The organism is Rhizobium viscosum (assembly GCF_014873945.1).
In the GTDB taxonomy this organism is placed as follows: Bacteria; Pseudomonadota; Alphaproteobacteria; order Rhizobiales; family Rhizobiaceae; genus Rhizobium; species Rhizobium viscosum.
The window spans coordinates 2,916,877-2,973,292 of record NZ_JADBEC010000001.1 but is presented as its reverse complement, the minus strand read 5'-3'; the positions used below and the strand labels follow the sequence as shown (position 1 = coordinate 2,973,292).

The window sequence follows — 56,416 nt, the reverse complement described above, 5'->3', positions numbered from 1 at the left end:
CATGCCCCGCGTCGAGGCCATGGTCGAAGCCGGCCGCAAGCGCGCACGGCCGATCATCATGACCTCGATCGCCATGTCGGCCGGCATGCTGCCTTCCGCGCTCGGCGTCGGCGAAGGCGGCTCGTTCCGAGCGCCGATGGCGATCGCGGTGATCGGCGGCATTATCGTCTCGACGGTGCTCTCGCTCGTCGTCGTGCCCTCCTTCTTCCTGATCATGGACGATCTTTCCCGCCTCCTCGGCTGGATCTTCGGCCGCTTGGTCGGCAAGAAGGACAAGGAGGATCTGCCGATGTCGAGCGAAGATCTCACCCGCGCCGCGCGCGAGAACCGCAGCGACATCGAGTCGCTGGAGGAGCGCCTGACCGCGATCGAAAGACCGGAAAGCAAGCGCAAGACGGGCAACGACACCAACGTGCTGCGCCTGCCGCCCTTCGCGGCTGAATGAGCCTAACACCATGAGGCAAAAAGCCGGGCATCGACCCGGCTTTTTTATTTTCTGAGCCTTAGCGTGGACACGGCGGCGCCGTGCTGTCTCTCACGACAAGCTCGAGATCGAGCGCCTCATGGTTTTCCGGCAGTGCATTTTCGAGGATCGCCGTCACCGAGCGTCGTGCGATTTCGGCAAAGGGTTGGGCGACGGTGGTCAGACGCGGACGTGAGGTTGCAGCTTCCGGCACACCGTCGAAGCCGATGATGGATACGTCCTTCGGCACTTTCAGCCCGCGCTCGGCAAGCCACTGCATCGCGAACAGCGCAACCTTGTCCGACATGGCCAGAATGGCCGTCGGCGCACTGGCCGAGGAGAACAGGGCCTCCATCGCCATCATGGTGCTCGATCTGTCATGCAGCGTTCCCTGGATAGGAACAGCTTCGCGAGGAATGCCGTATTCCGCCAACGCCTGCCAGTAGCCATGCATGCGGTCACGCGGGGTCGCTTCCATTTCAGGATCGACACGTTCGGGCACCACCAGGCCGATAAGGCCATCGACATCGCCGATCGACAGGATCGCGATGTCACGATGCCCGAGTTCCAGCAGATGCCGCGCCGCCGCCGCGCCGCCTGCGACATTGTCGATGCCGATCGCCGGGATCGTCTCATCCTCGATGCCGAGCGCCAGCGCGATGAACGGCAGCTGGCGCTGGCGGGTGAGTTCCACGAGCCTCTCTCCGCCTTCCACGCAAAGCAGAATGAAGCCGTCGACGAGCGCGCTGTTGATGTTCCAGGCAAGCCGCTCCTCGTTCATAGCCGATACGACGGCAATGCCTGTGCCGCTGGCATCGCAAACTTCGCCGATCGCCGTCATCAGCGAACGCGCCCAGGGATCGTCGAAGAAATAGGTGAGCGGTTCGACGGCGGCGACACCGATCGCGTTCACCCGCCCTGCCCTGAGCAGCCTGCCCTTGATATCAGGCCCACCGTAACCGAGCTCGCGGGCGACATTGAGCACCCGCTCGCGCACTTCCTCCCTCACCACTTCCGGACGGCTGAAAACATTCGATGCCGTACCCTGGGATACGCCTGCCGCCTTCGCGACATCAGCCAGTCTCACATGTCCTTTGCCCAAAGCTGCTCCTTGCAGATACCAACCGGTTCACTCTAGCAAAGGATTGTATCGGTTCAAAATAAACTTGACAGAGTTAAGGATGAGGAGGAAGATTGAATCGGTTCAATAATTCCATTGGGATTTTGAATCGATTCAAAATATGGAGAATGGAGCGATGATCCCGATCAGCTCGCTATTCAAGGATCTCTATGAAGACCGATGGGGGAACCCGTGCGACGGCCGACCTGTCGAGGAGGCCGAACACGGCAAGCGCCTGTATGTCCTCCTGCCATTTCTGCGTCGGTTCATGAGCAATCGCAAAGGCCCGAACGCCTGGTCCTTCACCATCCCGAGCAATCGCCGGCTTCGATAAGGGCTCACCTGAGCGTTTGACCAAAATCAATTCCTCCGCGTCCCGCTTCCCCTATTCTGGCATCATCAAGGGGATATTGGCGGCATTCGCCGCTACCGGAGGCGGGAACATGAACAGGATGCTGATGCCGAGCAGCCGCGAGCGGGCGCTGCTTTCCAGAGCCGGAATATTTGCAGAGCTGGACAGCGCGGAAACCGAGGCGTTCCGCGCCTGCTCCACCGTGATCACGTCCGCTTCGCACGATATTCTCTTTCAGGAAGGCGAGCCGGGCGTTTATTTCTACAGTGTGCTGGAGGGCTACGTCCGGCTCTTTCGCCTGAACGGAGAGGGTCGCGAGGCAGACATCCGCATCTGCGAGCCAGGCGACAGCTTCGCCGAATGTCTGATCCAGGCGGGCGGCATCTATCGCTACGGCGCCCAGTCGATGGACAACACGGTGCTTGCCCGCTTCCACATCGGCAAGGTACGCGCCCTGCTGGCTGAACACCCGCAGATCGGCACTGCGATCATGCGCAGCCTGTCGATGCATCTGCTGTCGACGATGGAATGCCTCGCCAACGACCGGATGCAGACGGCGCCGCAGCGCGTGGCACACTACCTTCTTTCGCATTGCGTAGAGGAAGGACCGGCCGTGGCGTCGCTGCGGCTACCCTTTCCGAAAAACCTGCTCGCCCGGAAGTTGGGTCTGGCGCCGGAGGCATTATCGCGCGCTTTCTCGACGCTCAAATCGGCCGGGGTAACCGTGCGCGGCCGCTTCATCGCCATCAGCGACGTCAACATGCTGAGAAGGATATGAGCCTCAAAGGCCGCCCTGCACCCGCAGGAAGTCGACAATTGAATTGATCCCGTCGCCGCGCTTCATATCGGAGAAGACGAAGGGACGGGTCGCTCGCATGCGCGTAGCATCGCGGTCCATCACCTCAAGGTCGGCCCCGACGTAAGGGGCCAGATCCTTCTTGTTGATGACAAGAAGGTCAGATCGGGTAATGCCCGGCCCGCCCTTGCGCGGAATTTCCTCGCCCTGGCAGACCGAGATCACATAGATGGTGATGTCGGCGAGATCGGGCGAAAAGGTCGCCGCCAGATTGTCGCCGCCGGATTCGATAAAGACTACGTCGAGATCGGGAATACGCTCGTTGAGATTGGCAATGGCCTGCAGGTTGATCGTCGCATCCTCGCGGATGGCCGTATGCGGGCAGCCGCCGGTCTCCACGCCGACGATGCGCTCGGACGGCAATGCCTGCATGCGCACCAGCGCCTCGGCATCCTCGGTCGTGTAGATATCGTTGGTCACGACGGCAACGGAATAGTCGTCGCGCATTGCCTTGCAGAGCTTTTCGGTCAGCGCCGTCTTGCCCGAGCCGACCGGCCCGCCGATACCAACGCGCAGGGGTCCGTTTCTAGATTTCATAGCCTTACTCCAATCGAAGTCAGATGATAGCGAAGCGCTGATTTCCCGCCACCGTCAAATGACGCAGATGCGCGGGTAATTTCGCCTCACGACCGGAACAGCCGCGTCTGCTGTGTCTCGTGACGCAGCCCGGCAATATCGGCCTGAACCGTCGCGGAACCGAGATCATCGAGGGTGGAGCGGGCAGCATGCGCCGCGATATCCATCACATGCTCCTCCAGCCCAGCGAGGATAGCAACGCCATCCTTCTGTCCGGCGACACCGAGCCGGATGCCGGCAGAAACCGCCTGTGAGAGATAGGCGTGGAGGAAGGTAGCGAGCGCCTTCTCAAGCGCTATCCCATGCGCGCCCGTCACAGCACCGACGGCCACCGGATAGGCTGCCTTCTTAGGCAATCGGTTGAATACGTCATCCGGCCAGGCCCGCGCAGCCGTCAGGAAGGCTTCTCCAAGCAGCATCGTCTCCTGGTGCCGCTCGCGCGAACCGGCAAGCGCTGCGCCAAGTTCGGCAAGCTCCGCAAGGCGAGCAGCATCATGGTGACCACGATGGCTTGCAGCAAAGAGCACAGCATCGTTCCAGACCGAGCCGTTGCTGGTCAACGTCTCCAGCCAGCGCCGCAACATGTCCGCATCGCCGACGAGTCCATCCGCCACCGCCCGCTCCAGCCCGCCGGAATAGGCGAAGGAACCGATGGGAAAGGCCGGCGAAAGCCATGCCGTCAGGCGTAGCAGAGCCTGCAGCTCACGATTCTCAGCCATCAGGCGTCAATCGTGCTTATGGTGGCTGTGGTCGTGGTCATGGTCGTGATGATCGTGCCCATGGTCATGGTGCTCGTGATCATGGTGCTCGTGGTCGTGATGCCCATGATCATGGCTATGGCCGTGATCATGATGGTCATGCCCGTGCGAATGTCCGCCGTGGGAATGATAGGCGCCGCGAGCCGGCTGGAAGGGTTCGTTGATATCGAGCACCATCGCGCCCAGTCCCTGCAGCATGGTGCGGATGACGTGATCGCGCAGGATCACGATGCGATCCTCCTCGATCTGCGCCGAGAGATGACGGTTGCCGAGATGCCAGGCAAGTTCGATCAGATGCGTGCGGTCACGGCCGCGCACTTCGAACAGTTTCTCGTCGGCGGCAAGGATTTCGATCAGCTCGCCATCTTCGCGCACCAGCATGTCACCATTGGCGAAAAGCACCGGATCCTTGAGATCGAGCATCACCATCTCGCCATTCTCCAGATGCAGGAGCTTGCGGCGCAGGTGCCGCAGATCGTGCGGCAGCTTGACCTGTGCGGTCGGATGGGAGGAAGGGGTGCCGGCGGGAAGGTAAGATGTGACGCGCTGCATGACATATCCGTTAAACTGGGACCTAGACCATGCAAAATAGCCCCTGACGATGCAAGCACCAATGCACGTTTCGTAAACGGCAGCTTTAGATTCCGGAGGCCTGCAACAGGTTCGCCTCGTTAGGCGCAATACCCTGGACGCCGAGACCGTTTTCGACGAGCCCGTGCCAGGCGTGGTTCAGCCCTTCCCGCTCGTGGACGACACGATTGCGGCCGAGCGCCTTGGCGAGGTAGAGCGCCTTGTCGGCGGAAGCATAGACCGCCTCCTTGTCGCGTCCCTCATGGAGGTCGGCAATGCCGCCTGATATCGTGATGGTGACGTCATGCCCATCCGCCGGAATCGGCCGCGCAGCAATCTGTGCTCTCACCCCTTCAATGCGCGCGACGCGCTCCTCCGGCGTCCCGCCCTGAACGACGACACCAAACTCCTCACCGCCGAGCCGAGCCACGACCGGCTCGCCATCAAAAGCCGCAGAAAGCATGGCTGAGACGCCAGTAATGACGGCATCACCGCAGCCATGGCCGAAGCGATCGTTGATCGCCTTGAAGCGGTCGACATCGAAGATGGCGAGACAGGCATCCCCATCTACCTTCTCCAGCGCGTCAGTGAAAGCCCGACGGTTCAAGAGCCCCGACAGCGTATCTGTGCGGCTGAGCTTTTCGAACTTGGCGCGCGAGACTGTCAGGTCATGAATGGCAAAGCCCGCAACGAGCGACAGCACGCCCGACACCATTCCGCCGATCAGCCAGGAGAGGATGATAGCAAAGATCATGGCATGCCCGAGGGTGATCGGCAGCACTCCCATGAAGTTGAGCGGAGGCAGGGTAATCACGATGATGAAGCCGGACAGAATGACTGCCAGAAAACTCATCTTCAGCGCAAAAGTATAAACGGTTTTGCGATGCTCGAAACTGCCTAGCTCAGCCTGAAGCGATATCCAGTTTTCCATGAGAATCGGCCTTCCTGCCCAGCGTCTTCAGGCCATTGATAGGGTTGCAATTGCTGCGGGGGTCTTAATCCAATTGTTAAAATTCGAGTGATTTCAGGGGATTCAGCCAATCTGTTTTTTCTAGCAGAGGGTGCAACTTTTCGGGACAGGCATGTCCACTGTGGAAAATACACCTAAAAACTTGATTTCAAACGTATTTTATGGGGAGCAATCGGCACCTGTTTCAGAATGGTCTATGGCTAAAAAATCACAGTCCGCCCACCGATTTTCACAACCAGATGGAGAGCGATGCTCAGATTTCACTTTAAGGGCAACAATGGGGAACAGTGTCTCAAAAACACAAGGGTTGAAACTGGAAACAACGCCGCCCCGTCAGCTACGCCAAGTTGCAGAGGAGCCCTATACTTCAATTATAGAGACCAAGCGAAAGCACTAGCGTCTGCGGCAGCGGGTTCCAGAAACCCATTCGCAGGCCGCCTGTCCGTAGCGCAGCGGCGGTCCATGTATTGCAGCCAAACAGCGCATTGAAATAGCCCCTCGCCTCGAAGAACCTGTCATAGTCGCCATATCCCCTGTCGCCGACCGGCACGACCGCTCCATTTTCCCGGATGAAACTGTCGTTGATGAAGCCGAGCAATTGCTCGAAACGCCCACCATCGACATTGAGAACCGTCACGGCCGGATGGGTTTCGGAGATGCCGCCGGCAACATCGACATGCATCACCGATCCGTCGATCGTCAGCGCGCGAAGCACCGGCATCGGCTTCAGATCGGCCCAGGTCGGTGTCTCCAGATAGAATGAGCGACCGCCCCATCCGAAGATCAGCCATTGTGCGGCAGGATCGCTCACCGGAATTCCGGCATCCTCAAGAAATGAAAACGACGCCCGAAGCCGATCGTCGAGCGGGATCGCAATATCCGTATGGATCGGGCCGGAAAGCAACAGAATGCGCTGCGAGGCTGTTGCTTCGGGGGAAGCTTCTGCTGCCACCAGCAGCGGTCTTGGAATAAAGGCACCGCCAGCTACCAATAATAAAAGCAGCGCGACAGCCCGTATCGGCCATCGCGCTGTCAGCTTCAAACCACGCATGAAAGGAACTCAGAACAGGAAATAACGCTGTGCCATCGGCAATACCGTCGCCGGTTCGCAGGTCAACAACTCGCCATTCGCCCGCACCTCGTAGGTCTCCGGATCGACCTCGATTTCAGGTGTCAGGTCGTTGTGGATCATTGACGCCTTGGAGATGCCGCCGCGTGTGTTCCTGACGGCAACGAGATCCTTGGCAACGCCGAGGCGGCCCTTGAGGCCGACATCGAGCGAGGCCTGCGACACGAAGGTCACGGAGGAATTTGTCAGGCTTTTGCCGAAGGAGGCAAACATCGGACGGTAGTGCACCGGCTGCGGCGTCGGGATCGAGGCATTCGGATCGCCCATGGGTGCCGCGGCAATCGAGCCGCCGAGCAGCACCATGTCCGGCTTCACGCCGAAGAAGGCCGGGTTCCATAGGACGAGGTCGGCGCGCTTGCCGACTTCGATCGAGCCGATCTCATGCGACAGGCCATGTGCAATCGCCGGATTGATCGTGTATTTGGCGACGTAACGGCGGACACGGAAATTGTCGTTATCGCCCTTCTCTTCTTTCAGACGGCCGCGCTGGCGCTTCATCTTGTCGGCCGTCTGCCAGGTGCGGATCAGCACTTCGCCGACACGGCCCATGGCCTGGCTGTCCGACGAGATGATCGAGAAAGCGCCGATATCGTGCAGGATGTCTTCCGCCGCGATCGTCTCCTTGCGGATACGGCTTTCGGCAAAGGCGATATCCTCAGGGATCGACGGCGACAGGTGATGGCAGACCATCAGCATGTCCAGATGCTCGGCGATCGTATTGACCGTATAGGGCCTCGTCGGGTTGGTGGACGAGGGAATGACATTCGGCTGGCCGCAGATCTTTATGATGTCGGGTGCGTGACCGCCGCCCGCACCCTCCGTATGGAAGGCATGGATGGTGCGGCCCTTGATGGCGCCGATCGTATCTTCCACGAAGCCGCTTTCGTTCAGCGTATCCGTATGGATCATCACCTGCACGTCATAGTCGTCGGCAACCGACAGGCAGCAGTCGATGGCGCCGGGCGTCGTACCCCAATCCTCATGCAGCTTCAGCGAGGTCGCGCCGGCGAGCACCATTTCCTGCAATGCGCCCGGAAGCGAAGCATTGCCCTTGCCGGCAAAGGCAAGGTTCATCGGGAAGGCATCGGCTGCCTCGATCATACGGGCGATATGCCAAGGGCCGGGCGTGCAGGTCGTCGCCAGCGTGCCGTGCGCCGGCCCGGTGCCGCCGCCGAGCATGCAGGTCAGGCCGCTCATCAGAGCCTCCTCGATCTGCTGTGGGGCGATGAAATGGATATGGCTGTCCATGCCCCCGGCGGTGAGGATCTTGCCCTCGCCGGCAATCGCTTCCGTGCCCGGACCGACAATGATATTGACGCCCGGCTGCATATCCGGATTGCCGGCCTTGCCGATCGCCGCGATGCGTCCGTCCTTGAGGCCGATATCGGCCTTGTAAATACCGGAATGATCGATGATGACGGCATTGGTGATGACGGTATCGACCGCGCCATCTGCCCGCGTCACCTGGCTCTGGCCCATGCCGTCGCGGATGACTTTCCCGCCGCCGAACTTCACCTCTTCACCATAGGTGGTAAAATCCTTTTCGATCTCGATGAAAAGCTCCGTATCGGCAAGGCGGACCTTGTCGCCGGTGGTCGGACCGAACATGCCGGCGTAAGCCTTGCGGGAGATCTTGTAGGGCATCTATCAGGCTCCTTGGGAGAAAGAGACGAATGGTTTTCCGGCAAGCCGCCTGAGACGGCCGGCCGCAACATAGGAATCGACGAGCTGCTTTTCGGCGGCAAAGGGATGCCACTCCCAGCCCACATGGCCGAAGCCGGCAAGCGTTACGTCATCGTCGGGAAATCTGTCGAGCACTTCGCCAATCACGATCATGCCGCTGCTCGGCACGACGTAAGGCGCTGGCAAGAAGGCAGAAAGCGCCTGATCGACGGCGTCATGAATCTGTTTGTCGATGACCCGATGCACCTTGCCAGCTTGCATGCAGAAATCGCTAAATTGGTTGGTGTAATCGTCGCAGAAATCATCGAGCTCCGGATGCGAAGCCGCAAGAGGTGCCCGCATCGCCGCGAATTTTTCGGGATCGCGCACACTCCAGATTTCCGAGGCTTCGACAACACCGGGATGCACCCGCCAGCTTTCCGAACCGAGCATTGCCTTGGCAGGACGGCCGGTATTGCACACCGCAATCACATCGGTACGAGTACCGCCGGCGCCATAGGAGCGGCACTCGTTGAAGCGGATGATGAAGTCGGATGCGTCGATGATCTCGCCCCCCCCTTCTCCCACTTCGCCGTTGCCCACGATCATGATCGATCTGCCCACTTTAATTGCCCATTCCTTCGGCAAGCGCCTTGAGCTCTTTGGTTCTCAGATCGGTCAGGTCAGCAAGGCAGCCCGCAACCAACATCGGCTCCATCGTACCGCCGCGAGCCTGGAAGCCGGAATTTTCGCACTGCGCATCGCGATAGTTGATCCAGGCGCGCTGCGCCTTGAGGAGCGCTTGTTCCGCGCCTTTCATATCGCCATCGAGATCTTTGTCGATCGCCACCATGGCGGCACGCGTCTGCTTGTACTGGGCATTGAGCGCCTTGTCGGCTTCATCATAACGCGCCTGCGCGCAGCTGGTCATATCGGTCTGTGTCTGCGCATTCTCGCAATTCACGTCTTCAGCATAGGCGGCGCCGGCGGCAAACAGCATTACGACCGCACCGATGAATTCCATCTTCACGCGCATGTATTTCCTCCCGTCATTTTCTTTTATTAGAGCCGGCCCATGACGAGCTGGCGGAAGCCGTAGACTTCGCGCTTGCCCGAGAGCGGTATGAGCGTCACCGAACGGGTCTGGCCCGGCTCGAAACGCACGGCCGTGCCGGCGGGAATGTCGAGCCGCATGCCGCGAGCCTTGTCGCGATCGAAGGAAAGGCCGGCATTGGTCTCGGCAAAATGATAGTGGCTGCCGACCTGCACGGGACGGTCGCCGGTATTGGAAACCTCAAGCGTCACGATCGGTGCGCCGGCATTGAGCTCGATCTCGCCATCAGCGGCAATGATTTCGCCAGGGATCATCTGTCTCTCCTTAAGCCGCCTTGGGCGCGCAGCCCTCGGCCTTCAGAACACGCTTCGTGGAAGCCGGATTATTCAGGAGCTTCGCAGCAGGCCGGATCGGTCTGGCAACGAGGTTGCCACCGCAATTCGGGCACACGCCCTTGAGGACATTGTCAACGCAATCCGCACAGAACGTGCATTCGAACGTGCAGATCATCGCTTCCGCACTGTCGGGCGGCAGATCCTTGTCGCAGCATTCGCAATTGGGTCGAAGCTCCAGCATGGCTTACTCCTCAGCGGATAGGTTCGTGCACGGTCACCAGCTTTGTGCCGTCGGGGAAAGTCGCCTCGACCTGCACGTCATGGATCATCTCGGCAATGCCTTCCATCACCTGGTCGCGGCTGATCACATGGGCTCCGGCCTCCATCAGTTCGGCAACCGGACGGCCATCACGTGCGCCTTCGACAACGAAATCGGTGATGAGGGCGATGGCTTCCGGATGGTTCAGCTTGACGCCGCGTTCCAGCCGCTTGCGCGCCACCATGGCGGCCATGGAAATCAACAGCTTGTCTTTTTCTCTGGGAGTGAGGTTCATCGTCTACCCGCTTGTTGAACTTACAGATTCCAGACTTTCGGCACAGGCGCTCCATTGCGCAAGGCGGAAATGACCGGGATCAGGATTTTTCTCAGCGCAAAACCATCGACTGCCGCAAGGCGCACGACGATCTTGTCGCTCCAGGCACTCGCCCCGCCCATATGTCCGTCCAGCAGCGGCCGTACCTTGGCGAGATAGGGTTCGGACATCGGCCCTGCGTAAAGCACCGTCGCAAAGGCCACCTGCCCGCCGAGTACCGCCTGCTCTGCCGCAAGCAGCGCCACCGCATCGGAAAGCCGCAATTCCTCGGCATGAACAAGCTGGCCCGAGCGGCGGATGCGCCAGCGATCGCGAAACAGCCCCGTCTCCATCGTCTCACCCATTGCCGTGCGCCCGAGCAGGATGGCTTCGACGGCAAGGAACTCGGCGCTGTCGTCGAGATCGACATCCAGCCGGCGAAACAGCGAGGCGCGATCGAAGAGGATCGTCTCCTGGGGTAGCCAGTCGACGCGGGCGCCCGGCCCGACCTCGATCTGCGTCGTTACCTCCGCCGTGCCGGCCGATGCCTTGTAAATCTTCTCGCAGGCCTGCGTGGTCACATCGATGCGCGTGCCAGCACCAGCCGAGACGCTCCAGTTCATCCGGTCGCCGCCGGTCAGTCCGCCGGCCGTGTTGATGATGACGGCCTCCATCGAGGCATCGAACGTATCCGGAAGGCGGATCTTTGCTGCACCTTCCTGATAAAGCTCCTGAATCCGCGTACGTCCGCCCTGCACCTTGGCAGCAAGATGCCCGCGTCCTTCCGCTCTCTGCGGTCTCGTGGTGCCTGCCGCCACGCCTGTCATGCCACCCCCGTGCAGATGCCGTCCTGTCTGGCATTTTGCGTTGAATGTGTCTCGTGACTGCTGGTAAGCAAGTCCCGTGCCGCTTTCCGAAAGCCCGCGCCCCCACGGGAGATTTGGATAGCGCGGAGTGCATTTGCCGCATTTTGCGGCAGATGCCAGCACGCTGCCCAGAGAGATCATACGGTCAGATGGCGACGTGCTTCCGGCGTATCCAGCGTCTCGGCAAGGCCCTCATGCACGATCTCGCCGCGGTCCATGATATAGACATAATCAGCAAGCTCCCGGCAGAAATCGAGATATTGCTCGACAAGCAGGATCGCCATGCCGGTGGAGTCACGCAGGTAGCGGATCGCCCGACCGATATCCTTGATGATCGATGGCTGGATGCCCTCGGTCGGCTCGTCGAGCACGAGAATCTTCGGCCGCGTGACCATGGCACGTCCAATCGCCAGTTGCTGCTGTTGCCCGCCTGAGAGATCGCCGCCGCGACGTGACAACATCGACTTCAGCACCGGGAAGAGACTGAAGATATCGTCGGGGATGTTGCGGTCGCGGCGGCCAAGCGGAGCAAAGCCGGTTTCGAGGTTTTCCTTCACCGTCAGTAGCGGGAAGATTTCGCGCCCCTGCGGCACATAGCCGATGCCCTGCTTGGCACGGGCAAAGGGCGGCAGGCCATCCAGCTTCGCATCGTTGAAGGTGATAGTTCCCGCCGATATCGGGTGCTGGCCGGTGACGGCGCGCAAGAGCGAGCTCTTGCCGACACCGTTACGCCCGAGCACGCAGGTGATCTTGCCCATCTCGGCCTTGATCGAGATGCCGCGCAACGCCTGGGCTGCGCCATAATGAAGATTTGCGTTTTCGACTGTCAGCATCCGTTCACCCATTCCCCATCAGTTCATCAGCGTACGCCTCAGCACTTGCAAGGCGTTTTCCTGTTCTTTCGTTTTCTCGCCACCCACTGCGGCCACGTCCTCGGCAATGCCGATCAACTGCTGGCGCTCCTGCATGTCGAGCGCCTGCAGCCACAGATCGCGGAAGCGGCGGATCGGGTCTTCCGGGCTGATGGTGTTCTTGGACGCCCATTCACCGAAAACCAGCACCTCTTCCATATCACCCGGCCGGATAATGCCTTTCATGCTGTCGCGGACGACATTCCGCGCCGCCTCGAAATACATCGGCTTTTCCTTGGCGAGGCAGAAGAAGAAGGCCACGGCCGCAATCGCCGGATCCGCGATTGAAGCGAGCGGTGCTGCCGCCGCCTGCTTGCGGAACTTGCCGCGCTTATATGCACCCCGCATGCGCTCGACGGAATCGATGATCTCGCTTCCTGCCTCATGCATCATTTTCAAACGCCAATACCAGACGGCCGCGCCGCCGATCGCCATGACCAGAATTCCGAGAAAAGCCATTATGAAACCCCACCGTAAAAACCGCTCGTTTTAGAGCGCCTTCTCCTGTCAGGTTCAAGCCTAGAAGTTGCATTTTTAGCGACCCAGATAGTTCTCGATCACCTTCGGATCGTTGCTGACGAAGTCGATCGAGCCTTCGGCCAGCACCGAGCCTTCCGCGAGGCAGGTCACCTTCACGCCGAGATCACGGATAAAGCCCATATCGTGCTCCACGACGACGACGGACCGCGTCTTCGCGATATCCTTGAGCAGGATCGCCGTTTCTGCCGTCTCGGCATCCGTCATGCCGGCCACAGGCTCGTCGACGAGCAGAAGCTTCGGCTCCTGCGCCAGCAGCATGCCGATCTCCAGCCACTGCTTCTGACCATGCGACAGGTTGGCCGCAAGCTCATCGCGGCGATGCGTCAGGCGCACCGTTTCCAGGATTTCATCGATACGATCCTTGTCTTCACCGGAAAGACGATAGAAGAGCGTCGAAAACACCGTGCGCCGGCGGTTGAGCGCCAGTTCCAGATTGTCCCAGACCGTATGGCTTTCGAAGACCGTCGGCTTCTGGAATTTCCGGCCGATGCCGAGCTGGGCGATATCGGCTTCGTCCTTCTTGGTCAGGTCCACAATGCCGTTAAAGAAGACTTCGCCTTCATCAGGCCGCGTCTTGCCGGTGATGATATCCATCATCGTCGTCTTGCCGGCGCCATTCGGGCCGATGATCGCCCGGAGTTCGCCGGGTTCGATAACGATGGAGAGCGAATTCAGCGCCTTGAAGCCATCGAAAGAGACCGAGACACCGCTGAGATAAAGCACGCTGTTGGGTTTGACGTCGGGGATCATAAGTCTACTCCGCAGCCTGGATTTTCGCTTCGACGCTCTCTTCGGCAACCGCCGGCGGCACACCGTTCGAGACTGGCCTCCGCTTACCGAAATGCTGGGCGATCGTGCCGACGATACCCTTGGGCAGAAGCAACGTGACGAGCACGAAGAGGCCACCGAGCGCAAACAGCCAGTAATCGGGGAAGAGGCCGGTAAAGATCGTCTTTCCGCCGTTGACGAGGATGGCGCCGATGATCGGTCCGATCAACGTCGCGCGCCCGCCGACAGCCGTCCAGATGACGACTTCGATGGAATTGGCCGGAGCGAATTCGCCGGGATTGATAATGCCGACTTGCGGCACATAGAGCGCGCCGGCAATGCCCGCCATCATCGCCGAGACGACGAAGGTGAAGAGCTTGAAATGCTCGACACGATAGCCGAGGAAGCGCGTGCGGCTTTCCGCATCCCGCACGCCGACCAGCACCTTGCCGAATTTCGACCGCACGATCGCCGAAGCGATCATCAGCGACAGTGCCAGGAAGATCGCGGTCGCTGCAAAGAGCGTCGCACGCGTGCCATCCGCCTGCACGTTGAAGCCAAGGATATCCTTGAAATCGGTCATGCCGTTATTGCCGCCGAAGCCCATATCGTTGCGGAAGAAGGCAAGCAGCAGCGCATAGGTCATGGCCTGGGTGATGATCGACAGGTAAACGCCGTTGACCCGTGAGCGGAAGGCGAACCAGCCGAAAACGAAGGCAAGCAGGCCGGGCACGACGAGCACCATCAGTGCTGCAAACCAGAACTGGTCGAAACCGTACCAGAACCAGGGCAACTCCTTCCAGTTCAGGAAGACCATGAAGTCGGGCAGGATGGGATCGCCGTAGACGCCGCGCGAGCCGATCTGGCGCATCAGATACATGCCCATCGCATAACCGCCGAGCGCGAAGAAGGCGCCGTGGCCGAGCGAGAGAATGCCGCAGAAGCCCCAGACGAGATCGAGCGCCAGCGCCAGCAGCGCATAGGTCAGGTACTTGCCGAACAGTGCCATGATATAGGTCGGCACATGCAACGGATTGTCCGCCGACGTCGCCAGATTGAGCACCGGCACCAGAACCGCGACCACCAGCAGGATGGCGATGGCAATGGAGATCCGGCGATCGAGAGACCGGAGAAGGAAGGCCGTAATCATGCTTCCACCGCCCTTCCTTTGAGTGCGAAGAGCCCGCGTGGCCGCTTCTGGATGAAGAGAATGATGAGGACGAGCACCAGGATCTTGCCGAGCACGGCTCCGGCAAAGGGCTCGAGGAACTTGTTGACCACACCAAGCGACAATGCGCCAACCAGCGTGCCCCAGAGATTGCCGACGCCGCCGAAGACCACGACCATGAAACTGTCGATGATGTAGCTCTGGCCTAGGTTCGGCGAGACGTTATCGATCTGCGAGAGCGCCACGCCCGCCATGCCGGCGATGCCGGAACCAAGCGCGAAGGTGAAGGCATCGACCCAGCCGGTGCGGATACCCATGGATGAGGCCATGCGGCGGTTCTGGGTGACGGCACGCATCTGCAGGCCGAAGGCGGAGCGCTTGAGGAGCATCAGCAGCGCCACGAAGACCGCCGTCGAGAAGACGATGATCCAGAGACGGTTCCAGGTGATCGACAATCCGCCGAGTTCGAAAGCGCCCGACATCCAGCTCGGATTGCGGACCTCACGATTGGTCGGACCGAAGACGGTGCGTACTGCCTGCTGCAGGATCAGCGACACGCCCCAGGTAGCCAGCAGCGTTTCCAACGGCCGGCCGTAGAGATAGCGGATCACGACACGTTCGATGATGAGGCCGACGAAACCGGTGAAGATGAAGGCGGCAGGCACGGCGAAGGCCAGCGAATAATCGGCCATGCCGGGAAAATTCGCAGTGATATATTCCTGCACGACATAGGTCGTGTAGGCGCCGATCATCACCATCTCGCCATGTGCCATGTTGATGACGCCCATGACGCCGAAGGTGATGGCAAGGCCGATCGCCGCAAGCAGCAGCACCGAGCCGAGCGACAGGCCGTACCAGACGTTCTGGACGATGTTCCAGAGGGCGAGGCTGCGGTTGATGGTGGATATATGCGCCTGAATGGCAGGCTTGAGATCATCGGGAGCCGTCGCCAGCGCCGTAGTCAGGATGGTCAGCGCATCACGGCCGCCGCGGGCGGCAACCGTATCGATCGCCTGCCGTTTTTCGTCGGCGCTCATATCGCTCTTCAACACCATCACGGCGCGGGCCGCTTCCATGGTGCCCTTGATCTCGGCATCCTTTTCATCGACCAGTGCGGAATTCAGCAAATCGAGATTGGCCGGATCAGCATCCTTCAAAAGCCCCTGGGCAGCCGCAAGGCGGGCGCCGCGATCAGGGCTCAGCAGCGTCATCTGGCTCGTCATCGTGCCGATGAGCGTACGCAGCGAATTGTTGATCTTCACCTTCGACATCGTATCAGGATCGATGTCGGCAACGGCTTCGCCGGTGAGCGGATCGGAATAGGTCGGCTCGTCATCCGTGCCGCCCTGGACGAGCACAGGACCGCCCTCATCCGAATTCACGTAGAGCAGGCCGTCGCTCAGTTGCTGCAATATCTGGCCGACATGCGCATCCTTGGAAGCGACGAGCGCCTTGATGGCCGCTTCACGCTCCGGAAAACCGCCGACGCCGAGCGCATCGACGAGAGCGTGAACGTCGTCCTGAGCCCTCAGGGCAGTCGTCAGCCCCGTGAGCGCCAAGCCTGAAGAGGCAAGGCAAATGGTCAAAAGAAAGATCTTGATGGCGCGATACATCGGCTTTCCCGCCTAATCGTTGGCCTGTTTGGCAATACCGCTGGGGACGAAGCTTCCGCCCGGATCTGAAATCCGGACGGAAGTCTTGTGGCTCATGTCGGACGGGCTAACTCAGGAACCCTTGCCGCCGCACTTGCCCGTGGCAACGTTGAAGTTGCCGCAGTTCATCGGCTTGCGCCAATCGGAGATCAGGTCCTTGGAGTCCGGCAGGAAGTCGGACCATTCGTCGCCGACGACCGCAGGAGTCTGCTGGACGATTTCGAACTGGCCGTCGGCCTGGATTTCACCGATCAGCACCGGCTTGGTGATGTGGTGGTTCGGCATGACGGTCGCGGTGCCGCCCGAGAGGTTCGGAACGGAGACGCCGATGATGTGGTCGAGAACCGCATCCGTATCGGTCGTGCCGGCGGCCTGGACGGCCTTAACCCAGGCGTTGAAGCCGATATAGGCGGCTTCCATCGGGTCATTGGTTACGCGCTTGTCGTTCTTGGTATAGGCGTGCCATTCCTTGATGAACTTCTTGTTGATCGGCGTCTCGACCGATTCGAAGTAGTTCCAGGCGGCGAGATGGCCGACGAGCGGCTTGGTGTCGAGACCGGCAAGTTCTTCTTCACCAACCGAGAAGGCGACGACCGGGATATCGGTTGCCTTGATGCCCTGGTTGCCGAGTTCCTTGTAGAATGGAACGTTGGCGTCACCGTTGATGGTGGAGACGACCGCAGTCTTCTTGCCGGCCGAGCCGAATTCCTTGATCTTGGAGACTTCCGTCTGCCAGTCGGAGAAACCGAATGGCGTGTAGTTGATCAGGATGTCTTCCTTCGGAATACCCTTGGATTCGAGATAGGCTTCCAGGATCTTATTGGTCGTGCGCGGATAGACGTAGTCGGTGCCTTCGAGCACGAAGCGCTTCACGCCTTCGGTGTTCATTAGGTAGTCGACGGCCGGGATCGCCTGCTGGTTCGGAGCAGCACCCGTGTAGAAGATGTTGCGCGAGGATTCTTCACCTTCGTACTGGACCGGGTAGAAGAGCAGCGAGTTCAGCTCTTCGAATACAGGCAGGACCGACTTGCGCGAAGAGGAGGTCCAGCAACCGAAGACGGCCGCAACCTTGTCCTTTTCGATCAGTTCGCGGGCCTTTTCGGCAAAGAGCGGCCAGTCGGAGGCCGGATCGACGACGACGGCCTCGAGCTTCTTGCCGAGAAGGCCGCCCTTCTTGTTCTGCTCGTCGATGAGCATCAGCATGGCGTCCTTCAGCGTGGTTTCGGAAATCGCCATCGTGCCGGAAAGCGAGTGCAGAACGCCGACCTTGATCGTGTCGTCGGCAGCAACCGCACCGTGGAAGGCGGCCGATGCGGCCATGACCGCGCCGAGTGCAGCGCCTGTAATAGTGGATTTGAGATTCATCTGGTTGAACTCCCCTCTTCTTGTTCCGCAACAGGCCGGAAACGGAAATTAACTGTTGCCGAGGGGACTATCGGGTGCTGCAACGCAAAAACACATACGCAAAATGACGTAGGCGGCGGGGCAAACGGGCAGGCAAAGACAGAACAGGGCATCCCATGGAGAGGATGCCCTGTCAGCTCGATATTATCCGCCGATCGTCAAGGTGACCGATGTCGGGCCGTAGGAAAGGGTCGCCTTGTGGCCGGAGATGGTGAACTTGTCGAAGATGCCGGTAATGGCTCCCGCCTTCAGGATCTCGATCTGCGTTCCGGGCGCCGGGGCGTAGCCAGGGGTAAGTGTGACGTCGAGGTCGCCGGAGAGCGCCGCCTTGCCCGCGATGACCAGCGTGCCCGCGCCGTCAGCGCCGAGCGTCGGCTTCGCCGCGGTATTGGCGAGCTGCTGGTAGTCACCGCCTACAGTCAGGGGTCCATCAGCCGCCAGGACGAGGGAACCGCCGTTCACCGACAGTCCGCCGGTGCCGAAGGCCGAGGGCGAGCCCGCCACCAGCACGCCTTCTTCCAGCACCGTGCCGCCGGCATAGCTGTTGGCGCCCGAAAGTCCGAGAATGCCGCTGCCGCGCTTCACCAGTTTGCCCTTGCCGCCGATATCGTTACGCCAGGTATCGATCGCATTGAAGCCGCCCTTTGCGGCATCCATCGTCACGGTCACGCCCTGATCGAAGGCGCCATAACCGTCTGCCGCGGCAAACAGATTGAGGCGGCCGTAGCCTTCAGCATCATCGAGCAGCGGGTAGCCCGAGGCGATCTCCGTCGTGCCAAGCACGTCGCGGCGCTGCTCGCCGTCGAGATAAGGCAGACGCGTTTCGAGAAGCGCTTCCGCGCCCTGCGGCACGCGGGCCGGCTGGTCGGTCCCATGGATGATGGGCAGGCCGTAGCTCAGCCGCTGCTGCACGTAGACGCGGTTGGCATCATGATCGGCGAAACGGTCTGCCGCCAGTGGGGCTGCATGGGCGGCGACTTCGAGCGCACCCGCATCCGCAACACCCGACTTGGTGATCAGCCATGATTGCGCTTGGGCGTAAGCATCGCTCTTCAGAGCAGCATTGTCGGCCTTGTTCAGGTTATAAACGACCGTGGCGGTGCCGAGTATGCGGCCACCCATCACGTCGAGGGGAGAATGCATGCCGGCAAGGATGCGGTCTTCGCCCAACTCGCTGGCACGCGTGATCATTTCCTGAAAGCGCTGCGGCACGAGATAGGCCATGGCGAGTGCATCACGCCAGGCTTCAGCCGTATGCCCGCTCGGGAAGCCGCCATCCTCGACCGGCTTGCTGCTCTTGGCGGGCTCCAGCGTCGGAACCACCGACACATTCGGGCTCCAGCGGTAGGGACGGCCATATTTGAAATAGCGCTTGGCGGGCTCGGTCGAACCGTCACCGCTCGCGGCATTGATGAAATCGATGGCAAGGCCCATGTCCGGATTGGCATCGGTCTTGTTTTCCGCGTCCGGCTTGCTGCCGGCGCCGCGATTGTTGCCCTTGTCGTCATATTTGACGGTCGTCGCATCGGCCGCGACTTCGGTGATCGTCGTGGTCTGCCTGGAACCCGCCTTCCAGGCATCCGTCAGCGGACCGAGGCCATCGACGATACTGGCATTCTTACCCCGCCGATCGTCGAGATAAGCGGCAACCGCCTGATCGGTCGTCCGTGCTCGCGTCGCCTTGACGACATAGGCGATGTTCGCGTCATGGACGAGTTTGTTGATGACCTGGCCGTCGGTCTTGCTGAAGGGAATGCCGTCCCAATCCGTCTTGGCAACCGCAGGGCAATTGTCCTTGGCCGGGGCCTCTACGCCAGCATCGACGTATGGCGTGCGCGGCGTCCAGACTTCGAGGAAGCCGGAAAGAAGATGGACGGCGGCGTTGGTGTCCACCGTCGAGAAGCAGGCGTCGCCGCGCTTGTTGGTGTTTCCGGCCTCCACATAAGGCGCTTTCGCCGCCGTGGCCTGCTCGGCGCAGGCAGGCGATGGCACGATCGAAAGAAGGCAGGCGAGCGCGGTGCTCAGACGGCAAAGGCTTGGAACAGACATGGTGATACCCGAAATGATTGAACGGACGGCGGGAGAGTTAGAGCCCTTATGTGACAGACCGGTTTCAAAAATATTGCCGTTCTGTGAATCTGCCGGCGTTCCGCCTCTTGCCTTTCCCGCCCATCCCGCCAAAAGTGGCTCGAGACGATAAGCTGACCGGAACGCCGGAAAGAGGGCATGACAGCGCGCCAACGCATCATTCCGGTGAGACGCGAATATAATCGCTGGGTCGCCAACCAGACGCTCGAAGATTACGCGCTGCGTTTCACCGCAAAGAGCGCCCGCCGCTTCTCCTCCCAGCGCATCTCGCAGACGGCGATCGGCGCCATCTCCTTCCTAGCGCTGGAAGCGATCGGCGGCGCGATTACGCTCTCCTATGGCACGACCAACGCCTTCTTCGCCATCATTGTCGCCTCCATCGCCATGCTCGCGATCGGCCTGCCGATCAGCCGATATGCCATTCGCCACGGCGTCGATATCGACCTGCTGACGCGCGGCGCGAGCTTCGGCTATATCGGCTCGACCATTACTTCGCTCATCTATGCGAGCTTCACCTTCATGCTGTTCGCGATCGAAGCCTCGATCATGTCGGGCGCGCTGGAGCTGACGCTCGGCATACCCCTATGGATCGGTTACATCATCAGCGCCGTCATGGTGATCCCGCTCGTCACCCACGGCGTGCGGCTGATCAGCAAGTTCCAGCTGATGACCCAACCTTTCTGGATCATCCTGAACATCCTGCCCTTCATCTTCATCGCCCTGATGGACTGGCAGAAATTCGACGTTTGGCGCGCCTTTGCCGGTATCCGCCACGCCTCCGGCCCGCCCGGCACCATCGCCGATTTCAACCTTGTCGAATTCGGCGCGGCTTCCGCCGTCATCCTCGCGCTCATGTCGCAGATCGGCGAACAGGCCGACTTCCTGCGCTTCCTGCCGCCGGACCCGCAGCGCAAGTGGCGTCATCGCCTCGCCGTCTTCCTCGCCGGTCCCGGCTGGGTCATCATCGGCGCGCCGAAACTGCTGGCCGGTTCATTTCTCGTTGTGCTGACATTCACCTCAGGCGTACCGGTCGATCGCGCTGCCGACCCCGCGCAGATGTACCTGACCGCCTTCGGCTACATGATCCCCTGGCACAATGCTGCCCTGCTGCTGATGGCCGCCTTCGTGGTCGTCTCGCAGCTGAAGATCAACGTCATGAACGCCTATGCCGGCTCGCTCGCCTGGTCGAATTTCTTCTCGCGGCTGACGCACAGCCATCCCGGTCGCGTCATCTGGCTGGTCTTCAATGTCGCGATTGCGCTGCTCTTGATGGAACTCGGCATCTATCGGCTGCTCGAGGAAACGCTCGGCATCTTCTCGATTATCGCCATGGCCTGGCTCTGCACGATCTCGGCCGATCTCTTCATCAACAAGCCGCTCGGCCTCGCCCCTCCCGGCATCGAATTCAAGCGCGCCCATCTTTACGACATCAACCCGGTCGGCCTCGGCGCCATGACACTGTCGGCCGGCCTCGCGCTCATCGCCCATTTCGGCACCTTCGGCTCGATCGCAGCTTCGCTTGCCCCTTACATCACACTGGTGATCGCGCTGATCGCCTCACCCACCCTCGCCTGGGCGACCAAAGGCAAGTTCTATCTCGCCCGCAAGCCGCGCCATGCCTGGAAGAACCTGACCACTATCACCTGCTCCGTCTGCGAACATCCCTTCGAGCCTGAAGATATGGCCTGGTGCCCGGCCTATGCCGCGCCGATCTGCTCGCTCTGCTGCTCGCTCGACAGCCGCTGCCACGACATGTGCAAGCCCAATGCCCGCTTCAATGCGCAGGTCGGCGCCGTCGCAAAGACCCTGCTGCCGGAAACCATCGTCCAGAAGCTGACCACCCGCCTGGGCCGCTACGGTATTGCCGTGGCGCTAGCGCTGACGGCCGTCGGTGCAATCCTTGCCATGATCGCCCATCAGGTGAGCTCCGCCTCGCCTGAGACCGCCGAAGTCGTCAACCGCACGATCCTGATCGTCTTTTTCGTCTTCTCCGTCATCGCCGGCATTGCCTGCTGGTTCTATGTGCTCGCCCATGACAGCCGCGTCGTCGCCGAGGAAGAATCCTCCCGTCAGAACACGCTGCTCCTCAAAGAAATCGCCGCGCACAAGAAGACCGATGCCGCGCTGCAGACCGCCAAAGAAACCGCCGAAGCCGCCAACCGCGCCAAGAGCCGCTATGTCGTGGGCTTGAGCCACGAATTGCGCACGCCGCTGAATGCCGTTCTTGGCTACGCGCAGATCCTCGAGCGCGACGAGACGATTCCCCCGCCGCGCCAGTCCTCGATCAAGGTCATCCGCCGCAGCGCCGAACATCTCTCCGGCCTGATCGATGGCCTTCTGGATATTTCGAAGATCGAGGCCGGCCGCCTGCAGGTCTATTCGAACGAGATCAATATCCAGGACTTCCTCGACCAGATCGTCGATATGTTCCGTCCGCAGGCACAGGCAAAGGGCCTGTCCTTCATCCATGAGCGTTCGCAGGCACTTCCGCAATTCGTGCGCACGGACGAGAAGCGGCTGCGCCAGATTCTCGTCAACCTGCTCTCCAATGCCATCAAGTTCACCGACGAAGGCAGCGTCACCTTCGATGTCGGCTATCGCAGCCAGGTCGCAACCTTCACCGTTTCCGATACCGGCCGCGGCATCGCCGAAAAGGATCTGACGCGCATTTACGAACCCTTCCAGCGCGGTGAGGCAGAAAGCGTGCGGCCCATGCCCGGCCTCGGTCTTGGCCTGACCATTACCCGCCTTCTGACCAACACGCTCGGCGGCGAAATCGCGGTCAACAGCGAAAAGAACAAAGGCTCGACCTTCCGTGTCCGCCTCATGCTGTCGGCCGTGATGCGCCCTGCCGCTCCGCCGCAGGAAAAGAAGATCGTCAGTTATGACGGCCCACGCCGCACGATCGTCGTCGTTGATGACAACGAGGATCATCGCGAGATGATGCGCGAGATCCTGGTCCCACTCGATTTCATCGTGCTGACGGCAGCAAGCGGCTTGGACTGCCTGACACTCGTCGAAGGCATCGAGCCGGATCTCTTCCTCGTCGATATCTCCATGCCCGGCATGAACGGCTGGCAGCTCGTTTCCCGGCTGCGTGAAGCGGGACGCACAGCGCCGATCCTGATGCTGTCGGCCAATATCGGCGATGCCGCCGCTCACAGCGACAGCGACGACAGCCACAATGACGCGATCGGCAAGCCGGTCGACATCAAGCAGCTGCGCGACAAACTCGCCCTGCATCTCGGTCTGAAATGGCTTTATGCCGACGAACAGACACCGGCGCCGACAACAGCCAGCCTGCCACTCAGGAGCCCTGGAGCTGCACATGTGCAGGAACTGCTTCGCCTCGGCGAAATCGGCTACATCAGAGGCATAGAAGCCAAACTCGCAGATCTTGCCAAGGTAGAGGCAAATCAGCCATTCACGGAGGAACTCCGCTCCTATGTCGGCGCCTTCGATCTCGCCGGCTTCCTGGATTTCCTGCACAAGTTCGAAGAAAAGGGTGAAACCGTTGGCTGAGCTTCCCCGCGATATCGTTCTGCTGGTCGACGATTCGCCAGAGGCGCTCGGCTTCCTGACGGATGCGCTGGAACAGTCTGGCTTTTCCGTCCTGATCGCCACATCGGGGTCGGCGGCTCTCAGTATCGTCGAGCGCATCACGCCCGATCTCATCCTGCTTGATGCCGTCATGCCGGTGATGGATGGTTTCGAAACATGCCGCCGGCTGAAGGCCAATGCCGCCGTCGCCCAGGTGCCTGTCATCTTCATGACCGGACTTACCGAAACGGAGCATGTGGTGCATGCGCTCGAATCCGGCGGCGTCGATTATCTATCGAAACCGATCAATATCGACGAGCTGCGTGCCCGCATCCGCGTTCACCTGCGCAACGCCCGCTCGGCGCAAAGCGCCCGCGTCGCCCTCGATGCCGCCGGCCGCCATTTGCTGGCTGTGAAAGGCGATGGCGCGATCCATTGGTCGACGCCGCAGGCAACCCGCCTCGTCAACGCTGCGATGGGGAGCGACGACGGTATGGAGGTCGTCTCCCGCACGATCGGCAACTGGATGAAGGAACGCGTAGCTGCGGCCCGCGACGCCCTCATCTCAATCGCTCACGCCGGGCAGGCCGCCCTGCAACTCGCCTTCCTTGGCGCCATCGGTCCGGACGAATATCTCTTTCGCCTGACTGCCGCCAACCAGCGCAACGATGACGCAGTCCTGCGTCAGCACTTTGCACTGACACAGCGCGAATCCGAAGTGCTGATGTGGATCGCCAAGGGCAAGGCCAACCGCGATATCGGCGAAATCCTCGGCCTCTCTGCCCGCACGGTGAACAAGCACTTGGAACAGATCTATGTGAAGCTCGGTGTCGAGAACAGGGCATCGGCCGCCGTGAAGGCGGCGCATGTGCTGCATGAAATGTAAGGGGTAATAGCGCCCTCAGACGACCCGATCGGGCAGGTCCCGCCCCTCGAAGAACGCCGTGACATTCTCCACCACTTTCATCCCCATCGCCGTGCGCGTCTCCTCGGTCGCGCTTCCAAGATGCGGCAGCAGCACGACATTCTCCATCCGGCGCAGCGCTTCCGGCACATGCGGTTCGGCTTCGTAGACATCGAGCCCCGCGCCACGGATTGTGCCATCCGCGAGCGCCGTGATCAGCGCCATCTCATCGACGACATCGCCACGCGCCGTATTGATCAAGAAAGCGCCTGGCTTCATCGCTGCAAATCGCTCTGCATTCATCAGATGCCAGTTCTCCGCTCCTCCGGGGCAATGGAGGGAGACGAAATCGGAAGCCGCGAGCACCTCCTCCACCGAACCAAGCTGGCGCGCGCCGTAACGTGCCGCCTCCCCCGGATCGACCTGGGAGCGGTTGTAGAACACGATGTCCATGCCGAAACCAAAATGGCAGCGCTGCGCAAAAGCCTTGCCGATTCGTCCGAAGCCGATAATGCCCACAGTCTTGCCGGTCACCTTCGTGCCGATCATATGCGTCGGGCACCAGCCCTTCCATTCGCCGGTACGCAACTGCCGTTCGCCCTCCCCGCCGCGGCGCGCGACGGAAAGCAGAAGCAACATGGCGATATCGGCGGTGCAATCGGTCAGGACGCCAGGCGTATTCGTCACTACGATGCCCTTCGCCCTGGCGGTGGCGATATCGATATGATTGAAACCCACCCCGAAATTGCCGAGGATCTTCGTACGGACATCGCCGGCAAACACCGCTGCCGGCAGCTTGTCGGAAACGGTCGGCAGCACCGCGTCATAATCCGCCAGCGCCTGACGCAGTTCGCTTTCAGCAAGCGGTACATCATCTCTGTTGAGTGTCAGGTCGAAGCGCTCGGCGAACACGGCCTCCACCGCGGCAGGCCAGCGCCGGGTGACGAAAATGCGGGGTTTTGGCATGAATCTGGATCCTCCATCCTTTCCTCTGGCTTAGGCCATGAAAGCCAGGAATGGAATGGCTTTCGAAGCCGTAAAGTCTGCGATCTTGAACTGCGCGGGCAAAACGAAAGAAGCCCGGTCGATGACCGGGCTTCCGTAGAGGCATCACTGCCAGAGGCTTACTTTTCAGCCTTCTGGAAGTAGCTGTACTTGCCGTCCTCGCCCTTCTTCCATTCGTACATGACGTAGCCCGGAAGCTTCGGGTCGCCCTTTTCGTCGAAGGAGATTTCGCCGAGAACGGTCGGGAACGGACCCTTTTCCTTCATGGCGGCGGCAACGGCTTCAGCGTCCGTAGAACCGGCAGCCTTGGCAGCAGCAGCGATCGTCTGCAGCGCAGCGTAGGAGTAGAGGGTGTAAGCTTCCGGGTTGAAGCCGGCAGCCTTGAACTTCGCAACGAGGTCCTTGTTGGCCGGGTTGACAGTCGGATCCGGGCCGAAGGTGTTCAGCGTCCCGGCAACGGCGTCACCAGCGATGGAAGCAAGTTCGTTCGAGACGATACCGTCACCCGAAACGAGCGCTGCCTTCAGGCCCTGGTCGGCCGACTGGCGGATGATGAGACCGGCTTCGGTGTGCAGACCACCCCAATAGATGATCGAAACGCCGGCTTCCTTCATCTTTGCGATGAGGGCCGAGAAGTCCTTGTCGCCGACGTTGACGCCTTCGTACATGGCTTCGGTGACGCCAGCGGCATTCAGAGCCTTCTTGGTTTCGTCAGCGAGACCCTGGCCATAAGGAGTCTTGTCGTGAATGACGGCAATCTTGGCGTCCTTGAAATGGTCGGCCAGATACTTGCCGGCAATGGCGCCCTGCTGGTCGTCACGGCCGCAGGTGCGGAAGGTGTTCCACAGGCCACGCTCGGTGAAAACCGGGTTCGTAGCAGCGGGGGTGATTTCGAGGATGCCGTTTTCGGCATAAACTTCGGAAGCCGGAATGGAAACGCCCGAGTTGAAGTGGCCGATAACGAACTTCACGCCGTCAGCAACGAACTTGTTCGCGACGGAGATGCCCTGCTTCGGGTCGGAAACGTCGTCGCCGAGCTCGATCTTGATCTGCTCGCCGTTGATGCCGCCTGCAGCATTGATGTCAGCGGCTGCCTGCTCGGCACCCTTCTGCAGCTGGGCGCCGAATGCAGCGTTTGGACCCGTCAGCGGGCCGCCAACGCCGATCACGATGTCAGCTCGTGCGACGCCACCGAACGCGACGATCGCCGTCAGTGCCACCGCTGACAAGAGAGACTTCTTCATATTGTTACTCCCAATTTTTGGGCGGGTTCTTCCAAGGCCCGACGCAAACCCCACCTTTGACTGCGCCGGGAAAGCTGTTCCGCTCTGAAGGCAATTCATGCCTAGTTTCAACGGGCTGTCAATGTTTCTCCTTCCACGAAAACGCGGAAGTTTTTTCGTACAGCCAGTAATAGTTGTTCACCATTTGGTTGGTGCGGCGATACTGGAACCCGGCTGTCGAGAAGATCAGCAGAGTTACGAAATCGATGATGTAGAAGAGGGCGCTGAGCATCGGGCCGTTAAACAGCGCATGATGCAGGAACTGCATCGCCCATACGAGCAGGAAGGTATAGACGATGACCAGCGAATAGTTGTTCCAGCCGTCCGCAACCGCCCTGCCGGCGCGCCACGCCGTCCAGAAACCGATGAGCACAACGAACGCGCGGATGACGAGCTTCACCCCGTTGTCGCTTTCGAAGAAAAGTCCCTGCATAATCAAACTCTCCCTTCTATCGCGATCAATGCCGCCCGCCTTCGAGATAGGCAGCGCGGACCTCTGGATTCGCGAGCAGCTCCTTGCCGCTGCCGCTCATCGTCACCTTGCCGTTGACCAGCACATAGGCACGGTGCGACAGCTTGAGCGCTGCGAATGCGTTCTGCTCCACGAGGAAGACGGTCAGCCCCTCCTTCTCGTTCAGCACCTTGATGGCTTCGAAGATGCCTTTGACGATCAGCGGCGCGAGGCCGAGCGAGGGTTCGTCGAGCAACAGAAGCTTCGGGCGTGCCATCAGCGCACGGCCGATCGAAAGCATCTGCTGTTCGCCGCCCGAAAGCGTACCACCACGCTGCGACTGGCGCTCCTTCAGGCGCGGGAACATCGTAAAGATCTTCTCGACGTCATCATTGAAATATTTGAGGTTGTCGAGACCCGCGCCCATCTGGAGATTTTCCAGAACGGTCATGCGTGGGAAGATGCGCCGCCCCTCGGGCGACTGCGCGATACGCAGCCGTGCGATCTCATGCGTCGGCAGCTTGGTGATGTCCTGGCCGTCGAAGATGATCGAGCCGGTGCGGGCCTGCGGGCTGCCGCAGATCGTCATCATCAGCGTCGACTTGCCGGCGCCGTTCGCGCCGATCAGGCTGACGATCTCGCCCTTCTTCACCTCGACGTCGATGCCTGCGAGCGCGCGGATATTGCCGTAATAGGTCTCGACGCCCTGAACCTTGAGAAGCTGTTCTCCGGCCGCCATCAGATTGCGCCCCCTTCTACGGTCGCAATGACCTCTTCGACTTCTTCATCCTCGACACCGAGATAGGCCGCAATAACCCTCGGATCGTTCTTCACATGGTCAGGATTGCCGTCGGAAATCTTCTGGCCATATTCCAGGACGATGACGTGGTCGGAAATTTCCATGACGACAGACATGTCGTGCTCGATAAGCAAGATAGAGGTCCCGGTTTCAGCGCGAATGCCTTTCAGCAAGGCATTGAGCGCCGCCGATTCACGCGGATTGAGACCGGCAGCCGGCTCGTCGAGGCAAAGCAGCTCCGGGCCGGTGCACATGGCGCGGGCGATTTCCAGGCGGCGCTGGGCGCCGTAAGGCAAATCGCCGGCCGGGTCGTCGGCGCGGTCGATAAGATCGGCCTTCTCCAGCCAAAAGCGCGCAAGCTCGATGGCGCCAGCCGCTTCCTTCTTATAGGGACCGATGCCGAGCAGACCGAGCACCGTGAAGCCCGAAGCCTTCATCAGCTTGTTGTGCTGAGCGACCAGCAGGTTTTCCAGAACAGTGAGGCCCGAGAATAGACGGATGTTCTGGAAGGTACGGGCAACCTTGGCTTCCTTGGTGATGCGGAAGTCCGGCAGACGCTCGAGCAGGTACTGTTTGCCGCCCCTCTGTGTCAGCGTAATCATACCCATCGTCGGCTTGTAGAAGCCGGTGATGCAGTTGAAGACCGTCGTTTTACCCGCACCGTTCGGGCCGATCAGCGCGGTGATATCGCCACGCTTGGCCTCGAAGGATAAGTCGTTGATGGCCATCAGGCCGCCGAACTTCATCGACAGGTGCTCGACCTTGAGCAAAGTGTCATTCGACATCGTGTTCTCGACAGGGCTCATCAACCATGGCCCTCCTTGGTAAAGCTTCCGGATACCGCTTTGCGCTCCTTGAGGAAGGCCGTTGGTTCACGCGAACCGACGAAACCGCGCGGCTTGAACAGCATGACGATGACCATGGCAAGGCCGAAGAGCAGCATGCGGTAGAGTTCCGGCGTGAAGTCCGGTCCGAAACCCGGGATGATCGTCGTATTGCCCCACGTGAGACCGGTCTTGAGGAAGTCCATTTCGCGCAGCACTTCCGTACCACCGACCATGACGACGGCTGCAATCGCAATACCCGTCAGCGAACCCATGCCACCGAGAACGACGATAGCGAGGATGACGGCCGATTCCAGGAACACGAAGGATTCCGGCGAGACGAAGCCCTGGCGGGCCGCGAAGAAGGAGCCGGCGAAACCGCCGAACATCGCGCCGGTAGCGAAAGCCGTCAGCTTCGTCGTCACCGTGTTGATGCCGAGCGAGCGGCAGGCAATTTCATCCTCGCGCAATGCTTCCCACGCACGGCCGATCGGCATGCGGCGCAGCCGGATCGTCACATAGGCCGTCAGCATGCAGAGCGCCAGAATGACGTAGAACAGGAAGATCTTGTAGTAGGCAGATGATGACGGCAGGCCGAAAACCTTGGCGAAATTGTTCGCCTTGCCGACATCGAAGCTCAAGATGCCGAAGACCGAAGCCTTGGCGATGCCGGAGATACCGAAGGTGCCCTTGGTCACTTCCGTCCAGTTGATGATGACCAGGCGGATGATTTCACCGAAGGCAAGCGTGACGATCGCCAGATAGTCACCGCGCAGGCGCAGCACCGGAAAGCCGAGGATGACGCCCCAAAGAGCGGCAAAGATGCCAGCGAGCGGCAGCAGCACCCAGAAGGACAGACCGAAATGGGCTGAAAGCAGCGCATAGGAATAGGCGCCGACCGCGTAGAAGGCGACGTAACCGAGGTCGAGCAGACCGGCGAGGCCGACGACGATGTTCAGACCCCAGGCGAGCATCACATAGATCAGGATCTGGATGCCGAAATTGTCCACCCACTTCAACGCGCCCTGCGGGCCGAGGAAATAGGCAGTGGCAAGCGGATAGACCAGAAGGAATACGAGCGCGATCTTCAGGAAATGTGTCCGGAAGAAGCCCTTATCCGTTGAAATATCCAGTTCGCCATGACGCGCCTTCGAAAGCTTGCGCTGATCAAGATGCGGCCTGACGAAAACGACCATGATAAAACGGCCGATGGCGGCGACCAGCACGAAAATGGCCAGCAACCCCCAGCGCTGAACGACGATCAACTCGTTGTTGATGTTCTGCTGCGTGCCGAGACCGACATAGAGAACGAACAGGCCAAGTGCGATGAGGCCGGAGAAGAAGGCTTCCCTAAGCCCCTTCTGGACAAGCCCGGCGTCGGACTTGCCAGCGGAAGTGTCGATGTTTGCCATGACTTATACCTTCTCGACTTCCGGCCGTCCGAGGATGCCCGTCGGCTTGAAGATCAGCACGAATGCAAGAATGGCAAAGGTAGCGACATCCTTGTACGCGATGGTGAAATAGGCCGACCACAGGGATTCGATAAGGCCAATCATCAGCCCGCCGAGAACAGCGCCCGGCAGTGAGCCGATGCCGCCGAGAACGGCTGCAGTGAAGGCCTTGACGCCCGGGATGAAGCCATCGTTGAACGACGCGACACCATAATACATCAGGTACATCGTACCGGCGACGGCAGCGAGTGCCGCACCCATGATGAAGGTGATGGAAATCGTCTGGTCGACATTGACGCCGAGCAGAGCAGCCATCTTGCGGTCCTGCTCCGTTGCGCGCTGGGCGCGTCCGAGCGCCGTACGGTTGACGAGGTACCAGAAGGCAGCGAGCAGGACGACGGTCACGACAATGATGATGATCTGCTTCAGCGAGATCGAGAGACCGCCGATATTATAAACCGTGCCGACGAGTGGCGGGATCGGCTTGTTACGCGGACCCTGCGTGACCTGGATGAAGTTCGACAGCGTGATCGACATGCCGATCGCGGTAATCAATGGCGCCAGGCGGAATGAACCGCGCAGCGGGCGATAGGCGACGCGCTCGATCGTCCAATTCCACAAACTCGTCATCAGCATCGCGACCACAAGCATCACCAGCAGCAGTACGGCTACCGGAAGACCTGCAAAGATGGATGTGAGAACGAGAAAGACGATAAGAGCAGCGAAACCACCAAGCATGAAAATGTCGCCATGGGCGAAGTTGATCATGCCGATAATGCCGTAAACCATCGTATAGCCAATAGCCACAAGGCCATAGATGGATCCGAGAGTCAGCCCGTTGAAGAGCTGCTGGACGAAATACTCCATATGTCATTTCCCCTGGATGCGAACCAAATTTAAGTTGCATCTCTTATTGGTTTTATCGCTCGTGCTTTCACATGAGCCACTAGCTCGCATTGCATAGCGGTTTCGTTGGAAATGTGAAGACAAAAAGGATTTACTGCGTCAGAATCTTGGGCAAACAGGCCTAAATGGCGCAATTCAAACCAAAATCCACACAAAAGCGGCATCGTTTGGCAAATTTTTAGCCAGATCCGGCTTCGTCAATTAATCTTTAGGCACCGAACGAAACCGAAAAATGCTCGCCCCCTGCGCAAACTGTTCCCACAAGTAAGAAAGTTGACGAAATTTCAAACTCGAAGATGCCATCAATTGCAAATGGCATTTCATGGGCAACTGCTTCTGACGCGCTTTGTGCAAACCCCACGAGCCTATGCTAATGTTGCGGCATTCCAGCGAAGGGGTGCGGCAGCACCTCCTATGCACTATATATAGCGCGATGGTTTCAAGATGATTTGCAGATGAACGGCAGGAAGATGCTGAAGACATTTGAACGGGCGGCACTCGAAGCCGGCAAAGCCATTATAGAAGTCTTCTGCGATGGCTGCCCGGTGGAAATGAAAGCTGATGAAAGCCCGGTGACGATCGCCGACCAGGAGGCCGAGCGCATCATACTGGCGCATCTGAAACGCGACTTCCCTGAGATCCCCATTATCGCCGAAGAATCGGTAGCCGTTGGCAGGGTGCCTGATATCACCGGAAAGTCCTTCTTCCTGGTCGATCCTCTGGATGGCACCCGCGAATTCCTGGACAAGCGCCAGGAGTTCACCGTCAATATCGCCTATGTGGAAAATGGCATTCCCGTTGCCGGTATCGTCTATGCCCCAGCGCTCGGCATCGCTTTTTCCGGCGAACGCGGAAGCGCGGAGAAACTGCTGATCGACGAGAACTTTGCGATAACGGAGAGAATGCCGATCAAAGTGCGCAAACAGCCGCTAGAAAGTACGGCACTCGCGAGTTTTCGGCATGATAGTCCCGAGACTGGCCTCTTCCTCGCCAGGCATGCGATCTCCAAATGTACCAACATCGGCTCGTCCCTGAAATTCTGTCTGTTGGCAGAAGGCAAGGCCGACGTCTACCCACGCTTCACCCGCACCATGGAGTGGGATACCGCGGCCGGCGATGCGGTGTTGCGCGCAGCCGGCGGGCTGACTGTCACCATGGACGGCCAGCCTCTCGTCTACGGCAAAACCGGGGCGGCTGCTGATTTCGACTTCGCAAATCCCCATTTCGTCTCCTGGGGCGGCACGAAGCCTGCGCTTGAGCGGGCGTAGCGACCGCTAAAAGTCGGTGCCTTTTCAGCTTTGTCGCAGCAATATTGTAGCAGGGCTGCTCGACACCATTGCTTGGATGCCTCCGGCCGGAAAAATCACCCGGCAAGCTCCATCTTCAGTCTTCAAATCTGATTCGGTCCGCGCCCTTCCTTCTTCCGGTCGCGCGCTCTTCCGCCGCAATATTGCCACAATCGTCGCCGCCGTCATCATGTGACTTTGGTAACATGAGCGCGAGGAGATACGCAATTATGGTATCTCATCCATAGTTTCGGAATACAAATTCCGACAGCTTCCGCTCATCCCACTCCGGCGCAATAGACAATAAATTCGATCCTGGCGGGATCGGGATCCCACGGCTCCTGCCGGGAATGGAACGTTTTGGCACGGCGTTAGCCATACCCATCACAGCCGTCGTCTGCCGTCTCGAATCTGGCCAAACACATAAGATTCCTAATAAAAACCCCGGTTGAAAAATAAAACTCCTGATTTTGCATAAACTTAACGCAACTGCGAAGTTTGCTGCGATGCGAAATTTCTCTGGACTCGGTTAAACAAATGTCGCAAATTTAGGATGTAGTAGGGTTAAACGTCGCCTAACATTCTGGCGCCTTAATGTGGCGCTAACCAAGCCAGCGAATGACACAGCCGAAAGCTTCAAAATACAAAGGGTAGATCCTTGAGCGTCATGGACCTTAACAAGAGTATTTCTGAAGAGAGCTTTCGCGTTACGCCTGTTCGTCAGGTAAACGCGAGGTTCCCAGTTACCGCTCTCGACAGCATCGTTCCGCCGCCTGCCTCAGTGCAGTTCGTGCTAAAGCGAGCCTTCGATATTTTTGCCTCGATCAGCGCACTCATCGTGCTTGCTCCGCTTCTTCTGGTCGTCGCAGCCCTGATCAAGATGGACAGCCCCGGTCCAGTGCTCTTCAAGCAGACCCGCTGGGGCAAGAACTGCCGCGCCATCAAGGTCTACAAGTTCCGTTCCATGCGTACGGATATGCAAGACGTCACCGGCGTTGCACAGACGGTCAAGAATGACCCCCGCGTGACCCGCGTCGGCGCTTTCCTGCGTCGCTCGAACATCGATGAGTTGCCTCAGCTTCTCAACGTGCTCAAGGGTGACATGTCGGTTGTCGGACCGCGCTGCCATGCAATCGGCATGCGTGCGGGCGGCATGCTCTATGAAGAGCTGGTTCCGCAATATCACCACCGCCACGCCATGCGTCCGGGCATCACAGGCCTAGCCCAGATGCGCGGCCTGCGTGGCCCGACCGACCGCCCCGCCAAGGCGCGCGCCCGCATCGCCAGCGATCTCCATTATGTCGAGAACTTCTCGGTATTGATGGACATCCGCATCATCGTCGGAACGTTGATTTCCGAGCTGAACGGTGGCAAAGGCTTCTGATTGGAAAAGAAAGGTATCGGCTGTTACAGCAGCCGATACCGAAATGCCCGGGCGACCGCCTGCATGCGGTTGACCGAATCCAGTTTGCGCATCGCGCTCTTCAGATATCCCACCACCGTATGCGATGAGAGATCGAGAATGATCGCAATCTCGTCGCTGCTCTTGCCCGCAGCAGACCAGCGCAGACATTCGATCTCCCGCCGGGTGAGGCTTTCCGATGGCCGGTCTTCCGGCTTCTCGTCGCTCGGCAACGTGTCCAGAAGCTCCATACAGCCATAGAGCAGCATCATCGCCTCTTCGCGAGATGGCGTGGCACGCGCCCCCGAAAAGGCAAAGATGTACTGTTTCAGGTCAGCGTCGTGCAGCGTAAATGCGAAGGTATGCTTCAGCCCATGCATCTGAAACATCGTGTTCAGGCGGCGGTTTTCCTGATTCGCGGCATTGCCGCCAAAAGGCCCCTCCTCGCAGAAGACAGGCATGATGGTGCGCTTCATGACAGCGACGACTCTGCTGCAATAAAAGAGATCCGCCTCCTCGTAAAAGTTGACGAGGCTCTGCGGCCAATTGCTGATCAGCTTGTTTTCGAGAAAGGCCGTCCGATCCCCGCGCGGGAATACGGAGAACAGGTAGAATTCGAACCCGGCAGCCTTCGTTAGCTCATCCAGACGGCTTGTGCCGTCGAGGGCGGAAATGCCCGCAGAACGGGCTTCGAACTCAGAAAATGCAGCATCATCAGCGCAGTCGCGGACTGCCCGTTCACGTCTCTTCATTCTCTTATTCCTTCACAGGCGTGGCTTCGGCCCGGTCTCGCAGCCGGCCGCGGATTGGACGCGCCGGACGATCAGGAAGGACAGCATTTGCCCCGCACCCGAAGGATACGAAGCATTCAAACGGCAATCTTTATTGATACTGCGAGAAGAACGGAGACGAAGTCTTTGCGCTCATACTTATGTTGCAGCGCTTATAAAATTATCCGGAAGAAATATGTAACATTTATTCCGCATGGCTCCCATGCAGCCGCATCAAATTGACCTGGCGGCAGGAGCCCGCAAATCAGTCCTCCGAGCGCGCGTCTAAAGTTATTATCAAAGTCTTACGATGCGCTTAGGCAATTTTTAAATGTGGCAAGTTAGAGTGGCGCCCGTGGTCTTGCGTTGTGTAGAGAGTCCAATGACCGAAATGATACGTCCCCGAGTGAAATATGTCATCGGCCCCGATGGCAGCCCCCTGACGATTGCGGATCTTCCGCCGCCGAACACGCGGCGCTGGGTCATTCGCCGGAAGGCAGAGGTTGTCGCGGCTGTTCGCGGTGGCCTGTTGAGCTTGGAAGAAGCCTGCGAGCGTTATACGCTCACTGTCGAAGAATTCCTTTCCTGGCAGTCTTCCATCAACAGCCATGGCCTCGCTGGCCTGCGCACCACGCGCATCCAGCAGTACCGCCACTAACCCATTTGATTTGATTATTTCGGGCCGGACGCATTTCCCTTAAGGGAATGAAGAAGGCCCGAAATCATTGCCGAGGCCGCGTAACACCAGAGGCCGGGTTGCGTAAACGCATTCGCAAGCCCCGTCGTCTTCGCTGCCGCAATCACGATCGCGACGAGCAGCACGTCCATCATGGACCACTTGGACAGATGCGGCACGACGTTGCGATAAAACAGGCCGCCGGTGCCGCCGGCAGCCATGGATTCAGCGGCGATCCCGATCATTTTCAAAACCGGCAGTACGATCGAGACGAGCGCAACCAGTGCCGCAAGCGCCGCGTCGCCTCCATTCCAGAGCGAAGCCACGATTTCCAGCAGTGACGGCGTCTCGTCGAAAAACCAGAGCTTCTCGAAACGGATGAGCGGCAACACAAGGCCAAGCGCCAGAAGAAACGGCGCCGTCACCAATAGAACGGGCCGGATCGCCGAAAGCCTGTTCAAATTTCTGCCTCCTCTTCGAACACACTGTCTCCTGCCGCGACGGCTTGGCATGCCGATGCCGCCATGTCACGTTCCCGATCACATAATTCGTCAGGAGACAGACATGGATATCAGGATTGAAGAAAACACGTCCGGCGGCCGCTATGTTGCGACGCTGGAAGGCCATGAAGCGGAAATGACCTATTCCCGCACATCACCGAAACTCATCATCATCGATCATACCGGCGTGCCGGACGCTTTGCGTGGCAAGGGCGTCGGCCAGGCGCTCGCCCTTCATGCGGTCGAAGCAGCCCGCGAGGGCGGCTGGAAGATCATCCCGCTTTGCCCCTTCTTTAAATCACAGGCGCAGCGCCATCCGGAATGGAACGACGTAGTAAACTGAGTACATCCGCCATACGATAGAAACACCAAAAGCCATGCATGACGGACACCGCGCCCGTCATGCATGGCTTCTGTGGTTATCCCCCAAGGCGCCGGGACCGGCGCCTGCAATAGTCGTCAGGCCCGGACGCGAACTGCGCCGTCACGCTCTTCGAGTGCCGTTGCCCTGGCATATTCCGCCTGCATTTCCTCAAGCGCCAATTCCAGCGCCTCCTCCTGAACCTTCAGTTCCTTGATTGAGACCTGAAGATTGTCGGCGCGCTGACGTGCGGCCTTCGCGAAGGTCGGATATGCAAAGTGATTCGGGTCGGAAATACCGGACTTCTTTTCCTCGACGACGATCTGGCTCTCCAGATCCTTCGTCATCCGTTCAAATTCGGACATCATCATCTGCAACTGCTGCAATTGACGACGTTTTTCGTTAACCTGAAACTCTTTCAGGCGAACGAGGCTCTCTCGCGATTTCATACGCATTACTCCCGTGATGCGAGACCCCGGCTCAACTTGACACTGCCCTGCGCGCCGCTTTGACACGGTTTGCCGAAAAATTTCCTCCGATATTAACAAAAACCTACCGCTGGTAACCTTTCGTTTACGGGCATCGTTAATGATAGGCGCGATGATTTAAGGCTCGGTAAACGCCAATACAGGAAACCGCACCTTTTCATTAGCGAGTCAGATGAATCACTTAGCGCAGATTCTTAATGTCAAAGTTGAGATTTGTGTTTTGTGATTTCCATTGGAAAACAGCGAAATGGAAAAATTATTTAATAAATTCGATACTCCTTGCCAGAGTGAATTAGAATTTGTTAACCATTTCGTGGCAGCTTCCAAATCACGTAGCTTATTCGGTATCGCGTAGGGGGCCATGCCACCTTTCGGCGGCGGTAAAGGGGATAATAATGCGGGTACTTCTCATCGAGGATGACAGCGCTACGGCGCAGAGCATCGAACTGATGCTCAAATCTGAGAGTTTTAATGTTTATACGACAGATCTCGGCGAAGAAGGCGTGGATCTGGGCAAGTTGTATGATTACGATATCATCCTTCTCGATCTGAACCTTCCCGACATGTCCGGATACGAAGTGCTGCGCACTCTCCGCCTGTCGAAGGTCAAGACGCCGATCCTCATCCTCTCGGGCATGGCCGGCATCGAAGACAAGGTTCGTGGTCTCGGCTTCGGCGCCGACGACTACATGACCAAACCGTTCCACAAGGACGAACTCGTCGCCCGTATCCACGCCATTGTCCGCCGGTCCAAGGGCCACGCCCAGTCGGTCATCATCACGGGCGAGCTTATCGTCAACCTCGACGCCAAGACCGTCGAAGTCGGCGGCCAGCGCGTTCATCTGACGGGCAAGGAATATCAGATGCTGGAGCTTCTTTCGCTCCGCAAGGGCACCACGCTCACCAAGGAAATGTTCCTGAACCACCTCTATGGCGGCATGGACGAGCCGGAACTGAAGATCATCGACGTCTTCATCTGCAAGCTGCGCAAGAAGCTCGCAAATGCTGCCGGCGGCGCCAACTACATCGAAACCGTCTGGGGCCGCGGCTATGTGCTGCGCGAGCCCGATGGTGCCGAATACGCCGAAACCGCCTGATCCGCCGAATCCCCTTACCAAATGAAAAGTCCCGCCTCTCCGGCGGGACTTTTATTTTATCGGTAATGTGCGGAAATGAAAAAGCCGCCCAAAAGAACGGCTTCCGTCAACGATTTACGCGATCTAATCAGGCAGCGATTGCGCGATTTCCGAACACCGCGGTGAGGATCTTGCGGTCGAACGGCTTGAGCAGGAAATCGGTTGCCCCTGCCCGCTTGCCAGCCATCAGCTTTTTCAGATCGGCCTCAATGACGCAATAGTAGATCTTGACCTCTTTGCCGCCGTCCATGGCCCGGATATTGGCGATGAGATCGAGCGCGCCTTCCATGCCCGAATCAACGATCAGATATTCGGGAAGCTCAGCCTGGCAGCGCTGCAACGCTTCTTCGGCATTCGAAGCTTCGCTGACCAGAAAATCGAGCTCGGAAAGGATTCGCTTGCCGACCTTACGAACGATGTCCGAACTATCGGTGATCATGAATCTCTGCATGGCAGCTCCTTACCCCTCGCGCTGTCTCCGTCGAGGGCCTTCCTAACCTTCAAGGATAGGTTGATCAGGCTAAGGAATCGTTACTGCATTCGCTTCGATCAGCAATCGGTGAACTACGTTGCGGCGACCTTGGCAGTGAAGACGATCTCTTCGGCACTGGCTGAATAATCCAGAACCATGCCGCATTCTTCCGCCAGCAGCACAGTGTAATAAGGCTGGATCGAATGCGCATCGATCGCTTCCTCGGCGGTGCCGGTGGCGATTTCGACGAATTTCGGCGGGACGCGCATCAGCTTGCCTTTGGCGACGAGCTTGAAGCTGGCATCGAATTCCGGATTCTCCAGCGTAATATCCAGATTGCCACCACGCGGAATGGAAGAATAGGCGACAAGGAAGAGGTTAAGGAGCAGCTTGACCCTGTTCTTGGCGACAATCGCGCGTGGGCCACTCCAACTTACTTCGGTCTTCTTCTCGGCCACGGCAAAGTCCTTGGCTGCACGTTCGGCCTCGCCGGTGTCGATCGAAGCGCCGACAGAACCGGATGCACCAAAGGCAAGGCGTGCGAATTTGAGACGGACCGAGGCATTGAGCGCACTAGTGCGGATGAGATCCATGGCGTCCGAATCCGCTCCGCCTTCGTCCAGAAGCTCCAGACCGTTGTTGATCGCGCCGACGGGCGAGATCACGTCATGGCACACCCGGCTGCACAGAAGTGCTGCCAGGTCCGGGCCGGACAGAGTGAGATTCGGGTTCTTGGACATCATCGTCTCCTGAGGGCGGCAGTGTCATTCCACCCGGTAGTGTGCCTGATCAAAATTGCGCGAAGTTTGCGACCGTACTCGCCGCCATAATGACACCATATTTGGTAAACCGATTGTTAAGACGATCGGCGCAAAATGCATCAAATGCCAATGCCCCCGACCCAATGCCCTGACAATGACGAATGGATGACATCATGCGCCTCCAATTTCTCGGAAGATTTATCGGCTTCTGCAGGTTGCTGACCGCTATCATGATCTCGTCGATGATGATTACGGGACAGGCCGCAGCGCAGCAGCAGAACAACAGCCAGTATACAGTGCAGGAAATCGTCGATGCCGGTCATTCCTTCTTCGGCGAGACCAGTGGCGGCCTTGCCAAGGTGGTTGAAAGCGCCTTTCAAAAATATGGCCTGCCGAACGGCTATATCCTCGGCCAGGAAGGCGGCGGCGCCTTCATCGCCGGCCTCACCTACGGCGAAGGCCAGCTCAATACCAAGAATGCCGGCGAGCATCCGCTCTACTGGCAGGGTCCGTCTCTCGGTCTCGACTATGGCGGCCAGGGCTCCCGCGTCATGATGCTGGTCTACGACCTGCCATCCATCGACTCCATCTACGCGCGCTTTGGCGGTGTCAGCGGTTCGGCCTACGTCATTGCCGGCTTCGGGATGACGCTTCTCAAGAACAACAACGTTCTGGTCGTGCCGATCCGTACCGGCGTCGGTGCCCGTCTCGGCATCAATGTCGGCTACCTGAAGGTGACGCCGAACCCGACCTGGAACCCCTTCTGAGACGCCGAGATCAGTAGTAATATCGTTGGGAATATAGTCTTGATGGCATCGGCAGCCTTGCCGATGCCATTTCTGCATGCTTAATCAACCGGACTGACCCGTATCAACCTTCGAATCGATGGCCGCGCCGTGATCGAATATGCTCTTTTGTTCGGATTGGGCTTCCTGACCGCGGCCTTTCTCGTCTTTTTGGTCTCGCCTGCCGTCCATCGCCGCATCGTCTGGTATACCGAAAACCGCCTCAAGGCGACGATGCCGTTGAGCCCGCAGGAAGTGCGGGCACAGAAGGACATGGTGCGCGCGCTCTACGCCGCTGAAAATGCCCGCACCGCACAGGACCTGCACCGCGAACGCGAGAAGTCGCTCTCCCTGCAGCTTCGCCACGACGCACTCGCCGTCGATGCCGGCAGACTTGCCTCTGAGGTCAATGAGGCGCGCGCACAGATCGGCGAAATGCAGGTAGAGGCCGCCGAACAGCGTTCCCACCTGCGCAAGGACGAGAACTATATCAGTCAGTTGAAAACGAGCCTGCATATTGCCGAACAGGCGGGTTCCAACAAGGATAGCGAGCTGGAAACGCTGCGGGCGCGGCTTTCCAAGATCACGGAACAGGCCAACAACCTGAAGATCGACCTAGCTGCGCGTGAGACTGAAGCCGAAAACCTGAAGTTCCGCGCCAATGCCATGCGCGATGAACGCGATACGATGCGCCAGGACGTGACTGTCCTGCAGAAGCGCGCCAAGGATGCCGAACAGAAGCTTAGCCAGCAGCAGCACATGGTCATTCGCCTGGAAGACAAGGCCGCCCGTGAGGCTGCCTCTGCTGCCGACAAGGAAGCACTGCTCGGCCGCCGGCAACAGGAAATCGCCAAGCTGAAGGACCAGCTGAAAGCGACCAATGCCGAGCTGCGCAAGGTCACCAAGGTGCTGCGTGATGCCGGCCTCTCCAAGGCCATTGCCGATCTGCCCGCCGAAGCGACCAGCGAAGCAGAAACCTCTGAACTCGATCTCGCTGCTATCACAGCGCAGATGAGCGACAATGTGCGCCGGCGCAGCGCAGCACTTGCCGACCACCTTCAGAAGGCAAGAAACAACACCGGTCGCGATGGCGCGCTTCGCGAGGAAATCACCTCGATCGCCGCCAACATGGTGGCGCTCACGGCGCTCAAGGAAGGCCCGTCCTCTCCGATCCTGTCCCTCCTGCCGGACGGCGGGGAGAAGAAGGGCGCAAACGACCGCGTGAACCTCGCCGACCGCGCAGCTGCGATCATCGCCGATCCGTAGCGCTGAGCCCCATCAGATCCGCGCCATCGCCGACGATATGGCAAAGAGCGCAATACCTGTCGCCGTCGCCACGTTGAGACTGTCCAGCCCTTCAGACTGCGGAATGCGCGCACTACGGAAACGGGAAAGCACCGCTTCCGGCAGTCCCTCGCCTTCAGTGCCGACGACGAGCGCCATACGATCGGAAGCCGATATCTGTCGGATATCCGTCTCGCCGCGTGGCGAAAGCGTCCAGATTGCAAAGCCGCGCTCGGCAAGACCAGAAAGAAGAGCGAGTGCATCGCCACCGCGATGATAGGGCATGCTCAGGACCGAGCCGACCGAAACGCGCAGCGCCTTGCGATAGAGCGGATCGCAGCAGGTCTCATCAAGGAGGATCGCATCCGCCCTGAAGGCAGCGGCATTGCGGAACATCGACCCGGCATTGTCGTGATTGGAAATACCGCAGCCGACGAGGACCAGCGCCTGCTCGGGCAGTGCATCGAGAAGGATGGTTTCCGTCGCCTGCTCGCGGCGACCGAGCGCAAGCACACCGCGATGCATGTTGAAGCCGACGATACCGTCAAGAACATCGGCATCGGCCACATAGACAGGTACGTCTTTCGGAAAGCGGTCGAGGATCTCCGCCACACCGTCGAGCCGATTGCGGAGCAGCAAGATCTTTTCGGCCGAAAATCCCCTACCCGCCGCATGCGCATCGGCGAGCATGCGCAGCACAACGGTGCCCTCGGCGATGAAGCGGTTCTGCCGGCCCGTCAGGTCGCGCTCGCGGATATCGCGAAACTCCGCGATCCGTAGATCGTCCGGGGTTTCGATCGTGAGGGGCTGTCCGGCCATGCCGGCCTCAGTTGCCCGACAACGTGATGTCAGCCACGATGCGGCCCGCTTTGATATCGAAGACCAGGGCCTTGCGCTTGCCGTCGACCGCTGTGCCGTAAAACAGGATCTGTCCGCCCGAAAGCGATGTCTGCTCGATCTTGAAGCCGAGCGGCAGCGAGGCCGTCGAATTCATCGGCGCGTCGGAGGGAACACCGGAAGAGCCTGCGGTCGCGGTGGTCTGCGAGGGCTCCGTACGCGTCACCTTGTAGACAACAGCGCCGAAGACCGCCATAAGGCTCACGAACATGATGGCGCCCGAGACGATCTGCAGGCGAACCATCTTGCGCCGGACATTTTCCATCGCCGGATCAAGGGGCTTTTCTTCCTGCTCGTCGTCGGCTGGCTCGAATTTCGTCATCTATGGCGTCCCGTTCTAAAAATACGTCGGAGAAGAAGCGTCTTGAGCGACCCCTTTAAACAAGCAGATGACAATAGAAAAGTCCTGACCGCCGATGAGACAGCCGAAGGCCGCCTCGACGCCTGGCTGACCGCGCAGGTCGGCGAGGAATTTTCTCGCAGCCGCATCAAGGCGCTGATCAAGGATGGGCAGGTCTTTTTGAAGGGCGCGCCGATTACCGATCCACAACGGAAGGTGCGAGCCGGCGACAGCTACGAGATCACCCTGCCCGAGCCCGAGGATCCGACCCCGAAGGGTGAGGATATTCCGCTCGACATCCTCTACGAGGATGAAGACGTCATCGTTATTTCCAAGCCGGCTGGCCTCGTCGTCCATCCCGGCCCCGGCAATTGGACAGGCACGCTCGTCAACGCGCTCATCTACCATTGCGGCGATACCCTCTCCGGCATCGGCGGCGTGCGCCGCCCCGGCATCGTTCATCGGCTCGACAAGGATACGACCGGTGTCATGGTCGTCGCCAAGAACGATATGGCGCATCGCCATCTCTCGCTGCAGTTCGCCGATCACGGTCGCACCATGCCGCTGGAACGCGCCTATCAGGCGATCGTCTGGGGCCGTCCACGCTCGCTCTCGGGAACGATCGACGCGCCGCTCGGCCGCGCCACCGGCGACCGCACCCGCCGTGCCGTCAAGCGCCCCGAAAACGAGAATGCCGATGAGGCGATCACCCATTACGAAGTGCTCGAGCGCTTCCATGAAAGCCCGGATGCGAGCGCGCTTGCCTCGCTCGTCGAATGCCACCTGGAAACCGGCCGCACGCACCAGATCCGCGTCCACATGGCCCATATCGGCCATCCGCTGTTGGGCGACGCCGTCTACGGCGCCGGCTTCAAGACCAAGGCCAATCTTCTGCCCGACGAGGCCCGCAAGGTCGTCAAGGCTTTCGACCGTCAGGCGCTGCATGCCTATATGCTGCAATTCGAGCATCCGCGCACCGGCGAGGTGATGCATTTCGAAGTGCCGCTGCCGGATGACATGGTGGAGCTAGCTGACGCACTGCGCGGATGAGAAATGGCGGCTGCTACTTCTTGGAGCCGGCACTCAGGACCCGATGCGTGGCATTGTCGAGAGCGTGGCTGGTGTCGCGCCCGTCCTGTGCCAGTCCCCTAGCGGTGTTCCCGCAAGATGAAAGAGCGGCCGAAAGCGAAAGCAGCAGGATGACGGCAAGGGCTGGTCTGATCATCTGGTTCCCCTCATAGGGCGGCTGGGCAAGAGTGCCACCGCCACTGGAAAAATGCGGCAGATGTCGGTAAAATCAATGCCTCTGGTTGGCTCTGGCAAAGGCCGGATAACGCCCTCGTGAACGCCCGAGGCGACCTTGAATCCCTGTTTCGCCATACTTATTTGTAAATAGACTTATTGCGGGCTTGGAGAGAGCCGCATGTCCCGGTTTGCCTTTAACGCGAGGGCGCGTTCCATCGGGAACCGGAATCCATATAAGGAGGGTGCATCATGGCCCGAAATAACTTGCCGTCCATTACCGCCGGCGAAGCCGGTCTCAATCGTTACCTCGACGAAATCCGCAAATTCCCGATGCTGGAGCCGCAGGAAGAGTACATGCTCGCCAAGCGTTACTCCGAGCATGGCGATCGCGATGCTGCGCACAGGCTCGTCACCAGCCACCTGCGTCTCGTGGCGAAGATCGCCATGGGCTATCGCGGCTACGGCCTGCCGATCGGCGAAGTTGTATCAGAAGGTAACGTCGGCCTCATGCAGGCCGTCAAAAAGTTCGATCCGGAACGCGGTTTCCGCCTCGCCACATACGCCATGTGGTGGATCAAGGCCTCGATCCAGGAATATATCCTGCGCTCGTGGTCTCTGGTGAAGATGGGCACGACCGCGAACCAGAAGCGCCTGTTCTTCAACCTGCGCCGCCTGAAGGGCCGTATCCAGGCCATCGATGATGGCGACCTGAAGCCGGAGCATGTGACCGAGATCGCGACAAAGCTGAACGTCTCCGAGGAGGAGGTCGTTTCGATGAACCGCCGCCTTTCCGGCGACGCATCGCTGAACGCCCCCATCAAAGCCTCCGAAGGCGACAGCGGCCAGTGGCAGGACTGGCTCGTGGACGACCACGACAGCCAGGAAGACGTGCTGATCGAGCAGGATGAACTCGATACTCGTCGGCGTATGCTGTCAAAGGCCATGAGCGTGCTGAACGACCGCGAACGCCGCATCTTCGAGGCTCGCCGCCTCGCTGAAGATCCGGTAACGCTGGAAGATCTTTCGGCCGAGTTCGACATCAGCCGCGAGCGTGTCCGGCAGATCGAAGTCCGCGCCTTTGAAAAGGTGCAGGACGCGGTCCGCAAGGAAGCGCTGGAGCGTGCCAAGGCCGTGCGTGTAGTTGAAGCTACGGCATAAGCTGGTCGTCATCCGAAATCAAAAAAGGCGGGTCCTTGCGGCCCGCCTTTTATTTTGTGTGATTTCCGTGGCCCGCGATGCCGGCCTTACTGGCTGGTCGAGAGATCTCCGAGCGCCGTCCATTCCTTGATCGCCGTGTTGAAGGCATTGCCGCCCGTGGCTCCCTTTTGCATGGTCAGCAGCGCACGGCGGCCGTTGCGGTAGGTGACCGGAATGTCGATCCAGTCGCGCGTGGCAAGCAGGTCCAGATTGGCCTTGCGCGCATCGGGATAGTCGTTGAGAGCGATCATGTGAAAATCGTCGGTGATCTTGGCCGGCACCGCAATCAGCGGATCGCCGCGATCCTGCTCCGTACGCTTCATCGAGATGCGCTGAACGCTATCGATGCTGCCGCCTTCGAAATTCGGCGGCACGGAGAAGACGATCTCGACAAGATGGCTTGCCGGCAGCGACGGATCGGAATTGCGCTTGAAGGTCACGAGCGCCGAAAGATTGCGCTCCGGCACGGTGACGTTGCCCTGCACGGTGGCTTCCTGGCGTCCGTCCTGTCCGGCTTCATGCTGAACGGTCCAGATGACCGATCCCTCGATTGCCGTCGGCGAGCTTTCGCCGATCCGCTCCTCATAGAGGAACATCTTTTCGGTGGCACCGATAGGCGTGTTCTGCGCTGCAGGTGCTGCGGCAGGGCCGTTCGGTGTCAGGTTTTCGGCAGGCGCAGCATCGGACTGGACGCTCGGCGTGCTGGTATCGGCTGCAGCAACGTTCTGCGCGGCAACCGACTTGCCTTCCGCCGTCGGCGTTCCCGGCACTGCTGCGGGGCCGTTATTGACTTCGGTACCATCGGCGAGCAGCCGCTGGGTAAACTTGGTATTGGCAGCCGAACCGTCCAGCGAGGCAACTTCCTGGTTGGGTCGCGTCGGCGGCGTAGTAGCACTCTGATCTGCCGGCTGGGCCGGGGCCGGCGTGCTGTTTTCCTGCACCGGAGGCGCTGCCCCCGGCGTCACCGTCTCGTCGCGTGCAGCCTGTGACGGCGCGGAACTGACGAGACCATCGACCATTTCCATCACCGCTTCGCGGTTCATCCAGCCCGCATAAGCGCCGCCACCGAGAATGCCGAGCGTAGCGAGGATCGCCAGAATGGTGCCGATGCCGAAGCGCCGGCGCTTCGGTTCCATACGGAAACTCTTGCCCTGCATCTTCGAGGCAACGATCTGATCCAGATCCATCGGCGGATTGCTGTCGTCGTCATCGGTCGCAGCATTGCGGCGGTCATAACCACGCAGCGTCCGCGCCTCACGCCAGCCTTCGCTTGGCGCTGCGGCCGGTGCGGGAGCTGCAGAACCGGAACCGTTGCCAGCATGCACTTCCGCAAAGATATCGACGTCGTCGAAATGCGCGGAAGCTGGTGTCTTCTTGTCCGTGCCAGCCTCGATCGGCGGCAGATCATCGAAAGCGGCAGCTTCCCAGGAGAAGTTTCCCTTGGCGGCCGGCATGACCGCCGGCGAAGCGCTGTTTCCGAGCGTCGAGACCTCATCGAAAGCGCGTGCCGAAGCATCGGCGGGAACGGCGGGCGTGGCCTCGGCATACGAGTGGAGTTCTTCGCGCGCCCATTCGGTCTCGGCTTCCTGCGGTACAGGAGCCGGTGTTTCGGCAGCCGGCTCGGACCACATGCGATCGAAATGCGCTGCCGCATCCATTGCAACCGGTTCTTCGCGCGTGTGCTCGATGAAGTCGCTGGTTTGTGTCTGCGATTGCGGTTCGAAATCGGCCATCGGCTCGACAAGCCGATTGGACGCACGGTCTATGCCGCGCGGAGCCGGCTGATGAACCTCCTCGCGCTGAAGCTCTTCTTCCACCTCATGGGTGGTTTCGGCTACCGGCTCGGCAACGACCTCTTCCGGCTGTGGTTCTTCCGGATAATATTCCTCTACCGGCTCATGAGAGCTCTCGGGCTCGGCATGAACCTCTGCCTGCTCCGGCGCGCGCCATTCTTCTGCAGGCGCTTCTTCCTCATGAGGCGGATGCCATTCAGCGTGCTCAGGCACCGCCTCTTCGGAGGCGGCAGCAGCCTGAGCAACCTCCTCCGGCTCAGCAGGCTGCTCGTAGACGGGATGTTCTACGTCCTGCTGCTCTTCTTGGCCTTCGGGGACGGATTCCTCAGCAACAGGGGCCGTCTCTGCAACAGGCTCATGCTCAAGCGCAGGCTCCTCATGGACTTCAGGCTCCGGAGCGGCTGCGGCCGGTTCCTCGACAGGCACGGCTTCCGAATGCTCGCCCTCGACTTCGCGAATTGCGGCCTCGAGCTTTTCGAGCTGGCGTTGCAACATGGCTTCCGGCGGACGCGGCTTCATGTTCTCGAGCTGCCGTTGCACTGCGCCGCGCGCGCGCTCGTAGACCTTCACCCGCATCTCGGGCGTATTTTCAGACAGGCCGTCGACTGCCCGCCGAATAACTGCAATAAAATCCGCCATCAGTACTTTCTCAAGAAGTCCGGCACACTCCCGAACGGTCGCCTTAAGTGACCCGCGACATTAATCCTCAAACGGATCGGTCACAAGTATGGTGTCGTCACGCTCGGGGCTGGTGGAAAGAAGCGCAACAGGTGCGCCGATCAGCTCTTCGACCTGGCGAACATATTTAATCGCCTGCGCCGGCAGATCCGCCCAGCTGCGAGCGCCGACCGTCGATTCCTTCCAGCCCTCCAGCGTGACGTAAATCGGCTCAACCCGAGCTTGAGCCGCCTGGCTTGCCGGAAGATGATCGATCTGTTCGCCATCGAGCTTGTAGCCGACGCAGATCTTCAGTTCGTCGAGACCATCGAGCACATCGAGCTTTGTCAACGCAATGCCGCTGATGCCGTTAGTGGCGACCGACTGGCGCACCAGTGCAGCGTCAAACCAGCCGCAACGGCGCTTGCGCCCCGTCACCGTGCCGAATTCATGGCCCTTCTCGCCGAGGAACTGACCGATCTCGTCCGTCAGTTCTGTCGGGAACGGGCCTTCGCCAACGCGCGTCGTATAGGCTTTGGTGATGCCGAGGATATAGCCGAGCGAACCCGGACCCATGCCCGAACCGGCAGCGGCCTGGCCGGCCACCGTGTTGGACGAGGTCACGAAGGGATAGGTACCATGATCGATATCGAGCAGGCTGCCCTGCGCACCTTCGAAGAGGATACGAGCGCCCTTGCGGCGCTCCTTGTCGAGGAACAGCCAGACAGTATCACGGAAAGGCAATACGCGGTCGGCGATCGATGTCAGTTCGTCCATGATCGTCTGATGGCTGACTTCGGCAACGCCGAGGCCGCGGCGAAGAGCATTGTGGTGCGTCAGGATGCGGTCGACCTTGCCCGGCAAGGCTTCGAGGTCCGCAAGATCCATGACGCGGATGGCGCGCCGGCCGACCTTGTCTTCATAGGCCGGGCCGATGCCGCGGCGGGTCGTGCCGATCTTCGTGCCGCTGTTGGAAGCTGCATCTTCGCGGTAGGCATCGAGCTCGCGGTGCAGGGAAAGGATGAGGGTCGCGTTGTCGGCGATGCGCAGATTTTCCGGCGTAACTTTCACGCCCTGCGCTTCCAGCCGACCGATCTCGGCGATCAGCGCATGCGGATCAACGACGACACCGTTGCCTATGACAGCCATCTTGCCGGGGCGTACGACGCCGGAGGGCAGCAGCGAGAGCTTGTAGCTCGTGCCGTCGATGACGAGCGTATGGCCGGCATTGTGTCCGCCCTGATAGCGCACAACGATGTCAGCACGTTCCGAAAGCCAATCGACAATCTTGCCCTTGCCTTCGTCGCCCCACTGCGAACCGACCACGACCACGTTCGTCATCAAACTCTTCCTGTTACCGGCGGAGAACCGCACACCTGCTCAAACCCGCGCATCTATAAAGCTTTGTTTTTGGGAAAGCGACCCTGTTATCACAGCAGATTCGGCTTTTTACGTGACAAATCAGCCGCCAGCAGGCTAAGCCCGGTCACAAACGCCTGCCAGAGACGACAAAGACAGGAAGATCCCCTTGCAAGCTACAGCCTATATCTGCCTTGTCGTTGCAACTCTGTGCTGGGGCGGCAATGCCGTAGCAGGCAAACTGGCGCTCGGCCATGTCAGCCCGATGATGCTGACCTTCCTGCGCTGGTTCCTGGCGGTCGTGCTGATCGCCGCCATCTCGCTGCCGCAGTTGAAGAAGGACTGGCCGGTGGTGCGCAAGAACCTGCCCCTCCTCTTCTTCTATGGCGTGATCGGCTACACGACCTTCAATGCCATGCTCTATTCGGCCGTGCAGTACACGACGGCAATCAATGTCGCGATCGAGCAGGCCGGCATTCCCATGCTGATTTTCCTGCTGAATTTCGTCTTTTTCCGCACCGGCGTTTCGCTGGCCCAGGTCCTCGGCTTCGGCATGACGCTTGTCGGTGTCGCGCTGACGGCTGCCCATGGCGATCTTGCAACCCTGCTGCGGCTCAGCCTCAACCGCGGCGATGGATTGATGCTGATCGCTGTCGCCGCCTATGCCGTCTATACGATCTTCCTGCGCTGGAAACCCATCGTCGACTGGCGCACGCTGATGGCGATCCCAGCGCTCGGCGCGGCGCTGACTGCCCTGCCGCTGCTTCTATGGGAGGCTTCACGTGGCGCGGCCCAATGGCCTGATGCAAAAGGCTGGGCGATTACCTTCTACACGGCAATCTTCGCCTCCCTGCTGGCGCAGATACTTTATATCAGGGGCGTCGAGGAAATCGGCGCCAATCGCGCTGGCCTGTTCATCAATCTCGTCCCGGTTTTCGGCACGCTGCTCTCTGTCGCCTTGCTCGGCGAAACGCTGCAGCATTTCCACATGATTGCGCTGGTGTTGACGCTCGGCGGCATCGCTATCGCCGAAAAGGGCCGCCCCAAAACGGCTGCGTCCACCGTACCGGCTTCGCCGATCGACTAACCAAGCTCCAGCGTCGTCACGCCATAGACGTTCTTCAGCGGAATTTCCGGAGCCGGACCGCGATACATGCGCGCGGTTTCCATGACTGGCTCGAGCCCTACGCTTTCAGCAAGCGTAATCGCCTCGGCATTGACGGTGGGGATATCGATATAGATCGACGCACCATGTGCCTGGGGAATGAGGCCTGTCAGAAGGGCGGCGGCGCTATCCGTATCATTGGCAAAAAGCGGGCCGATCTTGTAGCCCTCGTAACAGCGGCGGATCGTGCCGTAACCGCGGATCTTTCCGCTCTTGCGCACGACGACCGAGCTGCGCCCCTTTCGCGCCGTGCACCAGGCGGCAAGGAAAGCTGCGCGGGGCTGCGGGAAAATGCCGCTGTCGTAGCGAAGCAGGCCTTCGAGCCGTGCATCCGGTACCGGCTGCGCGACGAGTGACGAATCCGGCATCGATGTCGGTACGCCGCCATAGCGAATCGTGTTGTAAGCGACCTCGAAACCGGCCTTGCGATAGACTGCCTGTTGAGCGGCAACCCCATCGAGACCGATCGTGCGGTCTCCCGCCGAAGCGATGCCGGCGTTCCAGATCGCCTTGCCGAAGCCCCGGCCGCGGAAATCGGGATGCACGATGTAAAGACCGAGGAAGGCAAAATTGTCGCCATATTTGACAACCGAGATGGAGCCGACCGGCACCTCACCGATGGCGCCGACGAAAAATCCGGAAGGATCGGCTTCGTGGAATGCGATCGCATCGTCGAGACCGGGATTCCATCCCTCCTGACGTGCCCATTCCAGCGCAAGCTCCAGTTCGCCGGGCCGCATGGAACGAACGGCAAATTCCGAATTCATGCAACCTTCCCAGATTGAAACCCGCAAGTCCATTCCGTCATGCGCCAAGCAACCGTCAAGTCGATTGTCCCTGCGCTCAGACCGGTCATGATGAACTCACGTTCACGGCTTGAACGATGCGTGTCGTCGTTTTGAAATGCAATGCAAAAGAACTTCGATCTCGCCTTACCATGAAACAATGTAATTGCAATCTCAAGAAAATTACTGCGCCCGCCGGATCCTTCCGGCGGGCGCAGACCAAATGACGGCTGTAGCGGGCATTCGGGCCCTAGCGCAGAAACGGACCCAGCGCCTCGGCAGCACCGATGGTCTGGGAAGCCTGGCCGAGAACGCTGTCGAAAACGAAGCCGATGACGATGGTCAGCTGCCGCGAATAGGCCTTGAGCTGATAGCCCTCGCCTTCGACCTGTGCCGGAGCGCTAAGGGCAAAGGGAACGTTCGGGCGAACGAAGCCGACGCTCGTCGTCAACGGCTCCTCGGACAAACGGCCGATGGCCGAGGTGTACATGAGATCGCGGCCGAAACCGCCCGGGCCAAAGGCGAAAGCCGGCTGGCTTGCAGCCGATATCGTGATTGCGAGCGTCGCGGCAAGAAGAAGTCTGCTCATCTTGAAGTCCCCGTTTCCAGCCGGCCGGCTATTTCCGCCTGGCCGCAGCGCCGGTCGCATCTGTCCATGCCCGGCCGCTTTCATGAGGGTCACTCTACATGCCAGTATTTGCAGGCTTTTTAAGCCGATCCATACAATTTTATTGAAACGCGACTTTTTAGACTGTGCCTGTTTGGGCGGGAAACAATCTTTACCATACGCCTTGACGGTATCTTCGCATCCTTACTTTTAAGATGCCTCAAAACGAAACAGGGACAAAAATACGATGCACGAAGTTCCAGTCAAATCCAGGATTATCCAGAACGTCTATTTCAGCCAGGAAGACGGGCGCCTGCGCATCTGCTTCCGCAACGGCCAAGAACGACTGTTCGAAGGCGTACCGGTCGACGACGTCAGCACCATGGTGACGGCGCCCTCGCCGGGCCAGTATTATATCGACCGCATCAGGACACGGTATCGCCGTATCGCGGCCTGACAGGCTTCGATCGTTTCACCGGAGCAACCTTAAATCGATTGTGCCATGCTCCGGTCGAGATCGATTGCCACATCAACGCCAGCCTTATAAATGATGACTTCCATTGTCCGAGGTCTCGCGAACTGACGATGCCATCGTCCGATCAGAATATGAAACTGGCGCCGCAGCCGAAAAAGGGCCGCGCCGTCATGTGGCTGCTGATCGTCCTGTCCCTTTCAATTGTTGGCGCAACAGTGCTGTTGTCGAACGACATGCGGCACCTGAAGTCGCTGGCCCACTCCTTCGGCATAGAGCTTTTCCCGCCCGCGACACCTCCGCCTCCCCCGCCGCCCAAGGTCTTCCGCCGCACCGAACCCATCAGCATCAAGATCGCACCGCGCATGTTCGACCCGCCACAGCCGGTACTTGCGAGCGTTTTCCTGCGCACCTGGCGGATTTCCGGCCCGGCCATGTGCGAAGCGCTGCGCTCGGCAGGCATCGAAACCAGCGAATGGAAGGAAACCGCCTTTAATTCCGATACTTTCGAATGCTCCCACGAACAGATTTTCAAGAAAGATAAGGAGCACGTTGTCAGCTCGCTTTTCCTCGTCGTTCGTGGCAACGGCAATGGCGCGATATCAAACATGCGCGTGAAACTGGTCGGGCCGGCGACCAACAGCAACGGGCAGCTCGATGCCGGAACAATGCGCATCTTCGAAACCATGCTGACGCAGCCGGCCTGGCTGGATTTTCATGATACGCTGGCGGCGATCCGCAATCTTAAGGATGTGAAGGAGGAAGGCTTCGGCGCCCTCATCAACTTCACCCAGGAATTTTCACGACCGGGCGCCTTCAACTTCACGCTCCTGCTTCAGGAGACCTCCCCCCAACAGCGCCGCACGAAGGATTACTTCTCCCCGAAGACCTGGCTGCCCGCGCCCGACCCCTCCTGGCAGGTGCCGGAACTCATCTTCTGGCGACGCGCCTGATCACTTCGCGCCGGCAACGAGCGGCAGCCTTGGTGTGTCATTAAGCAAACCGGCGAGATCCTGGCCGTCCCGAGCATCCCCATTTCAAGACTGGACGAAACGCTTTTGAGTGCTCGCTGAGCGGGCATTGTTCCGCTGCAGGTTGTGCTTAATTGTCATAGCACTTTCGGGCTAATTTAGAGCGTCAAACTTCAGACGCATTTAACTCAAAATAGGTAGGGCTCCACTCTTTGGATCCTTGACTTGAATCGACCAGGGATTAGCTTTGAGGCTGCCTTGAACCGCTCGTCGGATCCAGCAGCCACCTCTCTCGCGCGAAACACATCGGGGAGTCCGCATGGAAACTAGACTGCAGTCCAAACTGATTGAAGCGATCGATTACCAGCGCGAGACTCGACACCTCACGCTCTATCTGACCAACGGCCAACGCCGTCATTACGAAGATGTCCCTGAAGGCATCGTCGTCGGACTGACCGCAGCAGCATCTCCTGGCGACTTCTACATGAGCCAGATCCGAGGCCGCTTCCGCACTACCTGAAAAATACGGCACGCACCCAACGCGTGCCGTGTCAGTGCATCGGGAGTAACCCTAACGTGCTCGCCGACGGGACGGCTCGGACTGAAATCGGCCTCACATTCCATTCATCGACTAGACTCCAGCCGCAAATTTCAGCCGGCTACACTTCGAGATTTGCCGTCGTGGCCGGTTGACGCAAGAAGGCGCCCCGTATCGGCGGCATTGGAGGGATAGCCAAGCGCAAAACCCTGCAGGCTGTCGCAGCCGAGCCATGACAGCGTCACGGCGTGGGCTTCGGTTTCCACCCCTTCGGCAATCACTTCCACATCGAGAGCCTTGGCGATCTCGACGATCGATCCGACCACGCGCCTCTGCTCAGCCGATTCCACGACATCGGTGACGAGCTGGCGGTCGATTTTCAGCCGCTTCGGCTTCAGTCGCACGAGCCCGATGAGCGAAGCATGGCCGGAACCGAAGTCATCGATCTCGATATCGATGCCCATCTGCTTGATGAGGTCGATATTGGCGAGGAATTTCTCATCGCAATCGTCGAGGAAGATCGTTTCCACGAGCTCGAAGACGATGGCGCCCGGCGGAATGGCGAGCCGGCGCAGCTTGTCTAGCAGAGCGGGATCGGCAAGGCGCCCGGGCGAGATATTCACTGCGATGCGCGGCACATGGTAGCCCAGGACCTGCCAGGCAACGCGATCTTCAAGCGCGCGCTGAAGGACCGCGGCATCGATCTCCGCCGAAAGTCCGTATTCATCCGCAATGCGCAGGAAGGCGCCTGGTGCAAGCACGCCCCTTTCCGGATGGTTCCAGCGCGCCAGCGCTTCCAGCCCGGTGATCTCGCGGGTGCGCGCATCGAGCTGCACCTGATAATAAGGGATGATCTCGCCCTGTTCCAGGGCTTGGGCGAGATCCTCGGCGAGGCGACGCTTGCCGCGCAAGTCATCCTGAAGCTGTCGGCTGAAGAACTCTACGCGGTTGCGGCCAAGCTTTTTTGCCTGGTAGAGCGCCAGATCGGATTCGGCGAGCAGGTTGCGCGCCCTTTTGTCGCTGCTCCAGGATACACCGATCGACGCGCCGGACTGCAGCATCTCCTGTCCGAAGCGGATTTTCTTCCGCAGTCGCCGCTGCACATCCTCAACGATTGCCTTCAGCGCGTCGAGGCCGGCGAAATTGACCAGCACAATGACGAAATCGTCGCCGCCGACACGGGCAGCCATGCCATCCGAGGGAATGGCTGCGGCAATTCTGAGTGATGCGGTGCGCAACACGGCGTCACCGGCGGCGTGACCGTGACTGTCGTTGATCTGTTTGAACTGGTCGAGATCGAGATGCAGAACGGCAAGCGTCGACACGCTCTTGTCCGCCAGCAGCGCTGCCAGCCGCCTGTCGAGCAGGCGCCGGTTCGGCATGCCGGTCAGATAATCATGATTGGCGACATGCTCGATCCGCGCATTGCTTTCTTCAAGCGCCAGCGCTCGGGCCTCGGCCATCATCTTCTGCTTGCCAAGCTCGGCATTCAGCAGCACATCGGATGTCACGTCCCATTCGGCACCGATGAAGGAGGGAGTGCCCTCCTCATCGACATAGAAATGCGCACGTGACCGCAGGTAGCGGATCTCGCCGCTTGGGAGAATGATGCGAAACTGAGAATTATAGGCGCCGCGGGTGGCAACAGCTTTTTCGAAATCCCGCTCGGCCTGTTCCCTGTCGTCAGGATGTATGGCGTTCGACCAGATACGGGTCGACACCTCTCGATTTGTCTGACGGCTGCCGTAGAGGCGGTGCATCTGTGCATCCCAGAGAATAGAACCCTTATTGATGCTGTGCTCCCACACACCAATTTGCGAAGCATCAAGCGCCAGCTCCAGTCGCCGAAGAAGATCCTGGAACTCTCGCTCTGATCGCGTTGGTTTATTCTCGGGCAATTCGTTTCAGCCTTCGAAGCCTGCAAAAACTCATAATATAGTCGTAAGCCTTCATTAATGAAGCCTTTTCGTAAGTACCGAACTAGTTACCAGGTGAACTGTTCGTTGCGACTGCCTTCCTTTCGATCAGTATTGTTTTAATCAGTGATTGTGTCGCGGTGGATTTCCGGCAATCTGCCGGAACTCAGCTGCCCCCTCGATGACCGCACCATCTGACAGCTGCGTCACCGTTTTGCGGTAGATGCGCTGCCATGGCGTCGCATCGGCCGGCACCGGCGGGATTCCATCGCCCTTGCGCCGCTCGATTTCAACCTCGTCAACCAGCATGTCGCAACGCCCCTGATTGAAATCGATGCGAATGATGTCGCCGGTCCTGAGCCACGCGAGCCCCCCACCTGCCGCACTTTCCGGCGAGGCATTGAGGATCGAGGGGCTGTCCGAAGTGCCGGACTGGCGCCCGTCACCGATCGTCGGCAGGCTCTTGATGCCGCGCTTCAGAATATGATCCGGCGGCTGCATGTTGACCACTTCCGCAGAGCCCGGCCAGCCGAGCGGACCCGCGCCACGGATGGCGAGGATCGTGTTCTCGTCGATGCCGAGCTCCGGATCGTTGATGCGCTTGTGGTAATCCTCCGAACCGTCGAAGACGACAGCCTTGCCCTCGAAGACGCCCTCCCGGCCCGGCTCCTGCAGATAACGCTTGCGGAAATCCTCAGATACGACGCTCATCTTCATGATAGCGAAATCGAAAAGGTTGCCCTTGAGCACGAGGAAGCCTGCACGTTCTTTCAGGGGGGCGCTGTAGGGTTTGATGACGTCGCGGTCACGTGACTCACGTCCTCTGAGATTCTCCGCCATGGTCCTGCCGGTGACGGTGCGACAGTCACCATCGAGCTTGCCGGCCTGCAGCAATTCCCACATGACAGCAGGGGTGCCGCCGGCACGATGGAACTTCTCGCCGAGATAAACACCCGCCGGCTGCACATTGGCCAGCAGCGGAATATCGAAACCATGAACCTGCCAATCCTCGGGATACAGCTCGACCCCCGCATGCTTCGCCATGGCTGCAAGATGCGGCTGGGCGTTCGTCGAGCCGCCAATCGCAGAATTGGTCTTGATGGCATTGAGGAAGGCTTCGCGCGTCAGGATATCCGACGGCTTCAGGTCTTCGAACACGATCTCCACGGCGCGACGGCCAGTGCGATAGGCCATCTGACCACGCTCGCGATAGGCAGCCGGAATATTGCCGCAGCCTGTCAGCGACAGGCCGAGCGCCTCAGCCAGCGCATTCATGGTCGAGGCCGTGCCCATCGTGTTGCAATGGCCGACGGAGGGTGCCGAATCGAGCGCCGTCTGCAGGAATTCCTCTTCGTCGATCTCGCCTGCCGCGAGCTTCCGGCGCGACTGCCAGATCGCCATGCCTGAACCGGCGAGTTTTCCTTCATGCCAGCCGTCGAGCATCGGCCCGCCCGAGAGAACGATCGCGGGAATATCGACCGTGGAAGCCGCCATGATCGCCGAAGGCGTGGTCTTGTCGCAGCCAGTCGTCAACACAACGCCGTCGAGCGGATATCCGTAGAGAATTTCGACAAGG

At 59.6% G+C, this 56,416-nt stretch carries 57 protein-coding genes and 1 pseudogene (2 of these 58 running past the window's edge); 17 read left to right on the top strand and 41 right to left on the bottom strand.

The genetic code is table 11. The features are described from left to right. Positions 1-445 carry the 3' end of an efflux RND transporter permease subunit gene (locus H4W29_RS14530; RefSeq protein WP_192729526.1) on the top strand. 2,879 nt of this gene lie to the left of the window's left edge, so 445 of the gene's 3,324 nt are visible here — the last part of the coding sequence; its start codon lies beyond the left edge, outside the window; it ends in the stop codon at positions 443-445. Positions 446-503: 58 nt separating this feature from the next. Here H4W29_RS14530 and H4W29_RS14525 read toward each other — a convergent pair whose 3' ends face one another. Next, entirely contained in the window at positions 504-1,565 is a 1,062-nt protein-coding gene (locus H4W29_RS14525; protein ID WP_192729525.1) for a LacI family DNA-binding transcriptional regulator, read from the bottom strand. A 461-nt stretch (positions 1,566-2,026) separates the two neighbouring features. Between H4W29_RS14525 and H4W29_RS14520 the strand changes: the two genes are divergently transcribed. After that, positions 2,027-2,713, top strand: a complete 687-nt coding sequence (locus H4W29_RS14520) for a Crp/Fnr family transcriptional regulator (RefSeq protein ID WP_192729524.1) — start codon at positions 2,027-2,029, stop codon at positions 2,711-2,713. A 3-nt stretch (positions 2,714-2,716) separates the two neighbouring features. Here the strand turns inward: H4W29_RS14520 and ureG are convergent, their stop codons facing one another. The 19 genes from ureG to H4W29_RS14425 all read right to left on the bottom strand — a co-directional run bounded on the left by ureG (position 2,717) and on the right by H4W29_RS14425 (position 19,775). Next, entirely contained in the window at positions 2,717-3,328 is a 612-nt protein-coding gene (ureG, locus tag H4W29_RS14515; protein WP_192729523.1) for an urease accessory protein UreG, read from the bottom strand. Positions 3,329-3,414: 86 nt separating this feature from the next. Then, positions 3,415-4,086, bottom strand: a complete 672-nt coding sequence (locus H4W29_RS14510) for an urease accessory protein UreF (protein ID WP_192729522.1) — start codon at positions 4,084-4,086, stop codon at positions 3,415-3,417. 6 nt (positions 4,087-4,092) lie between these two features. Beyond that, the gene (locus H4W29_RS14505; protein ID WP_192729521.1) at positions 4,093-4,677 is read right to left on the bottom strand and encodes an urease accessory protein UreE; all 585 of its coding nucleotides are present in this window, start codon (positions 4,675-4,677) and stop codon (positions 4,093-4,095) included. Positions 4,678-4,762: 85 nt separating this feature from the next. Next, entirely contained in the window at positions 4,763-5,626 is an 864-nt protein-coding gene (locus H4W29_RS14500; protein ID WP_192729520.1) for a GGDEF domain-containing protein, read from the bottom strand. Between the two features lie 406 nt (positions 5,627-6,032). Beyond that, a complete protein-coding gene (locus H4W29_RS14495; RefSeq protein ID WP_192730741.1) occupies positions 6,033-6,707 on the bottom strand; it encodes a TIGR02117 family protein in 675 nt (224 codons plus the stop codon). 18 nt (positions 6,708-6,725) lie between these two features. Next, positions 6,726-8,438 carry an urease subunit alpha gene (gene ureC / locus H4W29_RS14490; protein WP_192729519.1) on the bottom strand — a complete coding sequence of 571 codons (1,713 nt, stop codon included), beginning with the start codon at positions 8,436-8,438 and terminating at the stop codon, positions 6,726-6,728. 3 nt (positions 8,439-8,441) lie between these two features. Then, positions 8,442-9,065, bottom strand: a complete 624-nt coding sequence (locus H4W29_RS14485; protein ID WP_192729518.1) for a Urease operon accessory protein — start codon at positions 9,063-9,065, stop codon at positions 8,442-8,444. 16 nt (positions 9,066-9,081) lie between these two features. Continuing rightward, positions 9,082-9,492, bottom strand: a complete 411-nt coding sequence (locus H4W29_RS14480; protein WP_192729517.1) for a lysozyme inhibitor LprI family protein — start codon at positions 9,490-9,492, stop codon at positions 9,082-9,084. Between the two features lie 26 nt (positions 9,493-9,518). Further along, the gene (locus tag H4W29_RS14475) at positions 9,519-9,824 is read right to left on the bottom strand and encodes an urease subunit beta (protein WP_192729516.1); all 306 of its coding nucleotides are present in this window, start codon (positions 9,822-9,824) and stop codon (positions 9,519-9,521) included. 10 nt (positions 9,825-9,834) lie between these two features. Further along, positions 9,835-10,086 carry a DUF1272 domain-containing protein gene (locus H4W29_RS14470; protein WP_112544002.1) on the bottom strand — a complete coding sequence of 84 codons (252 nt, stop codon included), beginning with the start codon at positions 10,084-10,086 and terminating at the stop codon, positions 9,835-9,837. A gap of 10 nt (positions 10,087-10,096) precedes the next feature. Continuing rightward, on the bottom strand, positions 10,097-10,399 hold the full coding sequence (locus H4W29_RS14465; RefSeq protein ID WP_192729515.1) for an urease subunit gamma: 303 nt from the start codon (positions 10,397-10,399) through the stop codon (positions 10,097-10,099). Positions 10,400-10,419: 20 nt separating this feature from the next. Then, positions 10,420-11,244, bottom strand: coding sequence for an urease accessory protein UreD (locus tag H4W29_RS14460; protein WP_192729514.1), 825 nt, complete (start codon positions 11,242-11,244; stop codon positions 10,420-10,422). Between the two features lie 176 nt (positions 11,245-11,420). Further along, positions 11,421-12,116, bottom strand: a complete 696-nt coding sequence (urtE, locus tag H4W29_RS14455) for an urea ABC transporter ATP-binding subunit UrtE (RefSeq protein ID WP_192729513.1) — start codon at positions 12,114-12,116, stop codon at positions 11,421-11,423. Between the two features lie 18 nt (positions 12,117-12,134). Beyond that, positions 12,135-12,653: a hypothetical protein gene (locus tag H4W29_RS14450; protein WP_192729512.1), complete on the bottom strand. Its 519-nt coding sequence runs from the start codon at positions 12,651-12,653 to the stop codon at positions 12,135-12,137. Positions 12,654-12,728: 75 nt separating this feature from the next. Then, positions 12,729-13,484, bottom strand: coding sequence for an urea ABC transporter ATP-binding protein UrtD (urtD, locus tag H4W29_RS14445; protein WP_192729511.1), 756 nt, complete (start codon positions 13,482-13,484; stop codon positions 12,729-12,731). Between the two features lie 4 nt (positions 13,485-13,488). Continuing rightward, positions 13,489-14,652, bottom strand: a complete 1,164-nt coding sequence (urtC, locus tag H4W29_RS14440) for an urea ABC transporter permease subunit UrtC (RefSeq protein ID WP_192729510.1) — start codon at positions 14,650-14,652, stop codon at positions 13,489-13,491. After that, a complete protein-coding gene (gene urtB, locus H4W29_RS14435; RefSeq protein WP_192729509.1) occupies positions 14,649-16,283 on the bottom strand; it encodes an urea ABC transporter permease subunit UrtB in 1,635 nt (544 codons plus the stop codon). The genes urtC and urtB overlap by 4 nt, the downstream gene beginning before the upstream one ends. A gap of 111 nt (positions 16,284-16,394) precedes the next feature. Continuing rightward, on the bottom strand, positions 16,395-17,687 hold the full coding sequence (gene urtA, locus H4W29_RS14430; protein ID WP_192729508.1) for an urea ABC transporter substrate-binding protein: 1,293 nt from the start codon (positions 17,685-17,687) through the stop codon (positions 16,395-16,397). A gap of 183 nt (positions 17,688-17,870) precedes the next feature. After that, entirely contained in the window at positions 17,871-19,775 is a 1,905-nt protein-coding gene (locus tag H4W29_RS14425) for an acid phosphatase (protein ID WP_192729507.1), read from the bottom strand. Positions 19,776-19,952: 177 nt separating this feature from the next. Here H4W29_RS14425 and H4W29_RS14420 point away from each other — a divergent pair, with 177 nt between their 5' ends. Continuing rightward, positions 19,953-23,336: a hybrid sensor histidine kinase/response regulator gene (locus H4W29_RS14420; protein ID WP_192729506.1), complete on the top strand. Its 3,384-nt coding sequence runs from the start codon at positions 19,953-19,955 to the stop codon at positions 23,334-23,336. After that, complete coding sequence (locus H4W29_RS14415; RefSeq protein WP_192729505.1) at positions 23,329-24,240, top strand: response regulator transcription factor; 912 nt, start codon at positions 23,329-23,331, stop codon at positions 24,238-24,240. The genes H4W29_RS14420 and H4W29_RS14415 overlap by 8 nt, the downstream gene beginning before the upstream one ends. A gap of 15 nt (positions 24,241-24,255) precedes the next feature. Here H4W29_RS14415 and H4W29_RS14410 read toward each other — a convergent pair whose 3' ends face one another. The 7 genes from H4W29_RS14410 to H4W29_RS14380 all read right to left on the bottom strand — a co-directional run bounded on the left by H4W29_RS14410 (position 24,256) and on the right by H4W29_RS14380 (position 30,938). Continuing rightward, positions 24,256-25,224 carry a 2-hydroxyacid dehydrogenase gene (locus tag H4W29_RS14410; RefSeq protein ID WP_192729504.1) on the bottom strand — a complete coding sequence of 323 codons (969 nt, stop codon included), beginning with the start codon at positions 25,222-25,224 and terminating at the stop codon, positions 24,256-24,258. A 158-nt stretch (positions 25,225-25,382) separates the two neighbouring features. Next, positions 25,383-26,507: a branched-chain amino acid ABC transporter substrate-binding protein gene (locus H4W29_RS14405; RefSeq protein WP_192729503.1), complete on the bottom strand. Its 1,125-nt coding sequence runs from the start codon at positions 26,505-26,507 to the stop codon at positions 25,383-25,385. A gap of 118 nt (positions 26,508-26,625) precedes the next feature. Continuing rightward, complete coding sequence (locus H4W29_RS14400) at positions 26,626-26,979, bottom strand: DUF6867 family protein (RefSeq protein ID WP_192729502.1); 354 nt, start codon at positions 26,977-26,979, stop codon at positions 26,626-26,628. Positions 26,980-27,004: 25 nt separating this feature from the next. Next, on the bottom strand, positions 27,005-27,736 hold the full coding sequence (locus H4W29_RS14395) for an ABC transporter ATP-binding protein (protein WP_192729501.1): 732 nt from the start codon (positions 27,734-27,736) through the stop codon (positions 27,005-27,007). Continuing rightward, entirely contained in the window at positions 27,736-28,602 is an 867-nt protein-coding gene (locus tag H4W29_RS14390; RefSeq protein WP_192729500.1) for an ABC transporter ATP-binding protein, read from the bottom strand. Before H4W29_RS14390 ends, H4W29_RS14395 begins: the two co-directional genes overlap by 1 nt. Continuing rightward, a complete protein-coding gene (gene livM, locus H4W29_RS14385) occupies positions 28,602-30,032 on the bottom strand; it encodes a high-affinity branched-chain amino acid ABC transporter permease LivM (protein ID WP_192729499.1) in 1,431 nt (476 codons plus the stop codon). The genes H4W29_RS14390 and livM overlap by 1 nt, the downstream gene beginning before the upstream one ends. Positions 30,033-30,035: 3 nt before the next feature. Continuing rightward, entirely contained in the window at positions 30,036-30,938 is a 903-nt protein-coding gene (locus H4W29_RS14380) for a branched-chain amino acid ABC transporter permease (protein ID WP_192729498.1), read from the bottom strand. Between the two features lie 509 nt (positions 30,939-31,447). Between H4W29_RS14380 and cysQ the strand changes: the two genes are divergently transcribed. Together cysQ and H4W29_RS14370 are read left to right on the top strand one after the other, a co-directional pair. Then, positions 31,448-32,245, top strand: a complete 798-nt coding sequence (cysQ, locus tag H4W29_RS14375) for a 3'(2'),5'-bisphosphate nucleotidase CysQ (RefSeq protein WP_192730740.1) — start codon at positions 31,448-31,450, stop codon at positions 32,243-32,245. A 685-nt stretch (positions 32,246-32,930) separates the two neighbouring features. After that, entirely contained in the window at positions 32,931-33,647 is a 717-nt protein-coding gene (locus H4W29_RS14370; protein WP_376776583.1) for a sugar transferase, read from the top strand. A 23-nt stretch (positions 33,648-33,670) separates the two neighbouring features. On the opposite strand, the gene H4W29_RS14365 is transcribed toward H4W29_RS14370, so the two are convergent. Beyond that, positions 33,671-34,417: a helix-turn-helix transcriptional regulator gene (locus H4W29_RS14365; protein ID WP_192729496.1), complete on the bottom strand. Its 747-nt coding sequence runs from the start codon at positions 34,415-34,417 to the stop codon at positions 33,671-33,673. A 400-nt stretch (positions 34,418-34,817) separates the two neighbouring features. On the opposite strand from H4W29_RS14365, the gene sciP reads away from it, so the two are divergent. Then, positions 34,818-35,093: a CtrA inhibitor SciP gene (gene sciP / locus H4W29_RS14360; RefSeq protein WP_007533628.1), complete on the top strand. Its 276-nt coding sequence runs from the start codon at positions 34,818-34,820 to the stop codon at positions 35,091-35,093. Positions 35,094-35,107: 14 nt separating this feature from the next. On the opposite strand, the gene H4W29_RS14355 is transcribed toward sciP, so the two are convergent. Further along, positions 35,108-35,623, bottom strand: coding sequence for a paraquat-inducible protein A (locus tag H4W29_RS14355; RefSeq protein ID WP_192729495.1), 516 nt, complete (start codon positions 35,621-35,623; stop codon positions 35,108-35,110). 52 nt (positions 35,624-35,675) lie between these two features. Between H4W29_RS14355 and H4W29_RS14350 the strand changes: the two genes are divergently transcribed. Further along, positions 35,676-35,954: a GNAT family N-acetyltransferase gene (locus H4W29_RS14350; protein ID WP_113321626.1), complete on the top strand. Its 279-nt coding sequence runs from the start codon at positions 35,676-35,678 to the stop codon at positions 35,952-35,954. Positions 35,955-36,070: 116 nt separating this feature from the next. Here H4W29_RS14350 and H4W29_RS14345 read toward each other — a convergent pair whose 3' ends face one another. After that, on the bottom strand, positions 36,071-36,421 hold the full coding sequence (locus H4W29_RS14345; RefSeq protein WP_007815190.1) for a hypothetical protein: 351 nt from the start codon (positions 36,419-36,421) through the stop codon (positions 36,071-36,073). A 434-nt stretch (positions 36,422-36,855) separates the two neighbouring features. On the opposite strand from H4W29_RS14345, the gene ctrA reads away from it, so the two are divergent. After that, positions 36,856-37,557, top strand: a complete 702-nt coding sequence (gene ctrA, locus H4W29_RS14340; protein ID WP_007815188.1) for a response regulator transcription factor CtrA — start codon at positions 36,856-36,858, stop codon at positions 37,555-37,557. Positions 37,558-37,684: 127 nt separating this feature from the next. Here ctrA and H4W29_RS14335 read toward each other — a convergent pair whose 3' ends face one another. Both H4W29_RS14335 and chpT read right to left on the bottom strand, forming a co-directional pair. Next, entirely contained in the window at positions 37,685-38,047 is a 363-nt protein-coding gene (locus tag H4W29_RS14335; RefSeq protein ID WP_037104520.1) for a response regulator, read from the bottom strand. A 113-nt stretch (positions 38,048-38,160) separates the two neighbouring features. Beyond that, positions 38,161-38,808: a histidine phosphotransferase ChpT gene (gene chpT / locus H4W29_RS14330; protein ID WP_192729494.1), complete on the bottom strand. Its 648-nt coding sequence runs from the start codon at positions 38,806-38,808 to the stop codon at positions 38,161-38,163. Between the two features lie 194 nt (positions 38,809-39,002). Here chpT and H4W29_RS14325 point away from each other — a divergent pair, with 194 nt between their 5' ends. Together H4W29_RS14325 and H4W29_RS14320 are read left to right on the top strand one after the other, a co-directional pair. Then, positions 39,003-39,596, top strand: a complete 594-nt coding sequence (locus tag H4W29_RS14325) for a DUF1134 domain-containing protein (RefSeq protein WP_192729493.1) — start codon at positions 39,003-39,005, stop codon at positions 39,594-39,596. A 129-nt stretch (positions 39,597-39,725) separates the two neighbouring features. After that, positions 39,726-40,880 (top strand): coiled-coil domain-containing protein, encoded by a 1,155-nt coding sequence (locus tag H4W29_RS14320; protein WP_192729492.1) that lies wholly within the window; start codon positions 39,726-39,728, stop codon positions 40,878-40,880. 12 nt (positions 40,881-40,892) lie between these two features. Here H4W29_RS14320 and H4W29_RS14315 read toward each other — a convergent pair whose 3' ends face one another. Both H4W29_RS14315 and H4W29_RS14310 read right to left on the bottom strand, forming a co-directional pair. Next, entirely contained in the window at positions 40,893-41,717 is an 825-nt protein-coding gene (locus H4W29_RS14315) for a TrmH family RNA methyltransferase (RefSeq protein ID WP_192729491.1), read from the bottom strand. A gap of 7 nt (positions 41,718-41,724) precedes the next feature. Further along, positions 41,725-42,117 carry a hypothetical protein gene (locus tag H4W29_RS14310; RefSeq protein WP_192729490.1) on the bottom strand — a complete coding sequence of 131 codons (393 nt, stop codon included), beginning with the start codon at positions 42,115-42,117 and terminating at the stop codon, positions 41,725-41,727. Between the two features lie 42 nt (positions 42,118-42,159). On the opposite strand from H4W29_RS14310, the gene H4W29_RS14305 reads away from it, so the two are divergent. Then, positions 42,160-43,185 (top strand): RluA family pseudouridine synthase, encoded by a 1,026-nt coding sequence (locus H4W29_RS14305; RefSeq protein WP_192729489.1) that lies wholly within the window; start codon positions 42,160-42,162, stop codon positions 43,183-43,185. A 13-nt stretch (positions 43,186-43,198) separates the two neighbouring features. On the opposite strand, the gene H4W29_RS14300 is transcribed toward H4W29_RS14305, so the two are convergent. Further along, on the bottom strand, positions 43,199-43,360 hold the full coding sequence (locus H4W29_RS14300) for an entericidin (protein WP_183732317.1): 162 nt from the start codon (positions 43,358-43,360) through the stop codon (positions 43,199-43,201). Between the two features lie 269 nt (positions 43,361-43,629). On the opposite strand from H4W29_RS14300, the gene rpoH reads away from it, so the two are divergent. Further along, the gene (gene rpoH, locus H4W29_RS14295; protein WP_037104500.1) at positions 43,630-44,538 is read left to right on the top strand and encodes an RNA polymerase sigma factor RpoH; all 909 of its coding nucleotides are present in this window, start codon (positions 43,630-43,632) and stop codon (positions 44,536-44,538) included. Positions 44,539-44,624: 86 nt separating this feature from the next. Here rpoH and H4W29_RS14290 read toward each other — a convergent pair whose 3' ends face one another. Further along, positions 44,625-47,009 (bottom strand): hypothetical protein, encoded by a 2,385-nt coding sequence (locus tag H4W29_RS14290; protein WP_192729488.1) that lies wholly within the window; start codon positions 47,007-47,009, stop codon positions 44,625-44,627. 60 nt (positions 47,010-47,069) lie between these two features. After that, the gene (locus H4W29_RS14285) at positions 47,070-48,368 is read right to left on the bottom strand and encodes an adenylosuccinate synthase (RefSeq protein WP_192729487.1); all 1,299 of its coding nucleotides are present in this window, start codon (positions 48,366-48,368) and stop codon (positions 47,070-47,072) included. A 187-nt stretch (positions 48,369-48,555) separates the two neighbouring features. On the opposite strand from H4W29_RS14285, the gene H4W29_RS14280 reads away from it, so the two are divergent. Beyond that, positions 48,556-49,473 (top strand): DMT family transporter, encoded by a 918-nt coding sequence (locus H4W29_RS14280; RefSeq protein ID WP_192729486.1) that lies wholly within the window; start codon positions 48,556-48,558, stop codon positions 49,471-49,473. On the opposite strand, the gene H4W29_RS14275 is transcribed toward H4W29_RS14280, so the two are convergent. Beyond that, entirely contained in the window at positions 49,470-50,318 is an 849-nt protein-coding gene (locus tag H4W29_RS14275) for a GNAT family N-acetyltransferase (protein WP_192729485.1), read from the bottom strand. The two genes, H4W29_RS14280 and H4W29_RS14275, sit on opposite strands and share 4 nt — an antisense overlap. Positions 50,319-50,586: 268 nt before the next feature. Next, the gene (locus H4W29_RS14270) at positions 50,587-50,925 is read right to left on the bottom strand and encodes a hypothetical protein (RefSeq protein ID WP_192729484.1); all 339 of its coding nucleotides are present in this window, start codon (positions 50,923-50,925) and stop codon (positions 50,587-50,589) included. A 265-nt stretch (positions 50,926-51,190) separates the two neighbouring features. Here H4W29_RS14270 and H4W29_RS14265 point away from each other — a divergent pair, with 265 nt between their 5' ends. From H4W29_RS14265 to H4W29_RS14255, 3 genes are all read left to right on the top strand, one after another. Further along, positions 51,191-51,400: a KTSC domain-containing protein gene (locus H4W29_RS14265; RefSeq protein ID WP_192729483.1), complete on the top strand. Its 210-nt coding sequence runs from the start codon at positions 51,191-51,193 to the stop codon at positions 51,398-51,400. Between the two features lie 128 nt (positions 51,401-51,528). After that, entirely contained in the window at positions 51,529-52,368 is an 840-nt protein-coding gene (locus H4W29_RS14260; RefSeq protein WP_192729482.1) for a DUF6030 family protein, read from the top strand. Positions 52,369-52,705: 337 nt separating this feature from the next. Then, entirely contained in the window at positions 52,706-52,906 is a 201-nt protein-coding gene (locus H4W29_RS14255; protein WP_007815149.1) for a KTSC domain-containing protein, read from the top strand. A 131-nt stretch (positions 52,907-53,037) separates the two neighbouring features. Here H4W29_RS14255 and H4W29_RS14250 read toward each other — a convergent pair. Both H4W29_RS14250 and H4W29_RS14245 read right to left on the bottom strand, forming a co-directional pair. Beyond that, positions 53,038-54,848: pseudogene (locus tag H4W29_RS14250) on the bottom strand (putative bifunctional diguanylate cyclase/phosphodiesterase). A 115-nt stretch (positions 54,849-54,963) separates the two neighbouring features. Next, positions 54,964-56,416: the 3' portion of an IlvD/Edd family dehydratase gene (locus tag H4W29_RS14245; RefSeq protein ID WP_192729480.1), read on the bottom strand. 332 nt of this gene lie beyond the right edge of the window; the window shows 1,453 of its 1,785 coding nt (coding positions 333-1,785); the start codon falls outside the window, past its right edge; it ends in the stop codon at positions 54,964-54,966.

Coding starts and splice junctions, on each gene's coding strand:
- H4W29_RS14520 (WP_192729524.1), top strand. CDS start 2,027: ATGAACAGGATGCTGATGCCGAGCAGCCGCGAGCGGGCGCTGCTTTCC.
- urtE (WP_192729513.1), bottom strand. CDS start 12,116: ATGCTGACAGTCGAAAACGCAAATCTTCATTATGGCGCAGCCCAGGCG.
- H4W29_RS14465 (WP_192729515.1), bottom strand. CDS start 10,399: ATGAACCTCACTCCCAGAGAAAAAGACAAGCTGTTGATTTCCATGGCC.
- H4W29_RS14265 (WP_192729483.1), top strand. CDS start 51,191: ATGCACGAAGTTCCAGTCAAATCCAGGATTATCCAGAACGTCTATTTC.
- H4W29_RS14390 (WP_192729500.1), bottom strand. CDS start 28,602: ATGAGCCCTGTCGAGAACACGATGTCGAATGACACTTTGCTCAAGGTC.
- H4W29_RS14345 (WP_007815190.1), bottom strand. CDS start 36,421: ATGAAATCGCGAGAGAGCCTCGTTCGCCTGAAAGAGTTTCAGGTTAAC.
- H4W29_RS14350 (WP_113321626.1), top strand. CDS start 35,676: ATGGATATCAGGATTGAAGAAAACACGTCCGGCGGCCGCTATGTTGCG.
- sciP (WP_007533628.1), top strand. CDS start 34,818: ATGACCGAAATGATACGTCCCCGAGTGAAATATGTCATCGGCCCCGAT.
- ctrA (WP_007815188.1), top strand. CDS start 36,856: ATGCGGGTACTTCTCATCGAGGATGACAGCGCTACGGCGCAGAGCATC.
- urtA (WP_192729508.1), bottom strand. CDS start 17,687: ATGAATCTCAAATCCACTATTACAGGCGCTGCACTCGGCGCGGTCATG.
- H4W29_RS14410 (WP_192729504.1), bottom strand. CDS start 25,224: ATGCCAAAACCCCGCATTTTCGTCACCCGGCGCTGGCCTGCCGCGGTG.
- H4W29_RS14370 (WP_376776583.1), top strand. CDS start 32,931: ATGGACCTTAACAAGAGTATTTCTGAAGAGAGCTTTCGCGTTACGCCT.
- H4W29_RS14395 (WP_192729501.1), bottom strand. CDS start 27,736: ATGGCGGCCGGAGAACAGCTTCTCAAGGTTCAGGGCGTCGAGACCTAT.
- H4W29_RS14255 (WP_007815149.1), top strand. CDS start 52,706: ATGGAAACTAGACTGCAGTCCAAACTGATTGAAGCGATCGATTACCAG.
- ureC (WP_192729519.1), bottom strand. CDS start 8,438: ATGCCCTACAAGATCTCCCGCAAGGCTTACGCCGGCATGTTCGGTCCG.
- H4W29_RS14355 (WP_192729495.1), bottom strand. CDS start 35,623: ATGCCAAGCCGTCGCGGCAGGAGACAGTGTGTTCGAAGAGGAGGCAGA.
- urtC (WP_192729510.1), bottom strand. CDS start 14,652: ATGATTACGGCCTTCCTTCTCCGGTCTCTCGATCGCCGGATCTCCATT.
- H4W29_RS14325 (WP_192729493.1), top strand. CDS start 39,003: ATGCGCCTCCAATTTCTCGGAAGATTTATCGGCTTCTGCAGGTTGCTG.
- cysQ (WP_192730740.1), top strand. CDS start 31,448: ATGCTGAAGACATTTGAACGGGCGGCACTCGAAGCCGGCAAAGCCATT.
- livM (WP_192729499.1), bottom strand. CDS start 30,032: ATGGCAAACATCGACACTTCCGCTGGCAAGTCCGACGCCGGGCTTGTC.
- H4W29_RS14380 (WP_192729498.1), bottom strand. CDS start 30,938: ATGGAGTATTTCGTCCAGCAGCTCTTCAACGGGCTGACTCTCGGATCC.
- H4W29_RS14510 (WP_192729522.1), bottom strand. CDS start 4,086: ATGGCTGAGAATCGTGAGCTGCAGGCTCTGCTACGCCTGACGGCATGG.
- H4W29_RS14470 (WP_112544002.1), bottom strand. CDS start 10,086: ATGCTGGAGCTTCGACCCAATTGCGAATGCTGCGACAAGGATCTGCCG.
- H4W29_RS14315 (WP_192729491.1), bottom strand. CDS start 41,717: ATGGCCGGACAGCCCCTCACGATCGAAACCCCGGACGATCTACGGATC.
- H4W29_RS14500 (WP_192729520.1), bottom strand. CDS start 5,626: ATGGAAAACTGGATATCGCTTCAGGCTGAGCTAGGCAGTTTCGAGCAT.
- H4W29_RS14420 (WP_192729506.1), top strand. CDS start 19,953: ATGACAGCGCGCCAACGCATCATTCCGGTGAGACGCGAATATAATCGC.
- H4W29_RS14425 (WP_192729507.1), bottom strand. CDS start 19,775: ATGTCTGTTCCAAGCCTTTGCCGTCTGAGCACCGCGCTCGCCTGCCTT.
- rpoH (WP_037104500.1), top strand. CDS start 43,630: ATGGCCCGAAATAACTTGCCGTCCATTACCGCCGGCGAAGCCGGTCTC.
- H4W29_RS14335 (WP_037104520.1), bottom strand. CDS start 38,047: ATGCAGAGATTCATGATCACCGATAGTTCGGACATCGTTCGTAAGGTC.
- H4W29_RS14260 (WP_192729482.1), top strand. CDS start 51,529: ATGCCATCGTCCGATCAGAATATGAAACTGGCGCCGCAGCCGAAAAAG.
- H4W29_RS14480 (WP_192729517.1), bottom strand. CDS start 9,492: ATGCGCGTGAAGATGGAATTCATCGGTGCGGTCGTAATGCTGTTTGCC.
- H4W29_RS14405 (WP_192729503.1), bottom strand. CDS start 26,507: ATGAAGAAGTCTCTCTTGTCAGCGGTGGCACTGACGGCGATCGTCGCG.
- H4W29_RS14275 (WP_192729485.1), bottom strand. CDS start 50,318: ATGAATTCGGAATTTGCCGTTCGTTCCATGCGGCCCGGCGAACTGGAG.
- H4W29_RS14460 (WP_192729514.1), bottom strand. CDS start 11,244: ATGACAGGCGTGGCGGCAGGCACCACGAGACCGCAGAGAGCGGAAGGA.
- H4W29_RS14400 (WP_192729502.1), bottom strand. CDS start 26,979: ATGCAGGGACTTTTCTTCGAAAGCGACAACGGGGTGAAGCTCGTCATC.
- H4W29_RS14505 (WP_192729521.1), bottom strand. CDS start 4,677: ATGCAGCGCGTCACATCTTACCTTCCCGCCGGCACCCCTTCCTCCCAT.
- H4W29_RS14310 (WP_192729490.1), bottom strand. CDS start 42,117: ATGACGAAATTCGAGCCAGCCGACGACGAGCAGGAAGAAAAGCCCCTT.
- H4W29_RS14290 (WP_192729488.1), bottom strand. CDS start 47,009: ATGGCGGATTTTATTGCAGTTATTCGGCGGGCAGTCGACGGCCTGTCT.
- H4W29_RS14285 (WP_192729487.1), bottom strand. CDS start 48,368: ATGACGAACGTGGTCGTGGTCGGTTCGCAGTGGGGCGACGAAGGCAAG.
- H4W29_RS14365 (WP_192729496.1), bottom strand. CDS start 34,417: ATGAAGAGACGTGAACGGGCAGTCCGCGACTGCGCTGATGATGCTGCA.
- urtB (WP_192729509.1), bottom strand. CDS start 16,283: ATGTATCGCGCCATCAAGATCTTTCTTTTGACCATTTGCCTTGCCTCT.
- chpT (WP_192729494.1), bottom strand. CDS start 38,808: ATGTCCAAGAACCCGAATCTCACTCTGTCCGGCCCGGACCTGGCAGCA.
- H4W29_RS14475 (WP_192729516.1), bottom strand. CDS start 9,824: ATGATCCCTGGCGAAATCATTGCCGCTGATGGCGAGATCGAGCTCAAT.
- H4W29_RS14485 (WP_192729518.1), bottom strand. CDS start 9,065: ATGATCGTGGGCAACGGCGAAGTGGGAGAAGGGGGGGGCGAGATCATC.
- urtD (WP_192729511.1), bottom strand. CDS start 13,484: ATGATCCCCGACGTCAAACCCAACAGCGTGCTTTATCTCAGCGGTGTC.
- H4W29_RS14450 (WP_192729512.1), bottom strand. CDS start 12,653: ATGGCTTTTCTCGGAATTCTGGTCATGGCGATCGGCGGCGCGGCCGTC.
- H4W29_RS14300 (WP_183732317.1), bottom strand. CDS start 43,360: ATGATCAGACCAGCCCTTGCCGTCATCCTGCTGCTTTCGCTTTCGGCC.
- ureG (WP_192729523.1), bottom strand. CDS start 3,328: ATGAAATCTAGAAACGGACCCCTGCGCGTTGGTATCGGCGGGCCGGTC.
- H4W29_RS14270 (WP_192729484.1), bottom strand. CDS start 50,925: ATGAGCAGACTTCTTCTTGCCGCGACGCTCGCAATCACGATATCGGCT.